This window comes from Klebsiella sp. CB_Kp196 (genome assembly GCF_040061575.1).
Taxonomy (GTDB): domain Bacteria; phylum Pseudomonadota; class Gammaproteobacteria; order Enterobacterales; family Enterobacteriaceae; genus Klebsiella; species Klebsiella michiganensis.
Genome location: NZ_JBEAFH010000081.1, coordinates 223,834 through 280,253, shown reverse-complemented (window position 1 = coordinate 280,253; position 56,420 = coordinate 223,834). Strand labels below are relative to the sequence as shown.

Sequence of the window (56,420 nt, the reverse complement as noted above, 5' to 3'; positions counted from 1 at the left end):
CGATAGGCGTGGAGGGGGCCACCCCGGCGTTGTTCACAATCACGTCAAAACCGCCCAGGCCCTTCCGCGCCTGTTCTACGGCGGCAAAAACCTGGTCGCGTTTAGAGACATCCACCTTCACCGCCAGCGCCTGACCGCCGCCGCGGTTAATTTCATCGGCGACCGCCTGTGCGGTGGCGTCATTGTAATCGGCGATAGCCACGGCAAAACCATCTTTAACCAGGCGAAGGGCGATAGCTTTCCCGATGCCCTGGCCCGCGCCGGTCACGAGTGCGACTTTTTTCATTGCTGGATTCCTTCTGTAGTGACTCAAAGTATTTGACTGAGATGAAGCTGGCCCATCAGCAGCGGGTTGTCGCTGTAATCAACGGGGATGGCGACCACGGCGGGGCCGTCGACGTCCATCGCCGCCCGCAGCGTCGGCTCAAGGGCGGCAGCGCTCTCTACCGCAAACCCTTTGGCGCCGAAGGCTTCGGCGTAGGCTTTAAAGTCCACCGGACCGAACTCAACGCCGGAGAGCCGCTGGTATTTTTTCTCTTCCTGAATCGCCACCATGTTGTAGCCGTTATCGACCCAGATGATATGCAGGACGTTAGCTTTTAGCCGTACGGCGGTCTCCAGCTCCATACTGGATTGCAGGAAGCCGCCGTCGCCGGAAACCGAAACCACTTTGCGCTGCGGGTTCACCAGCCAGGCGCCAATCGCCCACGGCAGCGCCACCCCCATGGTCTGCTGGCCGTTGGAAATCATGACCTGACGGGCGCGGAAGCTGTAGAGATAGCGGGCGATCCAGATATGAAAGCTCCCCATATCGACGGTTAGCGTCACGTCGCTGTTGACGATGTCCTGCATGGCGCGAACGATGCGCAGCGGATGAAGGGCAAACTGGTTCAGCTGCGCGCCGCGGCGGTCGAGCAGCTCCCGCTGATGCTGGCGGTCAACCAGGATCTCGGCGGCCTGCGGCGACAGCACCAGCTGGTGGTCGATACGCTGAGAGAGTTTGTTCAGGGTGGCGGCAATATTGCCGACCAGCTCGATGTCCGGGGTATAGTTGCGCTCTTCGTAAGCCGGCAGTACATCGATATGCACCAGCGTGGCGTTGCCGTTATTCCACATGGCCGGTTCGTACTCCACCGGGCTATAGCCGATGCAGATGACCAGGTCGGCGAGATGCAGGAGTCGATCCCCCGCCTGGTTATTGAACAGCCCAACCCGCCCGGCAAAGCGGGTAAAGTGGTCCTGATTCACCGCGCCGGCGGCCTGATAGGTGCTGGTAACCGGGATATGGCTTTTTTTCAGCAATTCACGCAGCGCCGCGCTGTTTTCCGCCTGGCTGGCCATCAGGCCGAGCAGGAATATCGGATTTTTAGCGCCGGCAATCATCTTCGCGACTCGCTCAATGGCTTCGTCCGGCGCCGCGCCGGTCTGCGGCGCATCGCTGGCGGGCAGAACCCTGGCGTGGACCGGCCCGTCGACCACGTCCTGCGGCAGGCTGACGAAGGCGCTGCCGGGGCGTCCCTGCTCGGCTGCGCGAAACGCGTTGGAAACCACTTCCGCCAGCGCTTCCGCGGCGGTGACTTCCACCGAGTATTTGGTTACCGGACTAAACATCGCCACCGTATCCATACTCTGGTGCACCTGTTTGGCCTTGTCGGCGCGTTTTACCGCACCGCCCAGCGCCACCACCGGGTCGCCTTCGCTGTTTGCGGTGGCCATGCCGGTAATCAGGTTAGAGCAGCCGGGGCCGGACGTGACCAGCGCGACGCCCGCTTTCCCGGTGATGCGGCCAACCGCGGCGGCCATAAACGCGGCGTTGGCTTCGTGGCGTACCGGAATAATGCGAATGGAGGAGTCCAGCAGCGAATCGAAGACTTTATCGATTTTGGCCCCTGGAATGCCGAACACCTGTTGTACGCCCTGCGCCTCAAGCTGGCTGACGATAAGGTCGGCGCCGTGCGCCCACTGGCGCGGTTGATGTTGATTATCCACGAGAATCTCCTTAGTTTTCGACTGAGCGAATGGCGGCATCAAGATTGTCAGGATGCAGATCCGCCTGCAGGAAGGCGCTATCGGCAGGAAGGTCAATCATCAATTTGTGGATCTCACCAAAGGTCAGCACGCCGTGGTCGAGCTGATAATCGAGCAGATGGCCGCCGCCCTGGCGGTCATCGGTGATGAAGTGTTCGTGGTAGCCGGCAACGTTAATGCCCTGCATATGCTGCGGCGTGCGAAACCCCACCAGCACCCCTTCGCGCTGGTTGAAGCGGAAAACGGGCTGGTCGTCGAGCACGTCGGTCATCGCCCGGTAGGGCGGCGTCTGGCGCGGTACGGTGCGGGTATGGGCGTGGCGAAAATGGCCGTTGATACGCAGGGCGCAGAACAGATTATCGGAGGGGATTTGCCGGTCGATAATGTCGTGCAGCTGTTCGCGGCTGACCGGTTTATCAAACGTTTTGCGGTACTGCGGCTGAAACCAGGTCATCACCGCGAAGGGCGTGCGCTGTTCCATTCGGGCTTTACGGGCGCTGCCGTCGGCGCGCAGCTGGTAAACCTCGCTGCTAAACGCGATCAGCTCGCCGTCCAGTTCATTAAAGGTGCCCAGGCCGAAATCGCCGTGGGTGAGCAAATCGGCGATGGTGGTATTGCCCTCATAAACGCCGCTCAACAGCGCGCTCATCAGAGAAGTCTGGTAGATGACGCTATCGGGATGTTGCGCGGAAAATCCTCGTAGAGTTTCACACAGGCTCTCTTCGCAAGAGCATTCAGCAGAATGGTTCATTACCCGCTTCCTCGTTCAACGAATATCAGAAAGGTTAAATAAATGTTGACGCGATTCAGCTCACAGTTCCAATATAGAATCTATGATTGTTTGAGACGTTTTCGATATGGAACTTCGTTATCTGCGCTACTTCGTCGCCGTCGCTGAGGCGCGACACTTCACTAAAGCGGCAAAAGAACTTGGCATCTCCCAGCCGCCATTAAGCCAGCAAATACAGAGACTTGAACGGGAAATTGGCACACCGCTTTTCCGCCGTTTAACCCGCGGCGTCGAGCTGACGGAAGCGGGGGAGTCTTTCTATGAGGATGCCTGCCAGATCCTGGCATTAAGCGACGCGGCGCTGGAAAAGACCAAGGGGATCGCCCGCGGGTTGAACGGCCGACTCTCGCTGGGCATTACCAGTTCTGATGCCTTTCATCCGCAGATCTTTAGCCTGCTCCAGCAGTTTCAGCACAGTCACCCGGGAGTCACGTTACATCAGGTCGAGGGCAATATGGCGACGCTGATGGGGGCGCTTGGCGAAGCGGAGCTGGATATCGCTTTTGTGCGCCTGCCCTGTGAAAGCAGTAAAGCGTTCAACCTGCGAATTATCGACCAGGAGCCGATGGTGATTGCGCTGGCGCGTTCGCATCCGCTGTCGTCCCATAGCGAGCTGACGCTGGAGCAGTTAACGGACGTGGCGCCGATTCTTTTCCCGCGGGAAGTGGCTCCGGGGCTGTATGAGCTGGTGTATAACAGCTATCTGCGCGCCGGTATTGATATGCAACGAACGTATCAGTCATCGCAAATATCATCGTCGTTAAGCATGGTGGAGGCCGGATTCGGGTTTGCGCTGGTGCCGCAGTCCATGACCTGCATCACGCTACCTAACGTCAGCTATCACCCTTTGTCGGGCACGCCGCTAAAAACCGATATTGCTATCGCCTGGCGACGCTACGAGCGCTCGCGCACGGTGAAGCGTTTTCTGGCCATGTTTTAATCCGCTCGGTAGCGCCTGGAGCCGGTGTTTACGAAAGATAGACATTGGCGGCGGTTGGCCCTCGCAGTCCGTTAACGCGACGAAATTCAACGCGGATTCCCGGGCTGATTGTGGTGGGTTCGCCGGGCGATAATGCGGAAATATGAACCTGAACGTCTTTGCGACCATCTGAGGGGATTATCAGGCCTTTGCCTGTTTTATTATCAAATGCTTTGACAATACCTGTCATTTTTTGGAACAACGAAATACCTTTTAAATATGAAAACCGCCACGACTATACAGTAAGCGCGCGGGAAGTCTATTCAAATCAAAATAAAACCCGCGCTGGCGGGCTTTTTTTCGCCAAAAGAGATCGGCGCTGGCTGATTATTGCTCAGCCACGCGCGGCAATCGGCATCTGGCAAGAGAAAATTATGCAGCGGGTCGTGATGAGGACTGAAAGAGTTTATGGCAGTAGGGACAAATGAGTTGTGCACCTTTTTGGACTCGGCTGAAGCTGTGTTCTGAATCCTGGGAGCAGTTAGGGCAGGAGCATTTAACGAGATAATTACGGCGAGTTTTAGCGTCTTTGCGTTCTGACATATGATATTTCCTGATTTAAGAGCGTATGACCATACAGCATTCTACAGAAAATAGCTCTAACTCATTCTTCGCAGCGGTGGTTCAGGCTGTGAGCGGCAGGACGAAAAAAAAGATCCAGCGGAAGCGTGCAGGAGAGGATTTTTCCCCTATTTTTTGTGATTAACATCACTCTTTAAAATAAAATCAATTTATATCAATTAATTAGCGATCATCGATTTTGGCGTGTAGAGAACATTTTTCTCCATTTTTCCCGGAATAGAGTGAAAATAGGCAAAATTTTCTTCCTCGTCTGATATACATTTTAATAGTGATTGAAGGACGCAAATCACGCTGTTAATGATGAAATAGCTATTCCTTTTTGGCTATTAAACGGAGTTTTGGCTGTTGTTTTATTCGCCAGCTCCGCCGAAGGCGTCAATAAAAAATCACGACCTTTATGTCTAATAATAATTTGAGTGTACTCTATGAAAACCAAAACTAAAGATATTGCAACCCTGGCGGTACACGCTGGAAATCAATCCGATCCGGTAACTAACGCTATATTTACGCCGATCGTCACGGCCAGCTCATTTATTCAACCTAACCTTTATGAAGGCGGCGATTTTTGTTATTCCCGGGTCTCTAATCCAACGCGTCAGGCTTATGAATCGGCGCTTGCCGAGCTGGAAGGCGGCATTTACGCCACCGCCACCGCATCGGGAATGGCGGCCACCAATATCGTGATGGAACTCTTGCCCAAAGATGCCCATATTATCGCCATGAAAGGCGTCTATGGAGGAACCTGGCGGCTGTTCGAAAAATTAAAAACGCGTACCACCGGCGCCACGATTTCCTATATCGATTTGAATGATGAGCAAAGCCTGATGGCCGCTATTCAGGAAAATACCGCTTTAATCTGGATTGAAACACCGACCAATCCCTTACTGGAACTGGTCGATATCGCGAAAGTGTGCCGTATTGCTAAAGCACGCGCCATTACTACCTGCGTCGATAATACCTTTGCCAGCGCCTGGAATCATAAGCCGCTTGAAATGGGCGCGGATATGGTCATGCTCTCTACCAGTAAATATGTCGGCGGACATTCAGATTTAATTGGCGGCGCGGTAATCACCAATAATGAAACGCTGGCATCGAAGCTCGACTTTATTAAAACCACCATCGGTTCCATTGCCTCGCCATTCGATGCCTATCTTGCTCTGCGCGGTATGAAAACGCTGGATCTGCGCATGGCGCGTCAGTGCGGCAATGCGCTGCGGGTGGCTGAATATCTGGAAAACCATCCGGCGATTGCCAGCGTCTATTATCCCGGCCTGCCGTCGCACCCGCAGCATGCGCTGTGCAGAAAGCAAATGCGTTCAGGCGGCGCGGTGGTAACCGCAACGCTGAAGGGGGATATCCAGAGTCTGAAACGCTTCATCGGCGGTCTGCACTATTTTGTGCTGGCGGAATCGCTTGGCGGGGTGGAGAGCATGATCAACCATTCGGCTTCTATGTCCCACGGGTCGATGTCAAAAGAAGAGCGGGAGGCTATTGGGATTTACGACACGACGCTACGTTTCTCCGTCGGTATTGAGCATATCGATGATTTGCTGCAAGACCTTGACAGCGCCTTCGCCGCGATGGGCATCGCACAGGATAATCATCATGCATGACTATGGCATCTGGACGATTATTACCCCGCTGGTCACCATTATTCTGGCTATCCTGACTCGCCAGGTGATCCTTTCCCTGCTCACCGGCATTTTCGTTGGCTACGCGGTGATTAACCACAGTATTATCCAGGGCGTTGGCGCTACCCTGAACGGGATTATCGAAACCTTCGCTTCCGCCGGTAATGCGCGAACGATTGTTTTTATGGTGATGATCGGCGGTATTATGCGGCTGATTGTGGTGACCGGCGGCATGCGGAAACTGGTGCAGTTTCTGTCGGAAAAAAACGATTTCGTCACCAATAAAAAATCGGTCCAGCTGCTGGCGATGCTGGTGACATCGTTGATTTTTATCGAGAGCTCGATAAACCAGCTGATCGCCGGGGCATCGACGAAAAACCTTGCCCGACGCTATAAAGTCTCACCGGAAAAGATGTCCTATATTATCCAGACATCCTGCGTCTCCGTCTGCTCATCGGTGATGATCAACGGCTGGGGGGCGGCGATGATGGGCGTTATCGGCGTACAGATTGCGCAGGGGTACCTGACCGGCGGGCCATTTGAAGTCCTGGCAAGCTCAATGATCTGGAACACGATGGCCTGGTTTTCATTAGCCTCGGTGCTGTTTTATATTCTCTCCGGCTGCAGCTGGGGGCCGATGAAAAAGGCGGAGGTGAAGTTTGAAACGATCCAGACCGAAATAGAACAAGAGCATGGCGAAGAGGAGGCGGACTCGGTAATTGACCATCCGGCCTGCAATTCATTGCTGAACTTCTTTATTCCCATTCTTTCCACTGTGTTAATGGTTCCGGTTGTTCTGTATATTACCGGCGACGGACAATTCTCAAAAGGCAGCGGCTCGATGTCGGTCTACTCCGGCGTTATGTTTGGTACCGTCGTCTCTTTTATCTGGTTCCGCGCGCGCGGTATTCTGAACGTTGAGAACTTTTTCAAAGAGCTGTATATCGGCTACGCCAGCATGGTTAAAATTAGCTCAATCATGATCCTGGCTTTCCTGATGGGGCATATTTCAGCGGAACTGAATACCGGGCAGTATATCGCCTCCATTACCTCCGGCGTTATTCCATCAGGTTTCGCGATCGGCTTTATCTTTCTGATTGCCGCGGTGATGTCGCTGGCCACGGGCACCTCATGGGGGACCTTCGCCATTATGATTCCGATTGGCGTTCAGCTGGGCGTCTCAATAGGTATCGACCCGCACTTTATGATCGGCGCGGCGATTTCCGGTTCAATTTTTGGCGACATGACTTCCCCTATCTCCAGCGATGCCATCGTGGCCTCGATGGCGACCAGCTGCGACCATATTGAGCATATTCGTACCCAAATGCCTTATGCGCTGGTGACGGGTAGCCTGGCGCTCGTTGTTTATTTAATTGTCGGTTTTACGCTTTAACCTACAGATTTAAGGACGCAGGGCGGCGCCCGACCGGTAAAATGGGCGCGTTGAAGGCGTTTTTTATATCCGTCCCTGGAGAGAGGCAGGTAAAAAAAACCGGCAGAGCTGCCGGTTTCGTCGTTAGATCTTACAGGCGTCGCCGCAGTCATCGTCGGCAACAACGGCCTGCGCTTTTTTATCGGCCTCTTCAAGGCGCTCAGCGTTGCGCTCTTGCGCTTCTTCCAGCCCGCTAAAGACGAGGTTATCGAGATCAATTTCCATACGTTACCCACTTAAGTTCAGTTTTGACCGTGAGCAAGTATAGGCAAAACGCCGGGGGGATGCACCCGGTGTGAACCCGTGTAGCACATAGCGATAAGTGCGGGTGTGTTATTGCGTGCTGTCGGGAGCGAGCGCGGGTCGGGATCCTACTAATAATAATAGTTGAAAGCATGTTTTATAACCTGCCGGCGATTATTATAGTCGCGATCAAATTATTTATTAAACGAATCGACAACGAGCGCTGGGTTAGACATTGACTTGTATAAAATATGCTAATATTGACCGGCTTATGGATGTATCTATGGATTATGGTCAATGGTCTCGACAACAGCAGTAGCCGCTATCAAAGAATGGCGGAAAACTAATAAATTTATTTGTCACGTTAAACTCAACTATAAAAAGGTATTGCGGAAATGCAGAGAAATATCTTTAATCGGAGGAAAATATAAGGAATATCAGACGTTATGTGAAAATTACGCTTGCGCAAAACTAACAGGAGCAACCGAGGGGCTGGTTAACTTTGAAGATAAACCCTTTAAGGCCTATTTAAATAAAAAGATGTCAAAAAGAGCGAAGCTCAATATTGCTCATGGCGCTTTGAATTTTATAGAGAAAACCTTTCTTCCCGAGGCGTTGCCGCAGCTGTACGATATGAAAGCATTTGGTCGTTCGCTAATCACTATTCCGCTGAAAAACGGTACCTGCATTGATGTGAAGCTGCTGGCATCGCCTTTTCAGGAGGAGGGGGAGCTGATGCTATTAATGTTCCTGGGTGATAAACGCGTCTACAGTATCTGTTTTTCCTGCACCGAAGATGGCCGGGCCTGGATTGGCGGCATCCAGGGTGGGAAAGACATTGATAATGAAGAAGTGAAAGCGCTGACCAAGGAGCTTTACGGCATCCGACCTAAGAACTTAATTATCACGCTGCTGTACGGTTTTTTGTCGCATTTCAATATCAAGGAGATCTATGCGATCGACAGCCATTACCATGTTAAAAGCGACAGAGTAAAAACTAGCTATTCTGAGCTTTGGCTGGAAATTGGCGGTGAGAAGCATCGTCGCGGCTGGTATAAATTACCGGAGAACGAGATAAAGAAAAGCCTGGAAGAGGTTAAAAGCAAGCACCGGAGCCAGTTTATCAAGCGAGAAGGCTTGAAAGAGCTGGCCCAGCTGGATATGGCCGCCGCGCTACGCGACATTAGCGTGGATCGTCACTGCTGATTATCCTCGTTTCGCATTTGCCGGTGGGCAGGGGGCTGCCCACCGGCAATGGCGGAGTCAACGCAAGCTGAATGCGGCCGGCGCCTTCATCGCGGTGGCCGCTCGGCGAAAGACGTTATTCACTAAGCTTTAGGCTGGGAGGCAGTTGATTCATCGTCACCAGAATCCCTCGATGGAGCTGAATAGCGCCCAGCTGTTTTAATTTGGCCAGGGTTCTCATGACCCCACTGCGCGACAAAAAGGTTCGCGACAGAATATAATTGGCGGCGGTGATTTTATTTTTGATCGCTTCCGGTTCATTGTTTAATTCTATAAGCTGATGAACGATAATTTCATAACAGGAAAGTTTAGAAACCTTAAAGCAGTGGGCGTAGACTTTTGCCGACGAATATTCCAGAAGTCGTGAGACATTTTCCCATAATTGCTGTTCGGCGATGATCTTATGCGCCTCGTTAATTGATATCAGGCCAATAGAAGATGTTTCCTGGGTGCGCAGGTAAATATGCCGAGAATAACGCAGCTGACTATTCATGCCAAAGATGAATGGACTCGTTTCGGAGTTGATGATGAGTCCATCGTTGTTGCGATATAAAGACATCGTGCCACGGAACAAAACCAAGCATTGATGCTGGTTTTCTTTTACTATGCCGATGTTTCGTCTTCCATCCATTAACATTTGGTTACATTTTGGTGCCAGGCAGCGAATGAGTTTATCAATGTCGTCTATGGGTTTGGTGATGGTTCGGAGCAGATCTGTGTCATGTTGCACACGAGGGATTGTTTCCATGCTTATGATTTCCTTATAAAAAAGAGAACTCCCAAAAAACAGCAAACTGTAGCCAAAACATTATCGATGACGCTGAGGGGGCGAATAAACCCCCAATGAGTCTACACATAGACTTAAAAAAACTTGCCGCCTCATCAGACTTAAGATAAATATTAATAGTATAAGCTTATAAATCTCCTTATTTACATAACAGCTAAATCTATTTGGTTTTAATTTTATCGATGTGGCATTTGGGCTATTCCTGATATTTGATATTATTGGGCGGTAGCGTTTATGACTATTAACAGTGTTCAGGACTTGCAGTTATCAAGGATTGCTCGACAGTGGATTGCCAGTAGCCATGAGCAGAGTCAATAAAGGAGCCAAATCTCAGGGGCTCCATTGAAGAAACCGTCAGGTTGGCTATGAAAAAACGAAAATATTTAAGTAAAAAAGAGGTGCAGGCATTAATTGATGCTTCGCAGCAGCAGGATGGCTCGCTGCGTGATTATTGCATGCTCCTCATGTGTTTTATTCACGGACTGCGCGTAAGTGAATTACGTTTTTTAAAAGTGAGCGATATTGATTTATCCAGCCAGCGGATCGCCATTCGGCGTTTAAAAAATGGCTTTTCAACTATTCATCCTCTTCAGCCCCGTGAACAGCTGGCGTTAAGCCAGTGGCTGGTTAAGCGCACGAGCTGTTTAAACGCCGATCTTCCCTGGCTGTTCCTGTCGCGAAAAGGCACTCCGCTTTCCCGACAGCACATTCACGTTATGATGCGAAATTATGGCGTGCAGGCCGGCATTGCCGTTCCGGTACACCCGCATATGCTGCGCCACGCCTGCGGTTATGCGCTTGCGGAAGAGGGCGTTGATACACGCCTGATTCAGGATTATCTCGGCCATCGCAATATCCAGCATACCGTCTTGTATACGGCGAGCAATCCGGCGCGCTTTAGCTCGATTACCCTCTGAAGCCGGAGTATCTGGCTCGATAAGAGCCAGATACCCTTTAGTTATAGGTAAAGTTCATAACGACCATCGCGCTGATATGACCCGCGGTGGCGTCCCCTGCGACGCTAAATATGCGCGCGCGCATATCGAATATGGCCTGACGGTTATTATCGACATCGACGGCAATAGATTTTCCGCTGCCTGCATTAATTGAACCGGTTATACGCTGAAGTTCTATCGCGACATTGCGTGAACTGTCCGGGCTGCTCACGTTGGCATATAAATCAGGGTCAGCTCCGTCGACAGGGCCTGTAAAGTGAGCGGTAACGCTTGATGTTCCTACAGGGCAGTGGCTCAGCGTGACGTAAAATTCTTTCCACTCGGAGTAAGAGTTGGCCGCGCTAAGCCGGCGGCTGGGAATATTTTGTCCGAGATCGATATTATAAATACCGTTGTTTTCGACGGTGCAGGAAGACGCAACAATATCGCCGTTGATATAAAGAGTGACATCCGCAGCATAAGCGGGTAATGACGACGAAATCGCCGTAAATAACGTTATGACGGCCGGGCTGGCGATAATTCTCATTATCGACTCCTTAAGTAAGCAGTGAGAAACGAGAGCGGGATAAACTCAGTTGTACATCATCGTTAAGGTGGCCACCGCGTTGGCGTGGCCGGGATGGATCTCCGGCGTGTTCTGGTAATAGCGAAAGGTGAGCGGCAGGGTTATCGATGCGCCAGCCTCAGGGATGGTGCCGACCGGGAAAAAACGATCGAACTGGACGGGCGAGCCGTTATAAAGCACCTGAACGCCGACCCCCTGGGCTACGCCGGTTTCATTGCTTAAGGCCACTACGCCGAGCGTCGGGGAGAGATAACCTTGACTGCTTATTGACGTATTCACGGCGACCTTATCGTCGCACCGCACCGGAATTGACAAACTCTGTTCGCCGCTGGTGCTGCCCGGACCAGAGAATTGGCCCACCGGAACAGCACCCATGTTGACAGTTAACGTCGAGGGGACGGTGCAGCTTACCGCTTTATAAACAATATCTCCGGCATAGCCGATATAGTTTTGCTGCCCCTGGCTGCCGATGCCCAGACCGGTATCATAGACCCCCATACCAAATTTGGTTTGCGCGACATCGAGAGTGCCGCTCGTTGCCGTATCCCCCGTTTTTACCAGCGTTAGTGTGACCGTATATCCAAAGGTCATGCTGGCGTCGCGGGAGATATACCCCAGCGCCTGCGCGCGCGTATCGCAATCGCTGCCGATACCACTCACCCTTTGGCCGGCGCTATTTTGCAGCGCAATACCGATGCCTTCGACGCCGGTTTCATAGACCCCCGGAAAACCCGCGACTTCTTCGCCGCTGCCGTAATAGCAGGCGATAATGGGGTGCCCCGGGGTGACATCCGCCCAACCGCTGCGGCCTTTGCAGTTTCCGTTAAAGGTGAAGACCCGCTGCGTGCCGGGAATATCGCTGCCTACCGGCAGCGCCCGCGATACCGCGATCTGCGCGAGCTGCTGGGTAAACGGCGTGGGCGGAGAACTGGGACAATAGTTGTTCTCCGCGTGGGCAGCGCTGGCGATCAGAGTAACCAGCATAAGGGGGACGTTGACTCGTTTCATATCGTCATGCTCCTGCTATAAACACTGTGCATTAAGGTTGATGATCCCGCTGGCGCTTTGCGTCAGGCTGTAATTCACTCTGCACCGGCCATCAGGGTCGTGACTCCAGCTAACCTCCAGCTGACCCGCGTCTTTTAGCCCCGTCAGATAAACCTGTCCTCCATCGCCTACGATGAAGCTTTTTGGCGTCGGGGAGGCGGGATCGATAACCGTTGCGCCGAACGGTACCGACGCGCCGTTGCGTTTTCTCAGGGTCATCAGGACCCGTTTACCGAGGCTGGTTTCATAGCTGGCCTTCACCAGCGCGCCGCGCGTGGGGATGACCGTCTGCGTTGCCAGCGCCAGTTCGGCATCATCGGCCAGGGTTTCGGTATTCAGCGTGAGATCGTTTTTGCGATAGGGGCTGAGGTAGGGGACGACGGTGTAGCCGAAGCGATCGGTTTTGACGCCTGACTGCCCAAGCACCGCTACGTTTTGTGCGCCGGGCGCGGCGATCAGCGCCATCGTTTCGCCGAGGGGCTGGCTAAAGGTGAGGCCGTTGCGATGCGCCACGATCCCGCCCTGCAAGCCATAGTTAACGCGTTCGCTGTAGCGATCGCGGGCGTAGCCGACGAGGGTCTCGGCGTAAGAGGCGCGCCAGTCGGCATTAATCCCGCTATTGCTTCCCTGGCCCTGAGAACCATAGCCCTGCATGACGCTCCAGCTCAGATTGTTATCGGCCAATAAGGTACCGCCCAGGCTCAGATTATTGGTGGTATTCCCCTGCTTACTGGTATTCATCATGTAGCTGACGTAGGTGGGATGGCCGCCGAATAATTTCTCCAGAGGAATACTCATGGTGAGCGCAAACAGCCCATCGCGGTCGTAGATGCGCCCGGAGCGCTGGCCGTAGCGTTCTGCAGAGTGAATGTTATAGCTGTAGCTCAGACCGAAACTGATGCCTTTATACGAACCGTTGTAGCTCGCGCTATATGACTCCATGCGTTTGTTTGTATCCCAATAGTCTTCCACGATGGCGCTAAGCGCGAGGTTGCCTGGTATCTGAAACAGGTTCTGGCTGACGGTTAACTCGGCGCGGTTGCGCCTGCGTTCCGGCATCACGTAGCGCCGCCCATCGCGCCAGGTATTAAGAACGTCCTGCATATCCCAGTAGCCGCTGGTGGCATAGCGATAGCCAGCGAAGGTGAAGTTAGTCCCGGTCTGCACCAGGTTTTTGCTGTAGCGAATACGCCAGGATTGGCCTTCTTCTCGCGGTCGATTTTTTTGCTGCGACCAGGCCTGGGTGATATCGGTGGATAGGGCGCCAATGGAGCCCAGGTTTTTACCTATGCCCAACGCTAACGCCTGGTATCTGTTACTGAACTGGCCGCCGCCGTATACGGTGTAGCCGGCGGGAAGGCCATAAATCGCCGTGCCGGCGGCCAACGGGGCTTTATCAATGCCGTTGTCATAGGCGCGGTAAACGCCGGTGGTCATGGCGTATTTTAACCGGCCTTCGCGCTGCAGCACCGGGACCGAGGCGTAGGGCACCACGAGGAATTGTTCGCTGCCGTCAGACTCTTTGATGGTGACGTACAGATCCCCGGAACCGCCGGTGGGGTACATATCGGTGATTTCGAAGCTGCCGGGCGAAACGTAGGTCTGATAAATGATGTATCCGTTTTGTCGGATCGTGACCTGGGCATGGGTACGGGCGATCCCCCGCACTACGGGGGCATAGCCGCGCAGGCTCTCCGGCAGCATATCGTCGTCAGACGCCAGCTGGCCGCCGCGAAACGGAATACTGTCGAAAATATCGGAAGGCGTGGTGCTATCGCCCAGCGTCAGTCGGCTCTTCAGCGAGCGTATATCGCGCTGGGCGTAGGTATAAACGGTATCCCATTTTGTTGAGGTGCCGCTTTCACCGTTCTGGCTGTTGCGGTTCCAGGTGGTGTAATTACGCAATCGCCAGGGACCGATATTAAGACCGGGGCGTAAATTAATGTACTGCGCGTTTCCGCCGCCGCCGCCGCCTTTTTTGTCCCGGTTGTTGGCGCCGCTGACGCTGTAATTGACCAGCGCCGCCGGAATGCCGTCATCCCACCGCGCCGGATCGACCCAGCCGCGCGCGGCGTTGGTAAGGGAAGATTGGGGAAAACTTAACAGCAGCTGCTGGTGCGAGAAACGAAAGTCGGCGCTGGCCTGAGGAATCGCCGACAGCCTTGCGCAGCTGGCATCGGGCTGGCCTAACGTCGGATAACGCTGGATCATGACGCCCCATGAGGCCAAATCGTTCAGGGACAGGCAGGGCTGTAATGTGTTCTGTCCCTGCGCGTTTTGCTGTATGCGGAACTCAACGTCCCGGGTATCCACCTTGCTGTCATTGACATAAATATCCACCCTGTAGCGTCCGGGCTGCTGCCCGCCATGCTCCTCGAAGGCGGAGAGATCGGTGGTGGCCAGCCCGCCTGCGCCGGTTTCCAGATGGGCGGGGTTGAACCGTTCCCGGGCGTTAGCTGAGGGGCTTATCCCCACAATCAGGGCAATCTGGGTGGCGATAAGGTAAGCTAAATTCAAGGGCGAGTCGCTTGAGGTTCTTTTGTTCATCCTGAAATGCTCCTTAGCTGACGGCAAATCGCCGCAGCGCAAACCGTCGGCAGCGGCGGGTTAGCGAACCTGCGTGTGGCTTTTTCCCACGCCGCCAAAGTCGCTAATGATTTTCCATGACACCAGGCCGGTCACCTTGCCAGGGGTAGCAAACGTGGCTGAGCTCATTGGTGCGACAAAGGTGGCTTCGGTAATGGGATGATTGCCCACCGTGACCTCGTTGAAATTCATGTAAAACGGCGTCGGATTCGATACCGTTAGCCTGCTGCCCGTCAGGCTCCATTTCAGCTTATGGGTCACCTCTTCCGGGATACCCTTCAGCGTTTTGGGACGATAAATAAGCTTGAGGCGCGTTCTTACGGCGATTTGCAACGTGTTCGCGTCTTCCGGGGCGGTATTTGTCGGAATAGCTTTGACGTTTAGCCAATAAAGCGACTCGCGATCGGTAGGGAGCTGGCCGCCGGTATTGACGATCCGCAGCAGGTTTTGCTGATTGCCGTCGAGGCGGAACAGCGGCGGGGTAATAATAAACGGCGGCCTGGCCGGATCGTTATTGCGCGGCTCCACCCACGACTGGATCAGATATGGGCCGGTATCCGAATTGCTGACGCTTAAAGAGGCCTCTTTTTTGCCGCCATCAAAAATCAGTCGCGTGCCGCCAATTGTGACGCCGCCGCTTTCTGTCGCCGCCGCTAATTCGCTCGCCAGCACCAGGAGGAGAAGGGGAAATATTCTATATCCTTTATGCATGATAGCTATTGACTCCACAAATACGAAAAGGGACGGACCGGCCGCTGCCGGTCCGCGGAAATAACGCCAGCGCAACAGAAATACGCCGACGAAATATCCGTTAGTTGTAATTGAGGGTAAATGTGCTGGTAGAGTTAGCGAACCCTGCGTTTACGGTGCTTGATGTCGCATAATAGCGGGCGACGAAAGCGAGACTATTTCCGCCCGGCTGCAGCGGGTAAGCGGACGAGGCGGTATATAATGGGACGACGACGTTTTTATTATCCATTAACTGGATCCCGACGCCCTGTGCCACGCCAGGCTCTTGGGTGAGCGCCAGAATAGTGCCGACGCTGCTATCCGCCGTGCCGTCGAATTTTACCGTGGCCGACTTAGCGGATTTCGGGCAATCTTTCAGGGCAATAATAAATTTGGTCGCCGAGGCCGTGGAGCCCGCGCCGGTGAAGGCCTTGCTGGAGACATTCCCCATCATAACCGACAGCGGGTTGGTCATATTATTGATCACGGTACAGGCGCTATCGGTGATGGAGCCGTAAAAATTAATACGGCCATCATCCGCGAATACGGAGGCGGACATGACACCGGCTAACAGACCAACAGCAATAAGACTTTTGTTCATAAGGTAGTCCTTATATGCAATATAGAAAGGTAATAGCCTCACAGAAATAAATTTCTCATGAGCCTTTATTAATCTGATAGCCAGATGTCGTGCTGAAATAGATTCAGTTACGCTGAGGTTTATTTCTGCAGAAGACATTTTGTATCAAAGTGTCATGTTTAGTTTTATCTATTTTGTTTGTTGATTTTTTAGATGTAGATGCCAGGGATGGCGTTTTTTGCAATATTAAAAACCATAAATTCAGGATTGGATGGTAAATAATCTGGTGTTTCGGAGGGTGACGTCTGAGGTCAGGGTTTGCTGGAAAATGCGCGTCAGTTTCTAATCTATTGATAATTAATGTTTTTAATTTTTCGAGATGCGAAAAACCTTACTGGTTGACAGGTTATTGGTGATTTATTATGTTAGTGACAATCTGATACATTATGTCAAGTAAGAAATATATTGGTTATTGCGTCACCATATATTTTTAAATCTTGCAGCATTGCTCGCAGTATAAAGCACCGTATGCTGAATATTTCTGTGACCGAGATAATCCTGAATTAGCCGGGTATCCATGCCCTTATCGGCCAGCGAAAAACCGCAGGCGTGGCGCAGCATATGCGGATGGGCCGCAATCCTTAAACCCGCACTTTGGCTATAGTGGCTAATCAATACGTGGATCCGCTGACGCGATAGCGGCGTTCCTTTTTGCGAAAGAAATAGCCAGTCGCTGTCGCTGTTGCGATAGTTTTTACGCGCCGACAGCCATTCACGGATAAACGTCATCTCGCTGGAAAAGAGAGGATGCGTGGTGGAAAACCCATTTTTAAGCCGTTTGACGTAAATTGAGTGGTTATGCAAGTCAAGGTCAGATAGCCGCCAGTGGCGAATTTCGCTGACGCGGCAGCCGTGAATGAAGCACATCCAGATTAAACAACGATCCCTCTCCGGGTTCGCTCCCTTATACGCCTCGTTGATGATTTTTTTTATCTCAGTTTCGGTGAGATATTTTCGTTTATTCATGTTTACTCTCCTGAACAGCCATGAAATTTTTCCCCTTCAGGTGTCAAGGCGAATGGCTTCGCCCGATGTAAGCGGTCAAATGAACGCGCCGGGTATGATTAAACAGCGGGGGGAGGATAGCAAGACGATCGGACTGATTCGCCTGGATCGAAACGGGCTTAACAGCGGATGCAACGCGGGCTTTGCGGCTTTCGTTATAACCCATCATTCGTTCAACTTACTTTTATAAATTAAAAAATTTTAAACATTTAATGCCTGATAGTTTTACATTATTTTTACAAATACATATAATTCCTTACGTTCTTCGCTCTGTCCGAGAGCGTCCAACCAACATGATATGCGGTATGCGCTTTTCTTGGTCTGATAACGCGCTGTTTATATGAGATGTTTTGGTTTTTTCGACTGACGTCGTATGGGATGAAATATGGACGAACAACAAGGTAGCGGTAGGGGCCTGTTCTTTACCGTTTACCGGGTACTTTTTGCATTACTGAGCTTTGGCACTGGACTCTTTTTCACTATCTGGGGGGGCAAACTCCTCTCTCTCGGCGGCAGCGCCTGGTATCTGTTAGCCGGTCTCGCTTATCTGCTTATCGCCGTCGGCTATCTTGTCCGCAGCCGCTATGTCCTGCCTTTTGCCATTCTGACTTTCCTGTTGACCCTTTGCTGGGCGCTGTATGAAGTGCAGCTCAGCTATTGGGGCCTGATCCCCCGGCTGGTCGTTCCCGCGCTGATGCTGATGCTGGCGCTGTGGCTGGCGGCGACGCTGCCGATCCCGCCTGCGCGCAGACGCTACGCCAACTGGAGCGCCTCGGCGATTTTCCTCCTGCTGCTGGCGACGCTGGTTTCCACCTTCTACCCGCACGGCGGTATTCATCACGGCGTGGTGAAAGCGAGCGACGACAGCACGCCGACCCTGGCTGCCAAAAGCGATAACTGGGCGTTCTTCGGCCGCGATGCCTCCGGCACCCGTTTTGCGCCGTACGATGAGATCACGCCGCAAAACGTCAAAAACCTGAAAGTCGCCTGGACGTATCACACCGGCCGCCGGCTAACCGGCGCCGGGATTGGCGTCGATGAAAATACCCCGCTGCAAATTGGCGACACGCTGTACTCCTGTACGCCGCTGAACGTGGTTACGGCGCTGGATGCGGATACCGGGAAAGCGCGCTGGCGTTTTGACCCGCACGCAAGTACCGCCGAACACGTCACCTGTCGCGGGGTCGGCTATTACGATGTACAAAGCGATGATTCGCTGAGCGCAGAAGAGAAGGCCAGCCCGGCGCTGCAGCAGTGCCCGCAGCGTATCCTGGTGTCTACCGTCGACGCCCGTTTGATCGCCCTGAACGCCAAAACCGGCGAACTGTGCGATGACTTCGGCGATCACGGTAGCGTCGATCTGAAACAGGGTATGGACAATACCGAAAACAGCAAACGCTACCACCCGACCTCAACGCCGGTGATTATGGGGCATATTGCGGTGCTCGGCGGCTGGGTGCGCGATATCGTGCACGGTGAACCGTCCGGGGTGGTACGCGCGTTTGACGTACGTAACGGAAACGTGGTGTGGGCGTGGGACGTCGGCCAGCCGGAAAACGTTACCGACCCGGTAAAAGGTCGCGTTTATACCCTCGAAACGCCGAACGTCTGGACGGTGCCGGGCTTTGACAAAGAGCTGAACCTGATTTATCTGCCGACCGGTAACGGTCCGCCGGACTACTGGGGCGGCGATCGCAACGCGGCCAAAGAGAAATACGGATCTTCCGTGGTGGCGGTGGACGCCAGCAGCGGCGAGACGAAGTGGGTCTTCCAGACCGTGCATCATGATATCTGGGACTATGACCTGCCGTCGCAGCCGGTACTGTTCCATATGAAAAACGAGCGGGGCGAAGAGGTTCCGGTTCTGATCCAGACCACCAAAACCGGGCAGATTTACGTACTCGACCGGCGTACCGGTAAGCCGGTGACCCGCGTGGAAGAGCAGCCTGTCGCCCATGACGGCGCGGAAGGCGAGCATCTCTCCGCCACCCAACCTTTCTCCACCGGCATGCCGCAGCTGGGCGTCGAGCCGCTCACCGAGAAATCGATGTGGGGCGTGACGCCGTTCGATCAGCTGATGTGCCGTATCGACTTCAAAGCGTCGACTTATCTTGGCATGTACACGCCGCCGTCAGAGAAGCCGTACATCGAGTGGCCAAGCCTGCTGGGCGGCATGAACTGGGGCGGTATCACTATCGATGAGCGCACAGGAACGCTGTTCGTCAACGATATGCGGATGCCGTTGAGAATGTCGCTGGTGCGCAAAGAGGATATGGCGAAATATAAAGTCTCCACCGACGAGGTGCCCGGCTTTATGGGAACCGTGCGGCCGCAAATTGCCGGGCCATACGGCGGCGTGCGGATCGATATTTTGCAGTCGGCGCTGGGCGTTCCCTGTAATACCCCGCCGTTTGGCACCATGAGCGCCATTGACCTCAACACTCGCCAGCTGTTGTGGCAGGTGCCGATGGGGTCGGTGGAGGATACCGGTCCGCTGGGGCTGAAAACGCACATGCATATCCCGCTGGGTATGCCGACGCTGGGCGGCCCGACGTCAACCGCTTCCGGACTGGTGTTCTTCGCGGGAACTCAGGATAACTACCTGCGCGCGCTGGATTCCGCCACCGGTAAAGAGCTGTGGCGCGCTCGTCTGCCGGTTGGGGCAGTGGCGGCGCCGCTGATCTATAAATCACCGAAAAGCGGTAAAGAGTACGTGGTGATCTCCGCCGGGGGCGCCAGCCACTCGCCGGACGTGGGCGATGATATTATTGCCTTCGCGCTGGAAGAGTAGCCGCAGCCGTTTCGCTCTTGCGCAAGTAACCGCCCCCTGTGGGCGGTTTTTTTATGGTCCGAAGGCTGGCCGGCGCTAAACCGCGTGACAGGCGACGTGGTGGCCGTCGGCGACCTCCCTTAATAGTGGAATATCGCGACGGCAGCGGTCGCTGGCCTGCGGGCAGCGGGAGGAAAAGCGACAGCCGGAAGGCGGCCGGGACGGGTCGGGAATTTCACCTTGTACCACCGCGACCGGCTCGCTGTCCGGATCGAGGGTCGGTACCGCCGCCAGCAGCGCCCGGGTGTAGGGATGCAAAGGCCGGCTGAATAGCGCATCGCGGCTGGCAGTCTCCACCAGTTGCCCGAGATACATCACCGCCACGTCATCGCAGAGATGTTCTACCACCCCGAGATCGTGGGAGATAAACAAAAACGTCACCCCATGATCGTCGCGCAGATCGGAAAACAGATTAATAATCTGCGCCTGAATCGACACATCGAGGGCCGAAATCGGCTCATCGGCAATAATAAAATCCGGGTTTAAGATCAGCGCCCGGGCAATGCCGATGCGCTGACGCTGGCCGCCGGAAAACTCGTGCGGGAAGCGGTTGTAATGCTGCGGGGCCAGCCCGCAGATGCGCATCACCTTAAGGGTTTTGTCATACAGCTCCGCCCGGCGACAGAGCTTGTGCTCCAGCATCGCTTCGCCAATGGCGTCGCCGATGCGAATGCGCGGGTTTAACGAACTGTAGGGGTCCTGAAACACCAGCTGGATTTTAGGCCGCAGCGCGCGCATTGCCCGCGGCGGCAGTTCGGCAAGTTCCTGACCGCGAAACTTGACGCTGCCGGCGGTCTTCTCATACAGCCCCAGTAGCGTACGGCCAACGGTGGTTTTCCCGCTGCCGGATTCGCCCACCAGACCAAAAATCGTTCCCCGGCGAATCTTAAAGCTCACGCCATCCACCGCCCGCAGTACGCCGGTCTGCTGACCGAACAGCCCATCGCGCAGCGGGAAGTGTTTTTTCAGCCCATCCACTTCAATCACGTATTCATGACTCATGTCACGGACTCCGAAAGTTCACTGTAAAAGCAGGCGGCCTGCCGGTCTTGCCCTGACAGCGGCGGAATGCTCTGTCGGCAGCGCGCGGTGGCTTTTGCGCAGCGCTCGGCGAAGGCACATCCGGCGGGAAGGGCGGCGAGGTCCGGCACCTGGCCGGGGATTGAATAGAGGCGTCGGCGCCGGGCCCCCGGCACCGGCCGCGAGGCAATCAGCCCCTGGGTATAGGGATGCTGCGGGTGACGCAGAATCGCGGCGGTCGCGCCCTGCTCGACGATACGCCCGGCGTACATCACCACAACGTGCTCGGCCATCTGCGCGATAACCCCGAGATCGTGGGTAATCAGCATCATCGCCATCCGGTTGGCCCGCGCCTGGTCGCGCAGCAGGCGCAGGATCTGCGCCTGCACGGTGACGTCCAGGGCGGTTGTCGGCTCATCGGCAATCAGCAGCTTCGGCTGGCAGCTCAGCGCCATGGCAATCATCACCCGCTGCAGCATGCCGCCGGAAAGCTGATGCGGATAGCTGGCCATCAGGCTATCCGCGCGCGCCAGCCCGACATCCGTCAGGCGCTGGGTAGCATGTTGCCATGCGGCCTTCGGCGGCTCGCCGCGGTGGCGAATCAGCGGTTCGCAGAGCTGCTCGCCGACGGTGAGTACCGGATTCAGGGCGGTCATCGGCTCCTGAAAAATCATCGCCAGCTGATTGCCGCGCAGGTCGGCCATACGGGCGTTTTTCAGCCGCAGCAGGTCCTGGCCCTCAAAAAGAATTTCCCCGCCGTCAATGCGCGCCGCCTGCGGTGGCAGCAGGCCCATTAACGACATGGCGGTGACGCTTTTGCCGCAGCCGGATTCGCCGACCACGCCAACGGTCTGCCCGGCGCGAATAGTGAACGACACATCCTGTACCGCACGTATCCGGTTTTTGTCGGCGGCAAAAGAGACCGAAAGCTGATTAAAGGTGATTAATGCGCGACTCATTTCAGCCTCTGTTTCATTTTAGGGTCCATGGCGTCGCGCAGGCCGTCGCCCAGCACGTTAATAGCGATGACGGTGATAAAAATGGCGATCCCCGGCGGCATCCACAGCCAGGGCCGGCGCTGAAAGTCGATCAGGCTATTGGCGGCGTCCATCATATTGCCCCACGATGGCGTCGGCGGCACCACGCCAAGCCCGAGGTAGCTGAGCGCCGACTCGCTGAGGATGGCGTTCGCCACCGCCATGGTCGCCATGACCACCAGAATCGGTACCGTATTCGGCAGCAGATGACCAAACAGACGGCGTCGCGCCGACAGTCCCAGCACCTGGGTTGCCAGCATAAAGTCGCGCTCGCGCAGGGAGAGGCACTGCCCGCGTACCAGACGCGCCAGCTTCGGCCACTCCAGCAGGCTCAGCATAATCACCACCATATAGATGCGTGAGTCCGGCGAGAAATCGAGCTCCGAGAGCATCGCGCCCGCGACAATCAGCAGCGGCAGGCCGGGGATAGTCATCACCAGATCGGCAAAACGCATAATAAGTTTATCGGTCAGGCCGCCGGCGTAGCCCGACAGCGCGCCGAGCAGATAGCCAAGGGTGACCGACAGCAGCATGGTCAGCAGGCCGATAATCAGCGAAATGCGCCCGGCCAGCAGCAGGCGGGTGTAAATATCGCGACCGAGAAAGTCGGTACCCAGCCAGTGTTCCGCGCCGGGCGGCCTGTTAATCATCAGCGCGTCGGTGGCATCGTCTTTCCACGGCGACCACAGCGGCCCCAGTATGCACCAGAGGGCCATTACGACCAGCAGCAGCAGGCACAGCATCGCCAGGCGATTGCGGCGCAGCGCCTGCCAGGCCTGACGCCAGGGGGATGGGGTCACCTGCGCCAGCGCCGGGATTTCCGCCTTGCGCAGGCGTCGGTTAGCAGAAAACAGAGAGCTGAGCATCAGGACCTCACGCGAATGCGCGGGTCGACCCACGCGTAAAGCACATCGGCAATCAGGTTGCCAAGAATGGTCAGCACCGCCAGAAACAGGGTAAAGCCCATTAACACCGGGTAGTCGCGGGCGGCCAGCGAATCGATATGAATATGCCCGGCCCCCGGCCAGTTAAACACTTTTTCGGTAATGATTGCCCCGGAGAACAGCCCCGGTAGCTCGAAGCCGAGCAGGGTGATGATCGGCAGCAGGGCGTTACGCAGGGCGTGCTTGAGGATAACCGTGCGTTCGCGCAGCCCTTTCGCGCGGGCGGTGCGGATAAAATCCATTTTCACCACGTCGAGCATGCTGGCGCGAAAATAGCGGGTCAGGCTGCCCGCCTGGAGCATCACCAGCGCCAGTACCGGCAGCACCAGATGGGCGGCGACCTGCAGCACATACTCCCAGCCGCTGTCGTCGCTGCCGGTATTGGTCATGCCGCCCACCGGTAGCCAGTGCAGGTCGACGGCGAACCACTTGATGAGCAGCAGACAGAGAAAAAAGGTCGGGAACGACATGGCGGCGAACACCGCGACGCTCACCAGATGATCGAACGCAGAATTGGGCTTCAGCGCTGAGACCACGCCCACCGTCAGGCCAATTCCCCAGTAAAACACCAGCGCCACGCTGGCCAGCAGGAAAGAGTTCCAGATGTACTGGTTGAGCAGCTGGCTGACCGGGATCTGGTACTGCAGCGAGAATCCGAGATCGCCGCGCAGCAGCTGGCCGAGCCAGTGGATATAGCGGGTGAGCAGCGGTTGATCCAGGCCGTAAATGGCTTTCAGTTCGGCGGCGCGGGCGGCGGTGAGGGTGATATTGCCGTCGATAAAATCGCCCGGCGTTTTGGCAAACAGCATAAAGATAATCAAGGAGGCCAGCAGCAGCATCGGCAGTGTTTGCAGTAGCCGTCTCAGGATGAAATTTCTCATGACATTCTCACGTCAGCCGCCGGTCATCCCGGCGGCCGGGGATTTACTTAACGATTTTGACATCCGGCAGGCTGCCGGTCAGGCCGTTGTAGATATCCGGTTTGAAGCCGGTGACCCGGGCGCTGCTCGCCGAGAGAATTTCACGGTAGCCGAGAAGGATCACCGGCGGGTCCTGCGCCAGTACCTGATACAGCTGGTGGTAGATAGGCTTACGTTTCTCGACGTCGAGCACCGAGTTACCTTCGGTAATCAGCTTATCGACCTGCGGGTTGTTATAGCCGGACTCTTTCGCTTCCGCGCTGTAAAAATCCCACACGCCATCATGCGGGTCGTTAAGGGTGCTGGTGCTGAACGACGCCAGATCGTAATTACCCGACTTACGCTGCGCCATCAGGGCGTTGAAATCGACGACCTGAGGTTTTAACAGGACGCCAATCTGCTGCCAGTTCTCTTTGGCGATGGGGATCAGCGCATCGTTGAGCACTTTCTTGCTCACCAGCAGCGTTAACTCCAGGCGTTTGCCCTCTTTAACGCGGATACCGTCCGGCCCCGGTTTCCAGCCGGCTTCGTCAAGCAGCTTTTTCGCCTGCGCCGGGTCATAGTGATACGGGTTTACCCCGTCGGCGTTCCAGGCCCAGGAGATCGGCGCGATAGGCTCAATCGCCACCTTGCCGTAGCCCTGGTAGACCACATCAATCAGCTTCTGGCGGTCGAGGCCGTAAATCAGCGCCTGGCGTACCTTCACGTCCTTCAACGCCGGGCGGCGGACGTTAAATTCCACCTGGCTGTAGTCGCTGGAGCCGTAAAGGTTGATGTTGGCAAAGCCGAGCATTTTCAGCTGTTCGATATCGTCAGGACGCGAGGTAAAGGCGTCGTAGTCGGTTTCACCCGTCTGGAAGAGCTGGAAGTTGGTTGACGGGTTGGTCACGCGATAGATAAAGCGCGGGGTGGGCGGCGTACCGCGATAAAAATGGCTGTTGGCGTGGAAACGAATCTCCTGGCCGGGGATGTATTTGTCGTAAACGTAGGGACCGTTGCCCAGCGGTTTGCCGTGCAGGGTGCGCAGATAGTCGAGGTTGCCGCGCTGGTAGCCTTTGCCGTAATAGGCTTTGGAGAGTACCGGACCGCCAATTTTTGCCAGCGTCGTCGCGCCCGGCTGGGTGGTGGTCACCTGCAGCGTTAAGGGGTCAAGCACTTTCAGACCGCTGACGCTATCGGCTTTCCCCGCTTTGTACTCCGCGCCGCCGGCAATATTGGCGAGCGTGATATCGGTATCGCCGTCATATTTCGGATCCAGCAGCACGGTAAGGGTAAAGGCGACATCGTCGGCGGTCAGCGGCGAACCGTCGCTAAAGGTCAGGTTGGGGCGCAGCTTGATGGTGTAGACCTTGTTATCCGGACTCACCGTCCAGCTTTCGGCGAGGCCCGGTACCAGATTGCCGTGGCTGTCCCAGTCGATCAGGCGAGAGAAAATCACGTTGGTGACGTTCTCATCCCAGCCGTTGACGAAAAAGTAGGGGTTAAAAATGCCCTGCGGCTCGGAGATGCCGGCCACGACGGTATCTTTGCGCAGCTTCGCGGCGGCGGGGATCTGGCTGGCATCGCTGGCCGGGGTGATCCCTTCTTTTAAAATGTCGTCGGCGATGGCGACCGAAGAAAATGCCACCGCGCCGCCGAGCAACGCGATTTTCAGAGCAAGCGCGAACCGCGTCTGTTTGGTTTTTAACCCGTGCAGTAGTCTGGACAAAAGTGCTCCCTCATCAAAGAATTGCGTAAAATATTTACAAATCATGACGAAAGATAAGAGGCGCACCGCGCACTGTCTAACACCGAAAAGCTATGGCTTATAGCGATTTAGCATTAGCAATAATTCAGCATTAATCTGTCATTTTTGCGCTAAGCGCCAGCATTCTCTGCTGTCGGTTCGCCGGAGAAGGTCAGGCGGTCTGCTACCCAGCCGGCATGCTGCGCTAAGCGCTGATTTGCCAGCGGTGTCGCCAGGCGTACCCGCAGCTGGCCAATCACCCGTCCCTGAATCTGCTCGCAGCTGCCGTAAAGCAGGCGAGCATCGTCGCCCAGCAGGGCGGCGATATGCTGTAAGTTGGGTTCATGTCCGCTGCTGCCGTCAAAATGCAGCGTGACCAGCTGCTGATTTCCGCTCAGCGGCGGACGCTCGTCCGGGCGGTCATGGTGCAGCGTGCCGAGCAGGCTTTGGGTGACTTCGTGCCGGGGATGGCCAAATACTCGCCACACCTCCCCCTGTTCGATAATTTCTCCGCGCTCAAGCACCGCGACCCGGTCGCAGAGGGTGCGAATGACGTCCATCTCATGGGTGATCAGTACGATGGTCAGACCGAGGCGCTGATTAATCTCTTTTAGCAGTTTCAGCACCGCAAGGGTATTTTCCGGGTCGAGGGCCGAGGTGGCTTCGTCGCACAGCAGGATCTCCGGCTGCGTAACCAGCGCGCGGGCGATGCCGGTACGCTGCTTTTGTCCCCCGGAAAGCTTAGCCGGCCAGCTGTCGCGCAGGGCGCTGAGGCCGACCAGCGCCAGGATCTCATCGACCCGTCGCCGCCGCTCCGCTCGCGGTACCCCGGCCATTTTCAGCGGCAGCTCAACGTTCTGCGCCACCGTTTTGGTGGCCATCAAATTAAAGTGCTGGAAGATCATCGCGACCCGGCGGCGCAGGTCGCGCAGCTGGCTGCGGGAGTAGTGCCGCGTATGCTCGCCGTGAATGATAATTTCACCGCTATCGGCATTTTCCAGGCGGTTGAACAGGCGCAGCAGGGTTGATTTTCCGGCGCCGCTGCGCCCGATAATGCCGAAGATTTCTCCCTGCGCGATCTGCAGATTAATATCCCGCAGCGCCTGCACGCCGTTGGGGTAGGCTTTACTTATCTGGCTTAGCTGAATATGCGTTGTGGCGTTGGGTTTTTGCGTCACGATAGCGGCTCTGTTAACGAAATTAAGCGGCAGCCCGCAGGCTGCCGATGAACATCCGGCGATTAAAAACCGGGCAAAATTTTGCCTTTATAGCGGGTGAGAATAAAGCTGCGCACGCGGTCTGAGTTCAGGGCTTTCGCCAGCTTCTGAATGCCGGGATCGTTGATGTTGTCGGGACGCGCCACCAGATACTCGACGTACAGGTCGCTGCCTTTTTCCACCAGCAGCGCCTTGTCGGTATCAATTCCGGCCTCCAGCGCATAGTTGGCGAAGATAAACGCCAGATCGACCTGATTCACCGCCCGCGCCAGCATTGCGCCTTCCAGCTCGCGAATTTTAAAATGGTGCGGATTAGCGGTGATATCTTTGGTCGCCGACTGCGGATCCTGCGGGTTTTTCAGGGTAATCAGCCCGGCATTGCTGAGCATCACCAGCGCGCGGCCGGTATTCACCGGATCGTTCGGAATGGCAACGGTGGCGCCATCCGGTACCTCTTTGAGCGTTTTATATTTACTCGAATAAGCGCCAAAGGGTTCAATATGCACGCCGACCACCGGAAGCAGATGGGTATGGCGGGTCTGATTGTAGTTATCAAGGAAAGGGCGGTACTGGTAGTAGTTGGCGTCGAGATTTTTCTCCGCCAGCTGCTGGTTAGGCTGGATAAAGTCGTTAAAGACTTTAATTTTCAGATCGACCCCCTGTTTCGCCAGCTCGGGCTTCACGAACTCGAGAATTTCGGCATGGGGGACCGGCGTTGCGCCCACGGTCAGCGTCTCATTGGCGCTGGCGGACAGGGAGAAAAGGGCCAGAAGCCCCGCTGCGAGGATTGTTTTTTTCATTGTCTTATTCCTGAAGCTATTGTTATTTGCGGCTCATCGCCTTCACCAGACGATCGCCGCTCATTTGTACTATCTGCACCAGCGCAATCAGCAGCAGAACGGTAATCGCCATGACGTCCGTCTGGAAGCGCTGATAGCCAAAGCGGATGGCCAGGTCGCCCAGCCCGCCGCCGCCGATGACCCCGGCCATCGAGGTGTAATCCACCAGTAAAATCGCGGTCACGGTCACGGCGGCAATCAGCCCGGCGCGCGACTCCGGCAGCAGGGTGTGCCAGATAAGCTGCCAGGCGTTGCCGCCCATCGACCAGCTGGCCTCCACCAGGCCGTGCTCCACCTCGCGCAGCGCGGTCTCGACCAGCCGGGCAAAGAAGGGCGCGCAGCCGACAACCAGCGGCGGGATGGTGCCTTCAACGCCGAGCGAAGTGCCGGTAATCAGCGTCGTCACCGGGATCATCACGATCAATAAAATGATAAACGGCAGCGATCGCAGGACGTTGACCCCCAGCGACAGCAGGCGATAGAGGCGCGGCGCGTGAAGCAGGCGAGGCTGGCCGCTGAGATAGAGCACAATCCCCAGCGGCAGGCCAATCAGCACGGTAAAGCCCAGCGACCAGCCCAGCATGGTCAAGGTATCGACGCTGGCCTGCGCCACGTCGCCCCAGTCGATATTCGCGAAAAAAGCCAGCGCGCGGTTCATCTCAGTTCCAGTCATGGCGTTGCGGACGAATGCCGTTGAGCACCCAGTTGCCCAGCAGCTGATATTTCCAGCGCACCGGGTCGTGCAGGGTGTGGACGCGCCCGTTGCGCCAGTGGCGATCAAGATTGAGGGCGATGCTGGTCGAGCGAGTGCCGCTAAGCTCAAACAGGCGGCTGGCGGCTTCCAGCGCCGCTTCGGTGGTAAAGACCTTGGCGCGCGCCACGGCGATAGACGCCTGGGCGACGTTATCCTCGCTCAGATCGTATTTATACCGGTCGAGCACCTTCCCGGCCCGCTCCAGCAGCGCGTCGGCGGCCGCCAGGCGGCTGTCAAGCTGGCCTATCTGATAGATAGTCAGCGGATCTTCGCTGGCGTGCTCAACGCCGGCATCAATCCACGGCCGGGCGAATTCGCTGACAAAGCTTACCGTATCGCTAAGCGCCGCGCGGGCGATCCCCAGATCGATGGCGGCGGTGGTGAGCTGGGCAAACGGCCCGGCAAGGGTTGGCGTCGCGTAGGATTTCCACGTCGGGAACAGGTGGAAAGGCTCGACGGCCAGATCCTCCGCCAGGACCGTCCCGCTGGCGGTGGTGCGCTGGCCGAGGCAGGCCCAATCGTCGATGACCGTCAGCCCTGCAGATTCGCGCGGAACAAACGCCAGCTGCGCGTTATTCTCCGCATCCAGCGCCAGAATGCCGATCCAGTGGGCGTAAAGAGATCCGGTGCAGTATCCTTTACGACCGGTGATGCGCAGACCGCGATCGCTGGCCTCCAGGCGGGTGCGGATATCAAGCACCGTCTTACCGCCGGTCTCAGAAAGGGCATTGGCGAAGCGATAGCCTTTCAGCACCTGAGCGAAGAAAAAGGCCTGCTGCGCTTCGCTGCCCTGCAGACGAATATCCTCCAGCAGGCAGTAGTGGTTCTGCGGGATTTGCCCCAGCGACGGGTCGGCGGCGGAAATAATCGCAATCACCTGAGCCAGCGTCGCGGCAGAAACCTCGGCTCCGCCCCACTGCCGCGGGACGGTAATCCCCCACAGGCCGCTGTTGGAGTAGGTATCGATAATCTCCGGCGGCACGCTGCCGCTGCGATCGCGTTGCGCCGCGTCGGGCTGCAGTACCGCCGCGATCTCATGGGCGATGGCGATCGCTTCGTCATCGCTGCGGATAACGTATGCCTTTGGCGTCTGGCGGGTATAGCGAAGGGTTAGTTTTTCGTCGGGCATAGTCACATCTCACGGTTCAATAAACGGTATATGCAAAAAATAACTATCTAAATAGTTAATAATTCCTGTGGGTTATATGACAGCTAAAGCAAAGGCTATGCCAGAACGCATTTCATTTTTAATGTTTATTAATCAGTGAGATAGGTTTTGTGGAAAGCGCGCGGGCTGCTGCAATTGCAACCTGAGGCAACCCGCGTGTTGGATTTGCAGCAGCGCAGGGAGGGGAAGCCACCCCGGGAAAGGTCGGGGCAGGGGAATGACAGGGACGATATTTATTCTGCCTGCCAGAGGGTCTCCGGCTCGGCGAACCCCTCTTCGACTCGGGCAAAGAAGCGGCTGGCGTGCAGGCCGTCAACAAAGGCGTGATTGAATTTGCCCGCCACCGGGATGATGCCGTTTTTCAGCTTGCCCCAGGTGAGGGCGGGCACCGCCGCGCCGACGTAATACTCCGCGTGAGTGATGGCGCTGAAATGCAGCCACGGCAGGCAGCTGGCGCAGAAGAAATTCTCGCCGTCGACGATAAGCGGCGCCGGCGCGGTATGTTTCGCCGCTTCAATGTTCGGCGTGGCGGCATGGCTGAAGGCGGCAAAATCGGCGGCGTTGTCGCACCAGACCTGGCGAAAGCCTTCCTGGGCGGTCATCACCGGCGTCATTACCGCCAGCTGGTCATATTCGATAATATCGTCGCCCAGCAGCCGCTGTTTCAGCTGCGGCACCCCGTTCGCCGCGCGAACCAGGGCGTAGAGCGCCAGCTGGAAAAACGAGACGCCGCGATCTTTCGCGCACTCATATAGCCGCTGTGCCTCGACAGGAACGCAGAGATTAAAGCTGGGGTTGGCAAAACCGCGATAAAAATCAAAATGATCTTTTCGCGGCCAGTTTTGTTTGTCGATTACGCGATAGTTGGCCACGGGCGTCTCCTGTTGAGTCAGTGCCTGATACTATGCGACGATTTCAATCAGGTTGCCATCGGGGTCTTTAATCACCGCTTCATAATAGCCATCGCCGGTGGTCCGCGGCGGCGAGACCAGAATCCCCTGCGCGGCGGCGCGGTTTGCCAGCGTATCGACCTTTTTAGCGCCGCCAACGGTAATCGCCAGGTGTACCCAGCCGGTGTGGTTGTTATCCGCCGTCTGCGCGACAAGCCCCGGCTTGGTCATCAGCTCAATGGCAATGCCGTCGCCAATCTTGACAAAAAAGGACTCAAAGCCCGGGTTGGTTTGGCTGCAGTACTTCTCATTAATCTCGCCGTCGAAGAAGGCCACCCAAAAGCGGGCCTGTTGCTCAAGCTGGCGGGTCCATAGGGCGATGTGGGCAATTTTCATAGCAAACCTCTTTATAGGGTGTATTGACAGTCAGGGTCTGAATGCACGATCATGCACTTTGTTGCTCGATGAAGATTTTATCAGGAGTTATTTGTGCTCGATTATGCTGCTTTTCCTAAACAACGACAAGCGCTTATTTGCCAGATCCTGCAGGAGAACGGCAGGGTGGTTTGCGCCGAACTCGCCAGCCGCCTTAACGTCTCCGAGCATACTATTCGCCGTGATTTACATGAACTTAGCCGCGAAGGGTACTGTAAAAAGGTCTACGGCGGCGCGGTGATGACCCTGCCGGAGGCGGGGGACTATAGCGAGCGCAAAGAGAAAAATACGGCGACAAAAAGCAGGATCGCGCAGAAGTGCGCAAAGCTGGTGAAGCCCGGCGGCTGCATTTTTATCGATACCGGCACCACCAACCTGGCGATGGCGGAAGCGCTGCCGGCGGAGCTGGCGTTAACGGTGGTCACGAATTCTCCCGAGATCGCTGCCGTACTGCTCAAAAAACCGCTGTATGACGTGGTGATGCTTGGCGGTCAAATCCAGCGGGCCAGCGGCGGCTGCGTGGGCGCCTCCGCCGTGGCGCAGATTCAGGGCATGCTCTTCGATCAGGGATTTATCGGCGGCTGCGCCATGGCGCCTGAGTCCGGTCTGACGGGCTTTGACTACGCCGACTGTGAATTTAAAAAAGCGGTGATAAAACAGTGCAGCGAAATCATCGTCGGCCTGACCTCGGACAAAATCCCGGCGGTGGCGCGCTTTGTGGTGGTCGAAAGCAGCGCCATTGACGTGCTGGTGGTCGAGGAGAATATCAGTCGCGAATATCGCGACGCGTTTAGCGAACACGATATTCGTATTTATACCGTTTAAACGGTTTGCTGGCCTACTTTGACAGCGAAGTGGCAATCAGGCGCAGGCCGAGCGCACCCAGCACGGTGGCGGTGACGATATCGATCTTACGCTTCATGCGCAGGTAGACGCTGCGCGGTCGCGCGGAAGAGAGCACCAGGGCCACCAGCGAATACCAGCTGACGTCAATCAGGAAGCTCATCAGCGGCACGATATAGTAAAAGGCCAGCGGGATACGCTCCGGCAGCAGGGCGGTAAAAATAGAGGCGAACACCAGCGCCGTTTTTGGGTTGCTGAGCTGGGTATAGAGGCCATCGCGGAAGGTTTTCAGCAGGGAATGTTCCGCCGCCATGCCGCCTGCCGCAAAATCCATCGGCTGCGCCGCGCCGCGGTAGATTTTATACCCCAGCCAGAGCAGATAGAGGCCGCCCGCGACCTTCAGGCCAATAAACATTTCCGGCACTGCCGTCAGCACTTTTTGCAGCCCCATCATGGCCATAATCGAAAAGATAGCCGCCCCCGTCCCGGTTCCCAGCGCGGTGACCAGACCATGCATCCTTGAGCGCGCAACGGCGTTGCGGGCCACGTAAATAAAGCTTGGGCCGGGGCTGATCACGCCCATAATGAGTACGGCGGCAATGGCCATCAGGCTGGATAAAAACATAAACGCTCCTGGTTGATGTTGAGCGCTAAAGTCGCATCCGGCTCCCGCTCATGATTGTTTCACCGTCAAAAAATAAACAATCTTTAGCGCGCTGTCACCCGACTTTACGGCGCGATGTTTCATCGCCTGTTCGAATAACGATTCCCATTTCGCGCGTCGGTGATAAACTGGCTAAATGTGATCTTTGTCATATCGTCATTAAAACAGAGAAAAGAGACACTGCTATGCAACATATCATTGAGGGCTTCCTCAACTTCCAGAAAGAGATTTTCCCGCAACGTAAAGAGCTCTTCCGCAGCCTGGCCTCCAGCCAAAATCCTAAAGCGCTGTTTATCTCTTGTTCCGATAGCCGCCTGGTGCCGGAGCTGGTGACCCAGCAGGAGCCGGGCCAGCTGTTTGTGATCCGTAATGCCGGGAATATCGTGCCCTCTTTCGGTCCTGAGCCGGGCGGGGTTTCCGCGACGATCGAGTATGCCGTCGTGGCCCTGGGCGTGACCGATATCGTCATTTGCGGCCACTCCAACTGCGGCGCGATGAAAGCCATCGCCACCTGCCAGTGCCTGGACCCCATGCCTGCCGTTTCCCACTGGCTGCGCTACTCCGATGCGGCGAAAGCCGTCGTGGAGAAGAAAACCTGGGCCAACGAGACCGATAAAGTCAACGGTATGGTGCAGGAAAACGTTATCGCCCAACTGAACAATATTAAAACCCACCCGTCGGTTGCCGTGGGTCTGCGGGATAGCACGTTGCGTCTGCACGGCTGGTTCTACGATATTGAAAGCGGTGACATTCGCGCTCTGGATAAAAACAGCAAAACCTTTGTGTCGCTGTCGGAAAACCCTGACGTTTATTTCGAATAAACTTCTCTTTCAGGGCACGGAAGCCCTGAGATGCTCACCTCCTGCCATAAATTCCCTGTCTGCCATACTCATTACGGCTCCCTGAATGATTTCTTAAGGAGAAGTGATGATTAAGCTGTGCGCAACCTGCGGGACGTCTTATGACGATCGCGGCAACACCCTGAACCATTGTCGTATCTGTGAGGATGAACGCCAGTACGTCCCGGCCAGCGGGCAGGTCTGGATCAATCCAGACGATCTGAGCGAGACGCATACGAATACGTGGCAGCAGCATAACGATCGGCTGTTGAGTGTCAGGACGGTACCGAAATTTGCAATCGATCAGCGCGCGTTTCTGCTGCTAACGCCGCAGGGGAATATTCTCTGGGACTGCATCGCCAATCTTGATGCCGCCAGCAAAACGCTGATTACCGCCCTGGGCGGGATAAACGCGATCGCCATCTCCCATCCTCATTACTACACCACGATGCAGGACTGGGCCGACGCCTTTAATGCGCGAATTTATCTCCACGCCAGCGATCGCGAATGGATTATGCGCGATAGCCCGGCCATCACGCTATGGGAAGGAGATGCGCTGGAGATCCTCCCGGCGGTGCGGCTGCTGCGCCTGGGAGGCCATTTCGCCGGAGGAACCGTTCTGCACTGGGCGAAAGATGACGGTATTATGCTGGCGGGCGATATTATCCAGGTGACGCCGGGGGCGCGCGCCGTTTCGTTTATGTGGAGCTATCCCAATTTGCTGCCGTTGGCGGCCGCCAGCGTGGAGAAGATCGTTGAACGTCTGGGCGATACGCCTTTCGGGGCGCTGTACGGCGCCTTTAAGGGGCAGAACGTCCCCAAAAATGCCCGGCAGATCGTTCTGGACTCAGCGCAGAAATACCTCGCCTGTCTTAAGACGACGGCGCACCGCTGAGGGGCGCGCCGCCGCGCGGGATTTACAGCACGCCGTCGCCGCCGTCGGAGCACCACACCTGGCCGGAGGTGAAGGAGCAGGCATCAGAGGCAAGGGTAACGTACAGCGGCGCAATCTCTACCGGCTGCCCGGGACGCCCCAGCGGCGTATCGGCACCGAACTGACGCACCTTCTCATCCGGCTGGCCGCCGCTTGACTGCAGCACCGTCCAGTAGGGACCGGGGGCGACCGCGTTTACCCGGATACCCTTCGGCCCCAGCTGTTTGGCCAGCGATTTCGTGAACGCCACCAGGCAGGCTTTGGTTTGCGCGTAGTCCAGCAGGATGGGGCTCGGCTTAAAGGCCTGGACGGATGAAGTATTAATAATCGCGCTGTGTTCTTTAAGATGTCGCAGGGCGGCTTTGGTGATCCAGAAGGCCGCATAAACGTTGGTTTTGAAGGTGGCGTCAAAGTCGGCGGTGGTGAGTTCTTCCAGTGATTCGCAATATTGCTGGCGTCCGGCGTTATTGACCAGAATATCCAGCCCTCCGAGTTCGCTGGCGGCCTGTTCCACCAGGGTTTCGCAGAAGGATTCGTCGCGCACATCTCCCGGAATCGCGACGGCTGTACGTCCTTCGGCCTGAATCAGGGCAATCACGGTTTCCGCATCGGACTCCTCTTCCGGCAGATAGTTTATCGCCACATCGGCGCCTTCGCGGGCGAAGGCGATCGCGACCGCGCGCCCAATCCCGGAATCGCCGCCGGTAATCAGGGCGCGCTTACCGGCGAGCCGCCCGGAACCGACATAGCTCAGCTCACCGTGATCCGGCTGCGGCTTCATCTCTTCGGCAAGACCCGGCGGCGATTGCGGCTGGTCAACAAAGGGGGGACGGGGATACTTCGCGGTATTGTTAGCGCTGTCGCTCATACTGACCTCCTCGTGTTAAAAGAGTAAGCGTAGTTGCCTGGCCAGCCTGCCGTGGAATATTGAAGAATAATTGAACGGCTTCGCTGTTATAATTTTGGCGCTTTGATTCCTCTCCCATCGGTAATTTACTGATTGCCGGGAAACTTTTCAAAATGAGAGGCGCCAGCGGCGTTTGGCATTTTAGGATTATTCTATCGCAAGCCTGACGGTATATTTAGCGCCTTTTTAATGCTGTCCGGCGCGCATATTTACGCGGGCGGTGAAGTCGTTAAAAATATTTCCCGGGCGACTCACCAGGTACGGAACTTGTGAAAATGAACATCAGCAACCAGACTTATTAAGACAAGACAAAAATATGCCGGAGGTATGGTTGATGAAAAAATTACTGCCCGTTATTTTCTGTGCGCTGATGGCTCAGGGCGTTTATGCCGCGGACGACGGGGGATTTAAAAAAGATGCCGCTCCGCCGCCGCCGCATAAAATTGACGATGGCTACCGCGGGACGGAGGACGGACGAATTATGACCGTGCGCCAGGCCCTGGAAATGCACGATGGGGCAACCATCTCATTACGCGGCAATCTTATCGAGCAGCACGGTAACGACCGCTATAGCTTTCGCGATAAAACCGACACCATCGCAGTGATTATCCCCGCCGCGGTTTTTGATGGCCGCGAAGTGAAGCCCGATCAGATGATCAGCATCAACGGCAGCCTCGATAAAAAAATGACGCCGCCGGTAGTGCGGGTGGACCGGATCCAGAAATAACCGCTCAAGCAGGAGGAATTGATGTCCGTACAGCATCCAGCCGACCCGGATAAACGGGGCCGTCATCCGTCGAAAGAGGACCCGCGCGAGCAGGGGGAAGTGCCGCGTAAAAGAGACGACAGCGAAGATCATAAAAAAGATCCCTGGCATCCCCAGCCTGAAAAGCGTTAAAAATAGCCGCCCGTCAACGGGCGGCTATTTTTCTTTCCTAAAGATCGAGCGGGGATAAACGCCTGCGCGAGCGGCTTGCCGGCTGGGATATCGCTTTCGCTATCGCCGCGCCGATCTCCGCGCAGGCGGTGATACCCTGAACGAAAGGCTGATCGTGCATCAGCCAGGGAATGGCGGCGAACGCGATGCGCCCGCGTACTTCGGGCGGTTCCCGCAACGTATAGTCGTCTCCGACCTCAGGAATCTCTTCTCCGGTCGCCAGCAGCTGCTCCCTTAAATGCGGGAAGGGAAGATCTTTATTTTTCAGCGGCTTTTGCCCTCTGGCATCAATAAATACATCAAACGTATAGCGATTTTGTTCGCTGGTAATCACCGTTTTTTCCTGCTCTACCGCCATCTCATAGTCATGCCCTAAGGCGAGAATAGTGATGACGCCCGCTTCGCGCAGCGCCAGCAGCCGGCGGATAGACTCTGAAGGAATGGCGGCATAGCAGTCGATAAAGACCCGCGCAAGGCCATTTTTGAAACGCTCCCGGTCATGGTCATTAAGGTGAGGCACCATCGCCTGAACGGCTTCATGCAGCCGCAGGATCGCGTAGCGCCAGGGAACCGTATATCGCGCGCGTTTGTTGCGCTCAACCTCTTCAAGGTTATCCAGCGCCCAGTGGAACGGATTATGCTGCTGGCGTTTAGCAAACCACGCCTCGCTGAAGCTGTCGGCGTTAAGGCTGTGAAGGGCGATATTTTCGCTCCATAGGGGGTCGGCAAGCGTGATTTCCTGCGCCATCAGCTCAAAGACGCGATCGAGCAGACCGTCGCTGCCCGCGGCGATGGCTTGCTCCATCGCGCTTTCGCTGACGATGCTCAGCGGCTCCCAGGGAATAGGGCAGTAAAAATCCGCTTCCGGCAGAATGCCGGAGCGCGACATCAGCGCGATGCTTAGCGCCTCGCTTGCCTCGTCCAGCCTGAAGGCGAGGGCGTCATCGTCGGACCCGATAAACCGACCGTGCTGGACGGCGACGGCCATCGCGGCGTCAATTCCGCTTAGCGAGGTGCCCATAATGCCCACCCGGCAAGGGGGAATGCTGGCCTCCATGAGGCCAGACCACGGGCTGGGAAACCAGGTGCGGGTCGACTCTTCTTCATCGGGCCAGACGTGTCCGGTGGCGATCACCGCGAGGTCAAAGGCTTCGGCGACCGGCTCATCCTCAACCCACAGTCTGACCCCTTCTTCGGTCGCCTGCAGGTCGCTGACCCGGCAGGACTCATTGACCCGGATGCGAAAGCCCTGCTCCCTGGCCTCTCCGACCAGCGCAAGAAACTGGTCGCGAAAGTATTCACCCAGCAGGATGCGCGGTAAAAATTGACGATCGTGCAAAGCGTCGTAATCCACGCCGTAGCGCGCAAGGCGCGTCCGGCTCTGGGCTTTCAGCCAGTCGAGATAGCTGCTCTGAATGGGGGGGATTTCAATGCTGGCGATATTGGCCAGCATCATGCGCGAATTCTCTTCATCGCTGTAGGGCATGCCCACGCCCGCTTCCTCGGCCTGCTCGTAAATTGACACGTCCAGCGGCTCGCCCTGTTTGAGTAATGAGAACAGGGTATAAATTCCGGTTGGACCTGCGCCGATAATGGCAATTTTCTTCATAATGACTGACCCGCCGTTGTTGTTATCACATTTGTTGTCGGTGGCCTTCCGCCAGTTGAAAAGCTCCACGATAGATCATTTCCGGGTAACGGAAATCTGGCCCAATAATTGTGGTTCAAAATGAGGAAGAGGGCCAATTGCTGGCGCGCCTCTTCCTCGGGGTTAGTCAAAGAGGCAGGCTTTCAGAACCAGGTTTCGAGCTGGGCGCCGAAGAATAACGTCCCCGCGCTATGGTATCCGGCGCTGCCGAAGGTGTCCGTCGAGGAGTAGTCATCCAGCGATTTGTCCCAGCGCATCCAGGTGGCAAAAAAGCGGATTTCCGGGCGTTCAAAGAAGTCCGTCACGTTCTGCATCTTGAAAGTAGGAGCAAACGTCAGCTTGTAATAGCTGCCGCTGGCAGCTCTGTTGCCATTAAAGCCTTTCGGATCGATATCCATATACTGATAGCTGGTTTCGTACTGCAGGGCGAAGTTCTGATTAATCTGCTGAATTATTCTCGCGTTCAGGGTCACCCAGTCGTAATGGTCTGAATCGATATAGCGGCTATTGCTGCTTTGGGCGACGATCAGCGGCGCGAAGCTCAGCCTGTCGGTGAGGGACGTTGTCCCGTAAGAGGCAAACTTGACGGTCCATGCCGGGTTTATCAGATAGCCGTCGGAGCCCGGGCCGCGAACCTCCGCTCCCAGCGCGCGGCCATAAAGCAGGGCCGTTTTGGTACTGCCGGGACGCAGGCCGTAGAAGCTGTCGCCATGGTACGCCAGCATGGTGTTGAACCCCTGCGAGGCCGCTTTATCCGACGCCAGGCCATCGTTAATGCGTTTATCGTTGTCCTGCGAGTATAACCCGTTGAGCATCCACTGCCAGCTGTCCAGCCGGTTATTCAGCGAGAAGGTGTAGTTTTGAATATAGGTGTTATCCGCGCCGGTCATGTTGTTATATTCAACGTTGTCCATCGTATCGATATCGTTGAAATTACGCCCGTATACGGCGAGATTGGTTTTGATATCGCCCCACAAGTTCACGTCATAAATACCTGCGCCGGTACCGATTAAATTCATCATATCGGAATCAAGCCAGTGAATATCAAAGTTATCCCGGTCTTCACGCTTGCCGGCCCACAGCGTGGCCTGTTTAAATGCGCCGCTAAACGAAGGCATATCGCTCATTTCGACAAACGCCTGCCGTACGTTCATCTGACCGTTGAATGAACTGTCGGTATTATACGTTTTATCCCACTCGGCGATTTTCATGTAATAACGCAGCTGGCTGTTATTATCATATTTTCGCCGGTAGTTGATATCGGCGGTTACGTAGGTATCTGATTCATTGCCCAGGCGCCCGACGCTGCCGCCGGTACTGCCCGCAGGCGTCAGAGAGGGGCCTACGGTGCTGGTGGTGCCTTTGCTGGTCAATATTCCGCTGCGCGCGTAGCCGCCGAATTTAATCTCCCGATCCTTCTCTTGTGCGATAAGAGGCTGCGACGGTTTACTTTTTATTCGCGCCAGGTCTTGCTCGGTTTGCTGTTCGACAAACTGTAATCTTTCTTGCGCGCGCGCCGCGTTTTTTTCGGCGCTGGCCGCTCTTTTTTCCGCAGCGTCTATTTTTCGCGTCGCATCCTGTAATTGGATGCGCGACTGTTTTAATTCGGCCTCAAGCCTTTCGAGTCGGGCGTTAATTTCATTCAGGGTCGTATCCGCCGCAGCGGCGGATGCTGGCAAAGCCAGCGCGCAGAGCGTAAGCATATAGGCTTTCATCATTAATACCTGTACAGGGGTAGCTGTGCTCTGGACGCGCGGGCGCAGAGCACAGGTTACTGTGCCATTAAAATGGGATGTTTATTGGGGTGTTAAATTAATAGTTGGGCTTTATTTTTTTCAGGCCTCTTTGGTCGCTTTATCGGTTTTGACAAAAATGAACGTGATAATAAAGGCAAAAATAAAGACCGCGAGTCCGACGGTAATATAGGTAACAAACTGATAGCGATCGTAGAGATACATCAGCGGCGACAGAAGGACCGCCAGACCGTATGAGTTCGCTTTTATCGACAATAGCGACAGCACCATGCCGCCCAGCGCCGAGCTGGTGAGCATCACCATTATCGCCCGTAGCCCGGATTGCATCACGATACCGAATAAAGCCGGTTCCGAAACGCCTAATAGCTGAGTAATGGTCGCGGAAATCCCGGCGGTTTTAAACGCGATATTTTTCGCCTTCAGTGAAATAGCCAGACATACGGCGGCGTTGGCAAAGCCGTACATCGCGCACACCGTAATTAATGGATTAAACCCGGTACCGGCAATCAGCGAGGTTTCAATCATAATAAACATATGATGCATCCCGGTCATCACGGCAATGGGATAGATGAAGCCGATTAACAGACCGCCAATACCCGCAGGCAACGTCAGAAATTGCTGAATAGCCATCACGGCATAATGTTCAAACGCATGCACCAGCGGCCCTAAAACCAGTAAAGCGATGGCCACCGCAATCAGGATGACGATAAACGGCGTAAAAATCAGATCCATCGAGTTGGGCATCACCCGGCGGAAAAAAATTTCCAGCTTAGCGCCGATAATGCCGGTGATCAGGGCGGTCAGAATAGACCCCTGATAGCCGACCAGAGGAATAAAACCCAATACATAAATTGGGCTGCTGTTGCCGTACGCCACGTCATAGGCGTTCGGCAGCGCGGGGGAGACCAGCATCAGGCCGATTAAGAAGCCGATAATTGGCGTACCGCCAAATTTCTTAAACGCCGACCAGCAAATAAACGCCGCCAGAAAGGCGAAAGCGGTGTCGCAAAGCACCGTGGTCAGCGTTTGCAGCGCCACCGGAACCTGATGAACGCTGCCGCCAAACCACGCCTGGACGGTATCGTTAAAAATGACCCCCTTCAGGCCGAGAAACAGGCCGGTGGCCCCGAGTACCGGGACAATCGGCACAAACACGTCTGATAAATTGCGAATTCCCCGCTGTAACCGGCCCGTACTCTGCTTCGTCATTTCATCCTTGCTGATTTCGGCAACCTGGAATTCGTTAACAAACGCCTGGTAAACCTTATTGACGATCCCGGTTCCGAGGATTATCTGATACTGGCCAGCATTAAAAAATACGCCTTTGACTTCGCTAATATTGCGGATTTTATCATCATCAATTTTCTGTCGATCTTTTACCTGTAAACGTAAACGGGTGGCGCAGTGGGTGGCTGAGGCAATATTTTCCTTGCCGATGATATTCACGATCTCAACGGCGATATTTTTATAGTTGTTCATATTTGACTCATTCCTTAACGAGAAGGGTTTGATAGGGTTTCAGGGGAGTCTCAGCGTCGGCATAATTATTGAGGACAATCTCACCCGCCGGGAGCGTAAAGGGCAGAGGCTGTGCGCTTAAATTGGTTATCGAGATAAAACGCTCGGTCGCCGTTCTCCGTTCGTAGGCAATGATGCGATCGTCAACGTCTTCTATGGCGGCGAATGAACCATAGATCAGCGTTTGCGGATAGTGCTTATTTCGCAAGGCGATCATCTTCTGGTAAAACGCGAATACTGAATCCGCATCGTTTATCTGGCTTTGCGCGTTGACGCTGAAGTCAGCTGCGGAAAACGCCAGCCAGGGCCGCGCGCCCCGGTTAAATCCGCCGTTGGCGCTATCTGACCACGGAAAGGGCGTTCGCGAATTGTCCCGCGAGCGCTGGTTGATAAAGCCTAACGCCTGCTGTTCAGAGAAACCTTCCGCCAGGGCGCGGTGGTAGTTATCAATACTGGAAATATCGTCAAATTCCGCGATCGATTGTCGGCGGAAATTTTTCATCCCCAGCTCCTGGCCCTGATAAATAAACGGCGTTCCGGCCATAAAGAAGTACATCGCGGCCAGCGCTTTGGCACCGACGTCATTTTGATAATCCGCGTCGCGGATGAGCTTGGACAGCGCGCGGGGCTGGTCGTGGTTTTCAATAAACGTCGTTCCCCAGCCGGCCTGGTAAAAGGCCCGTTGGCTGGCAAATAGCGCCTCCCTGAATTCGCGAACGTTCCAGTCGCGCTGCTTAAACCATTCAGAACCGTTTTCGACATCAATATCGGCGGCGTGAAAATCGAAAATCATATTAAAGTAGCCGTCTGGCCCAATATAGCTGTCGTACTCTTCCAGAGGCACGCCCGGCGCTTCGCCCACGGTTACGCAGCGGTGACGACGGAAAGTGCGCTCTTTTAGCTCGTGGAGAAAGCGCTCGATGCCCGGACGGTTGCGTGATTTCGCTTTAATCGATGCCAGACCATCAATACCGTCTGCGGGCAGAGAGGCGTAGTCCTGATCTTTTTTAATAAAGGTAATTGCATCGATGCGAAAACCGGCGATGCCTTTATCCAGCCACCAGTTAATCATGGCGTAGATTTCCTCGCGCAGCTGCGGGTTTTCCCAGTTGAGATCCGGCTGCTTTTTATGAAAAACGTGCAGATAGTAGCACTCCTCGCCAGCGACTTTTTCCCACGCGCTGCCGCCAAAAATCGATCGCCAGTTATTGGGCGCGCCGCCCGCCGCGGCGGGTTTAAAGATGTAATAATCACGATATTTCGATTGAGGGTCGGCCAGCGCGGCCTGAAACCAGGGGTGTTCATCGCTGGTATGGTTAACCACCAGGTCGACCATTACCTCAATGCCCAGCTCGCCAGCCTGTTTAATCAGGTTATCAACGTCCTGCATCTGGCCTAAATCGGGATTCACCGCATAGTAGTCCGCGATATCGTAGCCGTTATCTGCTCCCGGCGAGCGGTAGAACGGCGAGACCCAAATCAGGGTGATGCCCAGCGTTTTCAGATACGGCAGTTTAGCGATAATACCCGGGATATCGCCAACGCCATCGTTATTGCTGTCATAGAAGCTTTTTGGGTACACCTGATAAATAACCGATTCTTTCCACCATGCGCTTTGTTGTGATTGATTCATCATTTCTCCTGAGTATGAAATCGATACCATATTGAGTGAAAAAAATTACGCCGAGGCTCTGATAACCAGTTCCGATTTCAGGTCTTCCTCGTCATAGCGATACTGCGTGTGGTTGATCAGGGACAGCAGGCGTTCTACAGAGATGCGGCCCAGCTGCTCAATGGGCTGGCTAACGGTAGTGAGCGGAATATGCACCATCTCCGCCACGGGAAGGTTATCAAAGCCCATGACCGCCAGTTCGCCGGGAACGCTGACGCCGTGGGCCGATAGCGCGGAAATCAGGCCGCAGGCGACCTCATCGCTGCCGGCGAAAATCGCATCGGGACGTTCGCTTTTCGTCATCTGCAGAATTTGCTCAGCCAGGCGCTGCCCGTCGCGCCAGGTGTGGACATGACGAAAAATAAACCGCTCGTTAATCGCCTGCTGTCCGTCTTGCATAGCGGCAATAAAGCCGCGGTTCCTTCTGCTGCCGTGGCCCTTTTGCTGGAATGCGCCACCGGTGGAGTAGGCGATTTTTTTATACCCTTTGTTAAGCAGCCAGCTGACGGCGTTATAGGTTGCCAGTTCATCGTTCATTCTGACGACGGGCAAAGTGGTATTATCTATGCTGGTGTTGCACAGCAGGATAGGGCCATATTTCTGATATTGCTCAATGACGTCTTTGTCACTCTCTACGGCGCATAAGATCAGCCCGTCGATGATTTTTTTCTTCAGCAGATCGAGACAGTTTTCTTCTTCGCCCGCGCTATTGTGGTTCTGGACGATCAGCACCGAATAGCCGTTTTTTCGTGCCGTAACTTCAAGGGCGTCGACCAGGCTGGCAAAAAAAGGGTTGGTTATCCTTGAGATAAGCACGCCAATCCGGTGGGTTTTCACCCCGCGCATCTGCTGCGCGACGGTGCTCGGCTCGTAATCCAGCTCTTTCATGGCCGCGAGGATTTTTTCCTTTTTATCTTCAGAGATATAAGGATGATTGTTGAGGAAGCGGGATACCGTCGTGACCGACAGGCCGGCTTTTACAGCGACGTCTTTTATGGTTGCCATGGTTCTTATGAAATCGATATCACATGGGCATAAAATATTTTCGCGCAGGAGCCGGGTCAACCTCATTTTTATAAAACATGACCTGACTCACAATAAAGTTAACGACACGCCTGCTGAGCGGTACGGATGGCGTCGCGGGCAACGGCCTAAGCTCGAGACAACATCCGTGCACCCGCCGCGCTAAATGGAAACATCTTCCTCCGGATGGAGGCGGGGGAGATGCTCAACGAATAACAAGCGAGATGTCCCGTTTAGCTATTATTCCGGCTTTGGCGCGACGAACTTGACATATTAAACCGGGTTGCTATTCCTTAAACTGGCGCTCCGATAATAAGCGCAACGGTGAGGTGAAAAATGGCAAGTGAAAAAGAGAGGCTGCCCGGGATTAAAGAGAACGAATTTTTTCTTAATTTTGAATGCGCTGCCCGCCAGATAGGCCTCGGAATATTATTGGCGATCATACTGGCAGCCCTTTTGGGTCTCTTTTCTGGAGGATATTTTAGCACTGCCGAAAAAACAACTGCGCAGCGCAATTTAACGGTGGCCTATGACCGCTTCGGTCGTTTGCAAACTGAATTCAGGTTAAAGATTACCGCCCATCCGCGGGTCGCGGATAAATATATTTTTAGCCTTGGCGGTGATTTTACCTCTTCTTTTGAACCAGGCAGTATCTGGCCCCGGCCAGACAGGATGTACAGTCAGAACGACCGGCTCTTTCTGGTCTATAATGATTTGAAAAGCATGAATAATTTTTCTATATGGCTCTACGTTACGCCCACCCGCCCAGGTAAGTTGAACCACTCTTTGCAGCTAAACGGCGAACCCGAAATCCGCTTCTGGCAATTTATTTATCCTTAGGAGGATGCGATGGAGATGGTCTTGCGTGCGTTAGCGATATATTTAATTTTGCTGGTGGTGTTTAAAATCGCCGGCCGCCGGGCACTATTACAAATGACCAGCTTTGATCTGATTTTATTACTTATTATCAGCGAGGCTACCCAGCAGGCGCTGCTGGGGAACGATTTTTCGGTGACCGGCGCAATGCTGACGATTATGACGCTGGTGGTCGTGGATATGCTTTTCGGATTAATGAAGAAATATTCCGCTGGCGCAGAGTCAGCGCTTGATGGTTGCCCGGTGATTTTAGTCGAAAATGGCGTGCCGTTAATTGATAAGCTGAAAAAAGTGGACGTCTCCTGTGATGATATCCTGGTCGCCGCGCGGCAGAATCAGGGTATTACGGAATTAAGTAAAATCAAATATGCCATACTGGAACGGAATGGCCACATTTCTATTATTCCTGCTGAGAGTTAAAAAGGTCTTTTTATGTCAAATAACCCTTATAACCAGGCGAAAACCACCGGCGAGTTGACTAAACAGGTCGCCAGCGCGCTGATTGACCGTCGTTTACGCTTAACCACCGCGGAATCCTGCACCGGCGGTAGCCTGGCGGCAGCGCTGTGCGCGGAAGCGGATACGGCCGCATTCTACGATATTGGCTTAATCACTTTTAGCGATCGGGCGAAACAGCAGCTTCTCGACGTCAACGCCTCAACGCTGGAGAAATATAGCGCCGTCAGTCGGCATACCGTTGAAGAGATGTCCACCGGCGCGCTGGCGCGTTCCGGGGCGGATATCAGTATCGCCATTAGCGGATACGCGGGGCCGGACGGCGGCGATGACGGGACGCCTGCGGGGACCGTCTGGTTCGCGTGGAATTTTCGCGGCAGTATCGACGCGCATAAAACGCTGTTTTCCGGCGAGTGCCAGGATGTTGTGGAGAAAGCCGTGCGCTATTCACTGGCGATGCTCATCGAGAAACTGCCCAGCTGGCAGAGCGCATAACGCTTTTATTGCGGAGGTTTATATGGCAGTCATGGCGATCACTGGCGGTACTGCGGGAGTCGGTAAAGCAACGGCCCTGCGCTTTGCACGGGCAGGCTATGACGTCGGCATTATTGCCCGCGATGGCCGAAGCCTTGAGGCGACGAAGCAGGAGCTCCTTCGTTGCGGCGTTCGGGTGCATACCGTGCAGGCCGATGTGGCAAATGCCGATGCGCTCTTGACCGCCGCCGGCGAAATCGAAAATCGGCTCGGGGCTATCGAGGTATGGGTCAATAACGCGATGTGTGCGGTGCTGGCGCCTTTCAGAGCGATGACCCACGACGAATTTAGACGGGTAACCGAGGTCACCTACCTCGGCTACGTCAACGGGACTCGCGCCGCGCTGGCGCTGATGACGCCCCGCGATCGCGGAGTGATTATCCAGGTTGGCTCCGCGCTCGCCTATCGCTCCATTCCGCTACAGTCCGCCTACTGCGGGGCAAAGGCCGCGATTCGGGGTTTTACCGATGCGGTGCGTACGGAGTTGATGCATGAAAATAGCGGCGTGAGTATTGCGATGGTACAGATGCCGGGGCTGAATACGCCGCAGTTCGAGTGGGCGCGCAATAAGTTTGCCTGGGCGATGCGCCCGGTGCCGCCCGTATTTCAGCCGGAAGTGGCCGCCCAGGCTATCTTCAACGTCGCGCGCCGGCCCGTACGCGAACTCTGGGTAGGGAGCAGCACGATTCAGTCCATTATTGGGCAATTTCTTTTCCCGGGCTTCCTTGACCGGCTGATGGTCAAAAAAGCGTGGGAAGGGCAAATGACCCGGCGCTTGAATGCCGACGACCGTCAGGACTATCTCGAACAGCCGGTCAGCGGATTGCATAAAACGCACGGGCGTTTTTCCTCTGAGGCGAAATATCGCGCCACCGCCATCACTTCCGGCGTGCCCGGAAAAGCGCTGCTGGGCGGCGCGGCAGCGGCGGGGGTACTTTTAGCAAAATGGTTTATCTCGCGTAAAAAACGCTAACGCAGCGCGCTACTGCTGGTCCAGAACCATCGATAGCCATATGCGCTAATCTCCAGCTTAGAGTGCTTACCGGGAGTGAGGGCGTCCGCGTAGGTTTTGTCGGCCAGGCAGGGCGTCCACACCGCCGCATAGATCCCTTTCGCGGTAAAACGCAGCGGTTTATCACTGAAATTAAGAAAGGCGATAACGCTGCGCTCGTGGTCATCGTAGCAGATCCCGAGAATCGCCTGCCGATCGGTGCTAATGATGCGGAAAGGCGCAACGGCGATTTCCGGGAATTCTGACCGCGTATTGGCGATATCAATAATACGGTGCAGGAGAGAATGGCGGTGCAGCAGGGAATCAGCGACGTTGACTTTCTGATAGCGAAACGGTCCCCGGTCGATCATGGGAGCCACAAACGTCTGCGGATCGGCTGCGGAGAAGCCGCCGCCCGCTGAACCGGCCCACTGCATCGGCGTACGCACCGCGTAGCGCTCTTCCAGCGCCAGGTCGTCACCCATGCCGATCTCATCCCCGTAGCGCATGATCGGTACGCCGGGCAGCGAAAAAAGCACGGCGTGACAGAACGCCAGCCGCCGCCGGTCGCCATTCAGCATGGGCGCCAGCCGACGACGAATACCGCGCTGATAAACGTTCATCTCCTTATCCGGCGCGAAGGCATCCAGCACGGTCTGCTTGTTCTTGTTACCGATCCCTTCAAGATCCAGTTCATCGTGGTTGCGCAGCCAGTTTGCGAAGCAGCAGGCGTCAGGAGGCACCACCATTTTCTTGATGGCGTCGATCAGCGGGTGGGCGCTCTGGCTGGCGAGGCTGACGTAAAAATATTTGTTCAGCCAGAAGTTAAGTACCATATTAAGTCGGTTATTATCGCCAAAATAGTCGCGATACTGCGCCACCTCAACGTCGACTTCGCCGAGCAGTATGGCCTGCGGATTATGTCGTTCAACCAGCCGACGCAGATGTTCCAGGAGCCATAGCCCGCGTTTCTCCTCGCCGCGTCCGGCCTGTTTCGTCAAATGCGAGGCGGCATCCAGACGAAAGCCGGAAACCCCCAGCTTCAGCCAAAAGATAACGATATTTTCGACCTCTTTGATCACCGCGGGAGAGGCCAGATTGAGATCGGGTTCATGGCGGTAAAACATATGGCGAAAATATTGCCCGGCTTCGTCATCCCACGACCAGATGCTCTCTTCGACGCCGGGAAACATGGGCGGCGTATCGTCATCATCGCTATCTGCCCACAGATAATAGTCGCGGAACGGCGAGCGACGGCTGCGCCGCGCTTGTTGAAACCATGGGTGAGCGTCGGAGGTGTGCTGGATCAGCAATTCAATAATAACCTGCATGCCTAATTCGCGGGCCTGCTCGATAAAAGCAATGATATCCGCCAGTTGACCAAATCGCGGATCGACCTGCAGATGGTCGCTGACATCGTAACCCTCATCCAGAAACGGCGTCAGGTAGAAGGGCGTTATCCAGATCACCGTCGCGCCCAGCCGGCGAATATAGCGCAGCTTCGCGGCGATCCCGGCGATATCGCCGCAGCCATCGCCGTTAAGATCGTAAAACAGCGCTGAATCAATCTGATAGATAATGGCCCGCGTATGCCAGTCAGCCATAGCCCACCTCAGTGATAGCCTTCATTTCCGGAAACTTTGCCGCGGAATACGTAGTAGCTCCATGCGGTGTAAACCAAAATCACCGGAATGATAAGCAGGGTTCCTACCAGCATAAATAGCTGGCTGGCCGGCGGCGCGGAGGCTTCCCACAGCGTGATATGCGGAGGGATGATATTGGGCCACAGACTGATGCCCAGGCCGCTGAAGCCGAGAAAAATAAGCCCAAGCGTCAGGAGGAAAGGGCGGGCGTGGCTTGCGGGATGAGCGCTCAGGCGCCAGATCCACAGGCTAAAGACGAGTACCAGAATGGGAACGGGCACAAACCAGTAGAAATTAGGCAGGGTAAACCAGCGTTCAGCAACGGACGGCCAGCCCAGCGGCGTCCAGACGCTGACCACGGCGATAACCGCCATCAGCGCCAGAAGCGTGTGACGGGTCAGCTCACGCATGCGCTGCTGCAGCGCGCCTTCGCTTTTCATGATAAGCCAGGTGGTGCCGAGGAGCGTATAAGCCACCACCAGCCCTAAGCCGCAGAACAGGCTAAAGGGCGTCAGCCAGTCCAGCGCTGAGCCGATGAACCTGCGGTCGGCAACCTCAAAGCCGCTGATGACCGCGCCCACGACTATCCCCTGGCTAAAGGTAGCCAACAACGAGCCGCCCACAAATGAGTAATCCCAGAATTTTTGATGGGAGGGGGTGGCCTTAAAACGAAATTCGAAGGCGACGCCGCGAAAGATCAGGCCAATTAACATGGCGGTGAGCGGAATCGTTAGCGCATCGGTGATGACGGCGTAGGCCAGCGGAAAGGCGCCGAATAGCCCCGCGCCGCCCAGCACAAGCCATGTCTCATTGCCGTCCCACACCGGGGCGACGCTGTTCATCATCACGTCGCGCTCGTTGGCGTTGGGCACAAAGCTGAAGACGATTCCGATGCCGAGATCGAAGCCGTCCATAACGATATACATCAGCGTGGCAAACACTATGATGACAAACCAGATAACGGGGATATCGATGCCCATTAGCGAGTCTCCTCTTCAGGCACGGCCTCTGCGGCGGAAAGGGGGCGAGCCGGCGTACCGGAGGTTGTCGATGTCAATTCGCTGACGGGCTGAGGCCCTTTCTGAATCAGCCGGATAATGTAGTAATAACCTACGCCAAACACCGAACAGTACACCACGATAAAGACCAGCAGGCTGACGATCATTTGCGCTGTGCTGTGGAGAGAGACCGCATCCCGGGTGCGTAATAAACCATAGATGACCCAGGGCTGGCGTCCCGCTTCGGTCGTGATCCAGCCGGCCAGCAGCGCCAGCAGCCCCGCCGGCCCCATCGCCAGCGCAAACCACTGAAAGGCGCGGGAGTGAAAAAGACGCTGCCGGTAGCGGAGCCACAGGCTCCATACGCCGAGGGCAATCATCAACATGCCCATGCCGACCATGATGCGGAAAGACCAGAAGACGATAAGGGAGTTTGGCCGATTCTGCGGCGGAAAATCTTTCAGCGCCGGGACCTGCTTGTTCAGGCTATGGGTGAGGATCAGGCTGCCAAGCGCAGGGATTTCCAGCCCGTATTTGGTGCGTTCTTCATCCATATCGGGCACGCCAAACAGCAGCAGCGGGGTGGCTTCTCCGGGTTTGTTCTCCCAGTGGCCTTCTATGGCAGCGATTTTTGCCGGCTGATGTTCAAGCGTGTTGAGCCCGTGCATATCGCCAACGATAGCCTGGACCGGCGCGACCAGCAGGGCCATCCACATCGCCATGGAAAACATTTTACGTATGGCCGGCGTATCATTGCCCCGCAGAAGATGCCAGGCGGCGGAGGCGCCGACGAACATCGCGCTGCTGAGAAAAGCGGCAATCGCCATATGGGACAGACGATAGGGGAAAGAAGGGTTAAAGATAATCGCCAGCCAGTCCTGGGGAATGACATGACCGTTTTCAATGGTAAAACCCTGCGGCGTCTGCATCCAGCTATTTGACGCGAGGATCCAGAAGGTTGACATCAGCGTGCCCAGCGCCACCATGCAGGTGGTGAAGAAGTGCAGGCCGGGAGGAACTTTGTTCCAGCCAAAGAGCATAACGCCTAAGAAACCGGCTTCGAGAAAAAAGGCGGTGAGCACTTCGTAAAGCAGCAGGGGACCGGTAATACTACCGGCAAACTGTGAGAAACCGCTCCAGTTGGTGCCGAATTGATAAGCCATGACCAGGCCTGAAACCACGCCCATCCCGAAATTAACGGCAAAAATTTTCAGCCAGAAATTATACAATGAGCGCCAGACGTCATCTTTTGTCCGCAGCCACATCCCCTCCAGCACCACCAGATAGCTGGCCAGTCCGATGGTAATCGCCGGAAAAAGGATATGAAAAGAGACGGTAAATGCGAACTGCAGCCGAGCCAGATTAAACGCGTCGAGTTCAAACATATTCCGGACCCCATCACAGAACACCCCCCCGAATTGAGCAGGGGGAAGTGATTAACAGCAGGTTATCGAGGACCAGGGCTTTTCTTGCCTGCGCCGAGCTCTGCGCCGGTCAGAGGATCGCCATCCGGATCGGATTGGGTCCGTTTCGCCATGGTTTTCGCCAGGGCCTTTTGTTTGGCCGTTAGCTTAACGCTGGCGCCACCCTCTCCGCCATCCACTGCAGGCTGTGGATTTGCCACATATTCGAAGTGCCTATCGCTATTCCAGCTACCGCGAATGTCGTCGCCCTCTGACATATTGTAGTAGGTGCTGGCGTATTCAGGGACGGGCGGTAATTTTCCCGGCGGATAGTTATTTCTGATGGACTGGAGCGCTTTTTCGAAAGAGAGCTGATGAGCGGCTTCCCGGGTCATCAGAAAGGCCAGCGCATCCTTCACTCCGGGGTCATCAGTGACGTTGATCAGGCGCTCATAAATGATTTTGGCCCGCGCCTCGGCCGCCACGTTGGAGCGTAAATCCGCGGTTGGCTCACCAATCGTATCAATATAGGCGGCGGTCCAGGGCACCCCGGCGGAGTTGGTCAGCGGCGTGCCTGCGCCATACAGCAAAGAGGTGATATGGCTGTCGTTACCGTTAGCGGTAAGCGAGCGGTACAGGTCGGCTTCGTTTTCCGCGCCTTCCGCCAGGGCGCCTTTGGCCCCTTTATTGAGCATGCCAACCAGCGAGCCGATAATTTCAAGGTGGCTCAGCTCTTCGGTGGCAATGTCCATCAGCATATCTTTACGGCCCGGATCGTCATCGCTCAGGCCCTGAGTAAAATACCGGCATGCGGCGGCCAGTTCGCCCTGGGGACCGCCGAATTGTTCCAGAAGAAGGTTCGCCAGTCCCGGATTCGGCTCGGCGACCCTTACGGTATACTGAAGCTGCTTAACGTGTCGGAACATAGGCTCTTATCCTTATTGCTTATTTTTTCGCTTCAACGCCTTCGGCTTCAGAGCGCAGAAGGAACTCTTCCGTTGTTTGCGGAATATGTTTCAGCAGCCAGTCGGCCATGGCCTGCTCTTCTGCCAGAATCGATTCGATGGCGGGGATTGAGGCGGTGTCGCCGGCTTTATTCGCGGCGGCAAGCAGGGAGGTATAACAGGCAATTTCAAACTGCTCAAATACATAACCGCTAATTGACCCTTTAACGATTTCATCGGAAGGGAACATCCCGCCAATGGATTGGCCCAACGCGGCCATTTTGCTCATGGAATCCTTCAGCACCGAGCGTGATATATTATTACGATCCAGAATCTCCTCCAGTACCGTAATTTGGCGTTTGGTTTCAGTTACGTGCTGTTGAATTCTGCTGCGCAGGTCAGGATAATTATCGATGCGGCTCGCCATGGATTCCAGCATAGATTCTGCCTGTTTTTCCATTGCATGCGCATCGCGTAGCCAGTCGTGATAATGTTCAAGATAATTCATAATCAACTCCTTAATATTGGTTTACCATCTGGCTATTTATTTTGGGCGTCTTTATTAATATTGCCGACCGCCAGGTCAGTTAATTTAAGGTCGGTTGATTTTTCTTCTTCTAACGTTTCCGCTAAAAGTTTAACCGCTTTTTTATAGCCAAGCTGTTCTGCTAAAGTGGCGAGAGTGCCGTAGCTGGCAATTTCATAATGTTCAACCTTTTGCGCAGCGGCAATTAATGCCGCATCCCGCACTTCATTTTTCTCCGTGCTCTCAATAACTTCGTTAGCTTCTTCAATCAGCCCCTCCATGGCCACGCATTTCATCCGTTTAATTTTGATATTAGGCTCTTGCTCGACAATTTGATCGATACGTTCAATTTGCCCCTGAGTCTCCTCCAGGTGGGCCTTGAACGCGGCGCTAAGCTGTTCGCTGGACGCCGCTCTGGCGAGTTTCGCCAGGCCGCGGGTTAATTGTTTTTCTGCGCTATATGTATCCGATAAAAGATGAATAAAAACGTCTTCTATGCTCTTCATATTCATATTAATTACCTTTATAAACGGAGAATAACTGCGAGTCCGCAGACTCGCAGGTTACTCTTTTAGTTACAAGAGAATGAGGCGATTAATATCAGGAATTATCAGATTTACGCCCGCCGCCATGGCTATTTTGGCCGCCTTTCTTTCCGGCCTCAGATGCGCGCTGCGGATCGTTTTTAAAGTTACCACCGCTGTGCTGACCGCCTTTACGTCCTGCTTCAGATGCTTTATCACGGTCTTCAGCGAAATTACCGGAACCACCACGATGTTCTGCCATATTTTCATACCTCTGTTGTTGAGTTTATGTCAGGAAGATACGCTTCAGGTACGTATCCGTTGTCGTTCAGAAATTAAATTTAGTCGTTATTTTTGAACAGTCAAACCGGTTTGTGGTGATATTTTTTGAAATACTCTGAATTGCGCTGCTGTTACCGTTTCGCTTGTTTTTAATGAATGTCAGCATAACGGGTTATGATCTAACGAAAGATTTTTATTCGCGAGGGAATATCGGCGGGGCCGCTGCGTTAATAAATGCAGCGTAGACGCGGCGCAGGGCTTTACGTCTCTTTACATAAGCGCGGGAAATAAGTTGTCGGAATGGTGAAAGATATTAAGGACACGACCGGGAAAAATCAGAAAATAGCGTATCGCCAGTGCTGAAAGTAATTTTCGGATATTTCAATGCGGGAGATAAAAGGCACCAGATCACGAGGCTGTGAAATGGTGCGTCCGAGTGGACTCGAACCACCGACCCCCACCATGTCAAGGTGGTGCTCTAACCAACTGAGCTACGGACGCATTATGGTGCGTTTAATTGGACTCGAACCAACGACCCCCACCATGTCAAGGTGGTGCTCTAACCAACTGAGCTATGAACGCAATGTTGCAGTGGCAACGGGGACGCATATTAGCGGGAGGGAGGGGTTGTGGCAAGAGGCAAACGTCACTTTTCTTCCAGATTTCTCACGATCGCAGAAGTTTTATCCATATTGGTTATATTTTACTGATGCAAAAGAATATTTCTTCACCAGTATGAGAAAACGGCGCTGAATCAGCGCCGTTGGATAGCGACTTCGCTTCCGCGACGGGTTAGCGCGCCGCGCGTTGTAAAATGACGCTGGAAGGCTGACGCTGCAGGAAACGCATGCGCAGCATCATCATTACGGCGGCGGAGGTGAGGCCAATAATAAAGCCGCACCAGAACCCGGCGGGGCCCATGCGCGGTACCACGATATCGGTCAGCGCCAGCAGGTAGCCGCTCGGCAGTCCCAATACCCAGTAGGCGGTAAAGGTGATAAAGAAGATGGAACGCGTGTCTTTGTAGCCGCGCAGAATCCCGCTGCCGATCACCTGAATGGAGTCGGAAATCTGGTAGATCGCCGCCAGCAGCATCAGCTGGGACGCGAGGGTAACCACCTCGGGATTATCGTTATACAGCAGCGCGATTTGCTTGCGCATCAGAATGGTGAAAACCGCCGTGAAAACGGCCATGCACACCCCGACGCCGACGCCGGTTCTGGCTGAGGTCTGGGCCTCCAGCGTGGAACCCTGCCCGAGACGGAAACCGACGCGAATGGTCACCGCTGCCGCCAGCGAGAGCGGTAAGACGAACATCAGCGAGCTGAAGTTGAGGGCTATCTGATGCCCGGCGACGTCAACGATCCCCAACGGCGAAACCAGCAGCGCCACGACGGCGAAGAGCGTCACTTCGAAAAACAGCGCGAGCGCAATCGGCAGGCCCAGCTGTACCAGACGCTGAATGACGGCGAAATCCGGTTTGCTGAAGCGCTCTGTGTGATGAATATCGCGCATCGAACGCGCGCGGCGCACCCAGAAGAGCATGCTGAAAAACATAACCCAGTAAACCGATGCCGTCGCCACGCCGCAGCCGATACCGCCGAGCTCCGGCATACCAAAGTGGCCGTAGATAAAAATGTAGTTCACCGGAATGTTGACCAGCAGACCGATAAATCCCATTACCATACCCGGCTTGGTTTTCGCCAGTCCTTCACACTGGTTGCGAGCGACCTGAAAGAACAGATAGCCGGGCGCGCCCCACAGCAGCGCCCGCAGGTAGCCGACCGCCTTCTCTGCCATCGCCGGGTCGATGTTATGCATTGAGCTGATAATGTAACCGGCGTTCCACAGCACGACCATCACCAGCAGGGAGACGAAGCCAGCCAGCCAGAACCCCTGGCGTACCTGGTGAGCAATACGCTCGCGACGGCCGGAACCATTCAGTTGGGCAATAACGGGCGTCAGGGCCAGCAGCAGGCCGTGGCCAAAGAGGATCGCCGGTAGCCAGATAGAGGTGCCGATGGCGACGGCCGCCATGTCGGTGGCGCTATAGCCACCCGCCATCACGGTATCGACGAAGCCCATGGCGGTTTGCGCCACCTGGGCGAGTATAACGGGTATAGCCAGTGCTAATAACTGACGCGCTTCAATAAAATACTTCTGCACGTAAACACCTTTATATTGTTGTTATTGGAGGACTAAAAAAGCCGCCATATGTGGCAGCAAGAAGAAAAGCAGAGGGATTTGCCAGACTATTGTAGCGAGGATTAGCCATTTAGCCAGTGAAAAAATTCCACTGCACGTTGTGCGCTGGCAACCTGTTTTGCCACCTGTTATTGTTCGTCATAGCCTAAAACGGTACTGATACCGTCACGAATTTATACAGGAGCAAAATATGTTTACCGGTATTGTGCAGGGGACCGCCAAAGTGGTGGCGATCGATGAAAAACCTAACTTTCGCACCCACATCGTGGAGCTGCCTGAGCATATGCTGGCGGGGCTCGAAACCGGGGCTTCCGTGGCGCACAACGGCTGCTGCTTGACCGTCACCCATATAGACGGCGCGCGAGTGAGTTTTGACCTGATGAAAGAGACCCTGCGTATAACTAATCTGGGCGAGGTTGGCGAGGGCGACAGCGTTAACGTTGAGCGCGCGGCGAAATTCAGCGATGAAATTGGCGGTCACCTGATGTCCGGCCATATTATGACCACCGCGGAAGTAGTGAAAATTCTCACCTCGGAAAATAACCGCCAGATCTGGTTTAAGGTTCAGGACCCGACGTTGATGAAATATATCCTCTATAAAGGCTATATCGGCGTAGATGGGATTAGCCTCACCGTCGGTGAAGTGACGCCAACCCGCTTTTGCGTTCATTTAATTCCGGAAACGCTGCAGCGCACCACGCTTGGGGTGAAAAAGCTGGGCGATCGGGTGAATATTGAAATCGATCCGCAGACTCAGGCGGTCATCGATACCGTCGAGCGCGTGCTGGCGGCGAAAGAGGCGGCACTGAAAACGGCGGCCGAGTAAAAAATATCCCCGCCGATGCGGGGATATTTTTAGCGGGCCACGCGCAGGCCGTGTTCGGCCCCGCGAGAAAAAACCACCTGCCAGAGCTGAATATCGCGCGCGCGGAAAGCGCCAGCGCAGGCATTCAGATAATAGCTAAACATACGTTTGAAGCGTTCCGAGTAGTTGTCGGCGATTTCCGGCCAACTGGCGAGGAAGCGCTCATACCAGGCCATCAGCGTCGTGTCGTAGTCGGCACCAAAATTATGCCAGTCTTCCATAACGAAATGCGATTCGCTGGCTTCGGCAATATGGCGCACCGACGGCAGGCAGCCGTTAGGGAAGATATATTTGTTAATCCACGGGTCAACGCTATGATCGGTTTTTTTCGAACCGATGGTATGCAGCAGGAAACGACCGTCGGGTTTCAGATTACGATCGACCACATCAAAATAGGTGGCGTAATTTT

Annotated in this window: 57 protein-coding genes and 2 tRNA genes (2 of these 59 only partly in view); 17 read left to right on the top strand and 42 right to left on the bottom strand. The window is 55.2% G+C overall.

Annotation, left to right across the window (positions count from 1 at the left end; all coding sequences use genetic code 11):
- The 3 genes in view from ABLU87_RS27920 to budA are tightly spaced (at most 23 nt apart) and all read right to left on the bottom strand, a layout consistent with a single transcriptional unit that may run on beyond the window.
- Window positions 1-286 carry the 5' portion of a (S)-acetoin forming diacetyl reductase gene (locus ABLU87_RS27920; protein ID WP_014838693.1) on the bottom strand. Its footprint begins 485 nt before the window's first position, so the window shows 286 of its 771 coding nt (coding positions 1-286); it begins with the start codon at window positions 284-286; its stop codon lies beyond the left edge, outside the window.
- A gap of 23 nt (window positions 287-309) precedes the next feature.
- Window positions 310-1,989 (bottom strand): acetolactate synthase AlsS, encoded by a 1,680-nt coding sequence (alsS, locus tag ABLU87_RS27915; protein ID WP_014838692.1) that lies wholly within the window; start codon window positions 1,987-1,989, stop codon window positions 310-312.
- A 10-nt stretch (window positions 1,990-1,999) separates the two neighbouring features.
- Window positions 2,000-2,779 (bottom strand): acetolactate decarboxylase, encoded by a 780-nt coding sequence (budA, locus tag ABLU87_RS27910; protein ID WP_004851637.1) that lies wholly within the window; start codon window positions 2,777-2,779, stop codon window positions 2,000-2,002.
- A 106-nt stretch (window positions 2,780-2,885) separates the two neighbouring features.
- Here budA and ABLU87_RS27905 point away from each other — a divergent pair, with 106 nt between their 5' ends.
- Window positions 2,886-3,758 carry a LysR family transcriptional regulator gene (locus ABLU87_RS27905; protein WP_014229640.1) on the top strand — a complete coding sequence of 291 codons (873 nt, stop codon included), beginning with the start codon at window positions 2,886-2,888 and terminating at the stop codon, window positions 3,756-3,758.
- A gap of 28 nt (window positions 3,759-3,786) precedes the next feature.
- Here the strand turns inward: ABLU87_RS27905 and cspF are convergent, their stop codons facing one another.
- Complete coding sequence (gene cspF, locus ABLU87_RS27900; RefSeq protein WP_004136705.1) at window positions 3,787-3,999, bottom strand: cold shock-like protein CspF; 213 nt, start codon at window positions 3,997-3,999, stop codon at window positions 3,787-3,789.
- Between cspF and ABLU87_RS27895 the strand changes: the two genes are divergently transcribed.
- Window positions 3,947-4,225: a hypothetical protein gene (locus tag ABLU87_RS27895; RefSeq protein ID WP_162097154.1), complete on the top strand. Its 279-nt coding sequence runs from the start codon at window positions 3,947-3,949 to the stop codon at window positions 4,223-4,225. The two genes, cspF and ABLU87_RS27895, sit on opposite strands and share 53 nt — an antisense overlap.
- Here the strand turns inward: ABLU87_RS27895 and ABLU87_RS27890 are convergent.
- A complete protein-coding gene (locus tag ABLU87_RS27890; protein WP_213220741.1) occupies window positions 4,170-4,340 on the bottom strand; it encodes a YnfU family zinc-binding protein in 171 nt (56 codons plus the stop codon). The genes ABLU87_RS27895 and ABLU87_RS27890 overlap by 56 nt on opposite strands.
- Window positions 4,341-4,804: 464 nt before the next feature.
- Here ABLU87_RS27890 and ABLU87_RS27885 point away from each other — a divergent pair, with 464 nt between their 5' ends.
- Window positions 4,805-5,992: a PLP-dependent aspartate aminotransferase family protein gene (locus tag ABLU87_RS27885; protein WP_025105878.1), complete on the top strand. Its 1,188-nt coding sequence runs from the start codon at window positions 4,805-4,807 to the stop codon at window positions 5,990-5,992.
- Complete coding sequence (locus ABLU87_RS27880) at window positions 5,985-7,403, top strand: Na+/H+ antiporter NhaC family protein (protein ID WP_122117590.1); 1,419 nt, start codon at window positions 5,985-5,987, stop codon at window positions 7,401-7,403. The genes ABLU87_RS27885 and ABLU87_RS27880 overlap by 8 nt, the downstream gene beginning before the upstream one ends.
- A gap of 123 nt (window positions 7,404-7,526) precedes the next feature.
- Here the strand turns inward: ABLU87_RS27880 and ABLU87_RS27875 are convergent, their stop codons facing one another.
- Window positions 7,527-7,667: a hypothetical protein gene (locus tag ABLU87_RS27875; RefSeq protein WP_004851627.1), complete on the bottom strand. Its 141-nt coding sequence runs from the start codon at window positions 7,665-7,667 to the stop codon at window positions 7,527-7,529.
- Between the two features lie 315 nt (window positions 7,668-7,982).
- Here ABLU87_RS27875 and ABLU87_RS27870 point away from each other — a divergent pair, with 315 nt between their 5' ends.
- On the top strand, window positions 7,983-8,891 hold the full coding sequence (locus ABLU87_RS27870; protein ID WP_142927829.1) for a DUF535 family protein: 909 nt from the start codon (window positions 7,983-7,985) through the stop codon (window positions 8,889-8,891).
- 115 nt (window positions 8,892-9,006) lie between these two features.
- Here ABLU87_RS27870 and ABLU87_RS27865 read toward each other — a convergent pair whose 3' ends face one another.
- Entirely contained in the window at window positions 9,007-9,678 is a 672-nt protein-coding gene (locus ABLU87_RS27865; RefSeq protein WP_025105875.1) for a helix-turn-helix domain-containing protein, read from the bottom strand.
- Window positions 9,679-10,082: 404 nt separating this feature from the next.
- On the opposite strand from ABLU87_RS27865, the gene ABLU87_RS27860 reads away from it, so the two are divergent.
- Entirely contained in the window at window positions 10,083-10,634 is a 552-nt protein-coding gene (locus ABLU87_RS27860) for a tyrosine-type DNA invertase (protein WP_014838689.1), read from the top strand.
- 37 nt (window positions 10,635-10,671) lie between these two features.
- On the opposite strand, the gene ABLU87_RS27855 is transcribed toward ABLU87_RS27860, so the two are convergent.
- The 6 genes from ABLU87_RS27855 to ABLU87_RS27830 form a co-directional block, all read right to left on the bottom strand.
- Window positions 10,672-11,199 carry a fimbrial protein gene (locus tag ABLU87_RS27855; RefSeq protein WP_025105874.1) on the bottom strand — a complete coding sequence of 176 codons (528 nt, stop codon included), beginning with the start codon at window positions 11,197-11,199 and terminating at the stop codon, window positions 10,672-10,674.
- Window positions 11,200-11,244: 45 nt separating this feature from the next.
- On the bottom strand, window positions 11,245-12,246 hold the full coding sequence (locus ABLU87_RS27850; protein ID WP_025105873.1) for a fimbrial protein: 1,002 nt from the start codon (window positions 12,244-12,246) through the stop codon (window positions 11,245-11,247).
- A 15-nt stretch (window positions 12,247-12,261) separates the two neighbouring features.
- Entirely contained in the window at window positions 12,262-14,832 is a 2,571-nt protein-coding gene (locus ABLU87_RS27845) for a fimbria/pilus outer membrane usher protein (protein ID WP_048262250.1), read from the bottom strand.
- A gap of 60 nt (window positions 14,833-14,892) precedes the next feature.
- On the bottom strand, window positions 14,893-15,582 hold the full coding sequence (locus ABLU87_RS27840; protein WP_025105871.1) for a fimbria/pilus periplasmic chaperone: 690 nt from the start codon (window positions 15,580-15,582) through the stop codon (window positions 14,893-14,895).
- Window positions 15,583-15,682: 100 nt separating this feature from the next.
- On the bottom strand, window positions 15,683-16,201 hold the full coding sequence (locus ABLU87_RS27835) for a fimbrial protein (protein WP_109240445.1): 519 nt from the start codon (window positions 16,199-16,201) through the stop codon (window positions 15,683-15,685).
- A 456-nt stretch (window positions 16,202-16,657) separates the two neighbouring features.
- On the bottom strand, window positions 16,658-17,206 hold the full coding sequence (locus ABLU87_RS27830) for a tyrosine-type DNA invertase (RefSeq protein ID WP_025105869.1): 549 nt from the start codon (window positions 17,204-17,206) through the stop codon (window positions 16,658-16,660).
- A gap of 424 nt (window positions 17,207-17,630) precedes the next feature.
- Between ABLU87_RS27830 and ABLU87_RS27825 the strand changes: the two genes are divergently transcribed.
- Window positions 17,631-20,036, top strand: a complete 2,406-nt coding sequence (locus ABLU87_RS27825) for a membrane-bound PQQ-dependent dehydrogenase, glucose/quinate/shikimate family (protein ID WP_122117727.1) — start codon at window positions 17,631-17,633, stop codon at window positions 20,034-20,036.
- A 75-nt stretch (window positions 20,037-20,111) separates the two neighbouring features.
- Here ABLU87_RS27825 and ABLU87_RS27820 read toward each other — a convergent pair whose 3' ends face one another.
- From ABLU87_RS27820 to ABLU87_RS27770, 11 genes are all read right to left on the bottom strand, one after another.
- Window positions 20,112-21,077, bottom strand: a complete 966-nt coding sequence (locus ABLU87_RS27820) for an oligopeptide/dipeptide ABC transporter ATP-binding protein (protein ID WP_122117726.1) — start codon at window positions 21,075-21,077, stop codon at window positions 20,112-20,114.
- The gene (locus ABLU87_RS27815) at window positions 21,074-22,054 is read right to left on the bottom strand and encodes an ABC transporter ATP-binding protein (protein ID WP_049070093.1); all 981 of its coding nucleotides are present in this window, start codon (window positions 22,052-22,054) and stop codon (window positions 21,074-21,076) included. The genes ABLU87_RS27820 and ABLU87_RS27815 overlap by 4 nt, the downstream gene beginning before the upstream one ends.
- Window positions 22,051-23,001 (bottom strand): oligopeptide ABC transporter permease, encoded by a 951-nt coding sequence (opp4C, locus tag ABLU87_RS27810; RefSeq protein WP_025105865.1) that lies wholly within the window; start codon window positions 22,999-23,001, stop codon window positions 22,051-22,053. The genes ABLU87_RS27815 and opp4C overlap by 4 nt, the downstream gene beginning before the upstream one ends.
- A complete protein-coding gene (locus tag ABLU87_RS27805) occupies window positions 22,998-23,957 on the bottom strand; it encodes an ABC transporter permease (RefSeq protein WP_009652083.1) in 960 nt (319 codons plus the stop codon). Before ABLU87_RS27805 ends, opp4C begins: the two co-directional genes overlap by 4 nt.
- Window positions 23,958-24,000: 43 nt before the next feature.
- Window positions 24,001-25,704, bottom strand: coding sequence for an ABC transporter substrate-binding protein (locus ABLU87_RS27800; protein ID WP_048262242.1), 1,704 nt, complete (start codon window positions 25,702-25,704; stop codon window positions 24,001-24,003).
- Between the two features lie 149 nt (window positions 25,705-25,853).
- A complete protein-coding gene (locus ABLU87_RS27795; protein WP_048262240.1) occupies window positions 25,854-26,900 on the bottom strand; it encodes an ATP-binding cassette domain-containing protein in 1,047 nt (348 codons plus the stop codon).
- Between the two features lie 62 nt (window positions 26,901-26,962).
- Window positions 26,963-27,739, bottom strand: a complete 777-nt coding sequence (locus ABLU87_RS27790) for a MetQ/NlpA family ABC transporter substrate-binding protein (protein WP_046878498.1) — start codon at window positions 27,737-27,739, stop codon at window positions 26,963-26,965.
- A gap of 22 nt (window positions 27,740-27,761) precedes the next feature.
- Complete coding sequence (locus ABLU87_RS27785) at window positions 27,762-28,436, bottom strand: methionine ABC transporter permease (RefSeq protein WP_049102267.1); 675 nt, start codon at window positions 28,434-28,436, stop codon at window positions 27,762-27,764.
- A 1-nt stretch (window position 28,437) separates the two neighbouring features.
- Window positions 28,438-29,661 carry an SfnB family sulfur acquisition oxidoreductase gene (locus ABLU87_RS27780; RefSeq protein ID WP_064392136.1) on the bottom strand — a complete coding sequence of 408 codons (1,224 nt, stop codon included), beginning with the start codon at window positions 29,659-29,661 and terminating at the stop codon, window positions 28,438-28,440.
- 272 nt (window positions 29,662-29,933) lie between these two features.
- On the bottom strand, window positions 29,934-30,572 hold the full coding sequence (locus ABLU87_RS27775; protein ID WP_122117986.1) for a CatA-like O-acetyltransferase, family 1: 639 nt from the start codon (window positions 30,570-30,572) through the stop codon (window positions 29,934-29,936).
- 30 nt (window positions 30,573-30,602) lie between these two features.
- Window positions 30,603-30,986, bottom strand: a complete 384-nt coding sequence (locus ABLU87_RS27770) for a VOC family protein (protein WP_109240442.1) — start codon at window positions 30,984-30,986, stop codon at window positions 30,603-30,605.
- A 93-nt stretch (window positions 30,987-31,079) separates the two neighbouring features.
- Between ABLU87_RS27770 and ABLU87_RS27765 the strand changes: the two genes are divergently transcribed.
- A complete protein-coding gene (locus ABLU87_RS27765) occupies window positions 31,080-31,850 on the top strand; it encodes a DeoR/GlpR family DNA-binding transcription regulator (RefSeq protein WP_004851588.1) in 771 nt (256 codons plus the stop codon).
- A gap of 13 nt (window positions 31,851-31,863) precedes the next feature.
- Here the strand turns inward: ABLU87_RS27765 and ABLU87_RS27760 are convergent, their stop codons facing one another.
- Window positions 31,864-32,493, bottom strand: a complete 630-nt coding sequence (locus tag ABLU87_RS27760) for a LysE family transporter (RefSeq protein WP_014229623.1) — start codon at window positions 32,491-32,493, stop codon at window positions 31,864-31,866.
- Between the two features lie 224 nt (window positions 32,494-32,717).
- Between ABLU87_RS27760 and ABLU87_RS27755 the strand changes: the two genes are divergently transcribed.
- Both ABLU87_RS27755 and ABLU87_RS27750 read left to right on the top strand, forming a co-directional pair.
- Window positions 32,718-33,353 carry a carbonic anhydrase gene (locus tag ABLU87_RS27755; RefSeq protein WP_004119381.1) on the top strand — a complete coding sequence of 212 codons (636 nt, stop codon included), beginning with the start codon at window positions 32,718-32,720 and terminating at the stop codon, window positions 33,351-33,353.
- A 106-nt stretch (window positions 33,354-33,459) separates the two neighbouring features.
- Window positions 33,460-34,266: an MBL fold metallo-hydrolase gene (locus tag ABLU87_RS27750; protein ID WP_048262236.1), complete on the top strand. Its 807-nt coding sequence runs from the start codon at window positions 33,460-33,462 to the stop codon at window positions 34,264-34,266.
- A 22-nt stretch (window positions 34,267-34,288) separates the two neighbouring features.
- On the opposite strand, the gene ABLU87_RS27745 is transcribed toward ABLU87_RS27750, so the two are convergent.
- The gene (locus ABLU87_RS27745) at window positions 34,289-35,173 is read right to left on the bottom strand and encodes an SDR family oxidoreductase (protein ID WP_109240440.1); all 885 of its coding nucleotides are present in this window, start codon (window positions 35,171-35,173) and stop codon (window positions 34,289-34,291) included.
- Window positions 35,174-35,546: 373 nt separating this feature from the next.
- Between ABLU87_RS27745 and ABLU87_RS27740 the strand changes: the two genes are divergently transcribed.
- Complete coding sequence (locus tag ABLU87_RS27740; protein ID WP_025105854.1) at window positions 35,547-35,939, top strand: YdeI family stress tolerance OB fold protein; 393 nt, start codon at window positions 35,547-35,549, stop codon at window positions 35,937-35,939.
- A gap of 21 nt (window positions 35,940-35,960) precedes the next feature.
- A complete protein-coding gene (locus ABLU87_RS27735; RefSeq protein WP_004851580.1) occupies window positions 35,961-36,110 on the top strand; it encodes a hypothetical protein in 150 nt (49 codons plus the stop codon).
- A 37-nt stretch (window positions 36,111-36,147) separates the two neighbouring features.
- Here the strand turns inward: ABLU87_RS27735 and ABLU87_RS27730 are convergent, their stop codons facing one another.
- The 5 genes from ABLU87_RS27730 to ABLU87_RS27710 form a co-directional block, all read right to left on the bottom strand.
- A complete protein-coding gene (locus ABLU87_RS27730) occupies window positions 36,148-37,758 on the bottom strand; it encodes an FAD-NAD(P)-binding protein (protein WP_064392180.1) in 1,611 nt (536 codons plus the stop codon).
- A 182-nt stretch (window positions 37,759-37,940) separates the two neighbouring features.
- Window positions 37,941-39,515, bottom strand: a complete 1,575-nt coding sequence (locus ABLU87_RS27725) for a carbohydrate porin (RefSeq protein ID WP_032749761.1) — start codon at window positions 39,513-39,515, stop codon at window positions 37,941-37,943.
- 117 nt (window positions 39,516-39,632) lie between these two features.
- Complete coding sequence (locus ABLU87_RS27720; protein WP_025105851.1) at window positions 39,633-41,030, bottom strand: PTS transporter subunit EIIC; 1,398 nt, start codon at window positions 41,028-41,030, stop codon at window positions 39,633-39,635.
- A gap of 7 nt (window positions 41,031-41,037) precedes the next feature.
- Window positions 41,038-42,702: an alpha-glucosidase gene (locus tag ABLU87_RS27715; RefSeq protein WP_025105850.1), complete on the bottom strand. Its 1,665-nt coding sequence runs from the start codon at window positions 42,700-42,702 to the stop codon at window positions 41,038-41,040.
- 45 nt (window positions 42,703-42,747) lie between these two features.
- Window positions 42,748-43,746 carry a LacI family DNA-binding transcriptional regulator gene (locus tag ABLU87_RS27710; protein WP_049082604.1) on the bottom strand — a complete coding sequence of 333 codons (999 nt, stop codon included), beginning with the start codon at window positions 43,744-43,746 and terminating at the stop codon, window positions 42,748-42,750.
- A 354-nt stretch (window positions 43,747-44,100) separates the two neighbouring features.
- Between ABLU87_RS27710 and ABLU87_RS27705 the strand changes: the two genes are divergently transcribed.
- From ABLU87_RS27705 to ABLU87_RS27690, 4 genes are read left to right on the top strand one after another with little or no spacing between them, the layout of a single operon-like run.
- Complete coding sequence (locus tag ABLU87_RS27705; RefSeq protein WP_032749758.1) at window positions 44,101-44,604, top strand: hypothetical protein; 504 nt, start codon at window positions 44,101-44,103, stop codon at window positions 44,602-44,604.
- A gap of 9 nt (window positions 44,605-44,613) precedes the next feature.
- Window positions 44,614-45,060: a YetF domain-containing protein gene (locus ABLU87_RS27700; RefSeq protein ID WP_025105847.1), complete on the top strand. Its 447-nt coding sequence runs from the start codon at window positions 44,614-44,616 to the stop codon at window positions 45,058-45,060.
- A 12-nt stretch (window positions 45,061-45,072) separates the two neighbouring features.
- The gene (locus ABLU87_RS27695) at window positions 45,073-45,591 is read left to right on the top strand and encodes a 2-oxo-tetronate isomerase (RefSeq protein ID WP_025105846.1); all 519 of its coding nucleotides are present in this window, start codon (window positions 45,073-45,075) and stop codon (window positions 45,589-45,591) included.
- 22 nt (window positions 45,592-45,613) lie between these two features.
- Window positions 45,614-46,603, top strand: coding sequence for an SDR family oxidoreductase (locus tag ABLU87_RS27690; RefSeq protein WP_014229616.1), 990 nt, complete (start codon window positions 45,614-45,616; stop codon window positions 46,601-46,603).
- On the opposite strand, the gene ABLU87_RS27685 is transcribed toward ABLU87_RS27690, so the two are convergent.
- From ABLU87_RS27685 to mdtK, 10 genes are all read right to left on the bottom strand, one after another.
- Window positions 46,600-48,225 carry an alpha-amylase family protein gene (locus ABLU87_RS27685; protein WP_122117402.1) on the bottom strand — a complete coding sequence of 542 codons (1,626 nt, stop codon included), beginning with the start codon at window positions 48,223-48,225 and terminating at the stop codon, window positions 46,600-46,602. The genes ABLU87_RS27690 and ABLU87_RS27685 overlap by 4 nt on opposite strands.
- 8 nt (window positions 48,226-48,233) lie before the next feature.
- Complete coding sequence (gene cydB, locus ABLU87_RS27680; protein WP_025105844.1) at window positions 48,234-49,244, bottom strand: cytochrome d ubiquinol oxidase subunit II; 1,011 nt, start codon at window positions 49,242-49,244, stop codon at window positions 48,234-48,236.
- Entirely contained in the window at window positions 49,244-50,647 is a 1,404-nt protein-coding gene (locus tag ABLU87_RS27675; RefSeq protein WP_025105843.1) for a cytochrome ubiquinol oxidase subunit I, read from the bottom strand. The genes cydB and ABLU87_RS27675 overlap by 1 nt, the downstream gene beginning before the upstream one ends.
- Before the next feature lie 62 nt (window positions 50,648-50,709).
- The gene (locus ABLU87_RS27670; protein ID WP_046878485.1) at window positions 50,710-51,591 is read right to left on the bottom strand and encodes a manganese catalase family protein; all 882 of its coding nucleotides are present in this window, start codon (window positions 51,589-51,591) and stop codon (window positions 50,710-50,712) included.
- Between the two features lie 19 nt (window positions 51,592-51,610).
- Complete coding sequence (locus ABLU87_RS27665) at window positions 51,611-52,117, bottom strand: ferritin-like domain-containing protein (protein ID WP_122117401.1); 507 nt, start codon at window positions 52,115-52,117, stop codon at window positions 51,611-51,613.
- Between the two features lie 32 nt (window positions 52,118-52,149).
- Window positions 52,150-52,647, bottom strand: coding sequence for a ferritin-like domain-containing protein (locus tag ABLU87_RS27660; RefSeq protein WP_116280970.1), 498 nt, complete (start codon window positions 52,645-52,647; stop codon window positions 52,150-52,152).
- An 88-nt stretch (window positions 52,648-52,735) separates the two neighbouring features.
- Complete coding sequence (locus tag ABLU87_RS27655; protein ID WP_004136767.1) at window positions 52,736-52,921, bottom strand: general stress protein; 186 nt, start codon at window positions 52,919-52,921, stop codon at window positions 52,736-52,738.
- Window positions 52,922-53,365: 444 nt separating this feature from the next.
- Window positions 53,366-53,442, bottom strand: a tRNA-Val gene (locus ABLU87_RS27650).
- A 4-nt stretch (window positions 53,443-53,446) separates the two neighbouring features.
- Window positions 53,447-53,523: transfer RNA gene (locus ABLU87_RS27645), tRNA-Val, on the bottom strand.
- Between the two features lie 210 nt (window positions 53,524-53,733).
- Complete coding sequence (gene mdtK / locus ABLU87_RS27640) at window positions 53,734-55,107, bottom strand: MdtK family multidrug efflux MATE transporter (RefSeq protein WP_014229610.1); 1,374 nt, start codon at window positions 55,105-55,107, stop codon at window positions 53,734-53,736.
- Between the two features lie 229 nt (window positions 55,108-55,336).
- Here mdtK and ABLU87_RS27635 point away from each other — a divergent pair, with 229 nt between their 5' ends.
- Window positions 55,337-55,972, top strand: coding sequence for a riboflavin synthase (locus tag ABLU87_RS27635; RefSeq protein WP_025105841.1), 636 nt, complete (start codon window positions 55,337-55,339; stop codon window positions 55,970-55,972).
- 29 nt (window positions 55,973-56,001) lie between these two features.
- Here the strand turns inward: ABLU87_RS27635 and cfa are convergent, their stop codons facing one another.
- A protein-coding gene (gene cfa / locus ABLU87_RS27630; protein ID WP_014838673.1) for a cyclopropane fatty acyl phospholipid synthase crosses the window boundary here: on the bottom strand, window positions 56,002-56,420 show its final stretch. Its footprint extends 730 nt past the window's final position; 419 of the gene's 1,149 nt are visible here — the last part of the coding sequence; its start codon lies off the right edge, out of view — the gene reads right to left on this strand; it ends in the stop codon at window positions 56,002-56,004.

Bases quoted from the DNA above. Each gene is read 5' to 3' on its own strand.
- ABLU87_RS27715 (WP_025105850.1), bottom strand. From the start codon at position 42,702: ATGAATCAATCACAACAAAGCGCATGGTGGAAAGAATCGGTTATTTAT.
- ABLU87_RS27865 (WP_025105875.1), bottom strand. From the start codon at position 9,678: ATGGAAACAATCCCTCGTGTGCAACATGACACAGATCTGCTCCGAACC.
- ABLU87_RS27875 (WP_004851627.1), bottom strand. From the start codon at position 7,667: ATGGAAATTGATCTCGATAACCTCGTCTTTAGCGGGCTGGAAGAAGCG.
- ABLU87_RS27735 (WP_004851580.1), top strand. From the start codon at position 35,961: ATGTCCGTACAGCATCCAGCCGACCCGGATAAACGGGGCCGTCATCCG.
- ABLU87_RS27850 (WP_025105873.1), bottom strand. From the start codon at position 12,246: ATGAAACGAGTCAACGTCCCCCTTATGCTGGTTACTCTGATCGCCAGC.
- ABLU87_RS27815 (WP_049070093.1), bottom strand. From the start codon at position 22,054: ATGAGTCGCGCATTAATCACCTTTAATCAGCTTTCGGTCTCTTTTGCC.
- ABLU87_RS27690 (WP_014229616.1), top strand. From the start codon at position 45,614: ATGGCAGTCATGGCGATCACTGGCGGTACTGCGGGAGTCGGTAAAGCA.
- ABLU87_RS27700 (WP_025105847.1), top strand. From the start codon at position 44,614: ATGGAGATGGTCTTGCGTGCGTTAGCGATATATTTAATTTTGCTGGTG.
- ABLU87_RS27720 (WP_025105851.1), bottom strand. From the start codon at position 41,030: ATGAACAACTATAAAAATATCGCCGTTGAGATCGTGAATATCATCGGC.
- ABLU87_RS27745 (WP_109240440.1), bottom strand. From the start codon at position 35,173: ATGAGCGACAGCGCTAACAATACCGCGAAGTATCCCCGTCCCCCCTTT.
- ABLU87_RS27665 (WP_122117401.1), bottom strand. From the start codon at position 52,117: ATGAATTATCTTGAACATTATCACGACTGGCTACGCGATGCGCATGCA.
- ABLU87_RS27705 (WP_032749758.1), top strand. From the start codon at position 44,101: ATGGCAAGTGAAAAAGAGAGGCTGCCCGGGATTAAAGAGAACGAATTT.
- ABLU87_RS27655 (WP_004136767.1), bottom strand. From the start codon at position 52,921: ATGGCAGAACATCGTGGTGGTTCCGGTAATTTCGCTGAAGACCGTGAT.
- ABLU87_RS27830 (WP_025105869.1), bottom strand. From the start codon at position 17,206: ATGAATAAACGAAAATATCTCACCGAAACTGAGATAAAAAAAATCATC.
- ABLU87_RS27675 (WP_025105843.1), bottom strand. From the start codon at position 50,647: ATGTTTGAACTCGACGCGTTTAATCTGGCTCGGCTGCAGTTCGCATTT.
- ABLU87_RS27670 (WP_046878485.1), bottom strand. From the start codon at position 51,591: ATGTTCCGACACGTTAAGCAGCTTCAGTATACCGTAAGGGTCGCCGAG.
- ABLU87_RS27695 (WP_025105846.1), top strand. From the start codon at position 45,073: ATGTCAAATAACCCTTATAACCAGGCGAAAACCACCGGCGAGTTGACT.
- ABLU87_RS27855 (WP_025105874.1), bottom strand. From the start codon at position 11,199: ATGAGAATTATCGCCAGCCCGGCCGTCATAACGTTATTTACGGCGATT.
- ABLU87_RS27825 (WP_122117727.1), top strand. From the start codon at position 17,631: ATGGACGAACAACAAGGTAGCGGTAGGGGCCTGTTCTTTACCGTTTAC.
- ABLU87_RS27880 (WP_122117590.1), top strand. From the start codon at position 5,985: ATGCATGACTATGGCATCTGGACGATTATTACCCCGCTGGTCACCATT.
- ABLU87_RS27755 (WP_004119381.1), top strand. From the start codon at position 32,718: ATGCAACATATCATTGAGGGCTTCCTCAACTTCCAGAAAGAGATTTTC.
- ABLU87_RS27845 (WP_048262250.1), bottom strand. From the start codon at position 14,832: ATGAACAAAAGAACCTCAAGCGACTCGCCCTTGAATTTAGCTTACCTT.
- ABLU87_RS27905 (WP_014229640.1), top strand. From the start codon at position 2,886: ATGGAACTTCGTTATCTGCGCTACTTCGTCGCCGTCGCTGAGGCGCGA.
- ABLU87_RS27740 (WP_025105854.1), top strand. From the start codon at position 35,547: ATGAAAAAATTACTGCCCGTTATTTTCTGTGCGCTGATGGCTCAGGGC.
- ABLU87_RS27760 (WP_014229623.1), bottom strand. From the start codon at position 32,493: ATGTTTTTATCCAGCCTGATGGCCATTGCCGCCGTACTCATTATGGGC.
- ABLU87_RS27870 (WP_142927829.1), top strand. From the start codon at position 7,983: ATGGTCTCGACAACAGCAGTAGCCGCTATCAAAGAATGGCGGAAAACT.
- ABLU87_RS27890 (WP_213220741.1), bottom strand. From the start codon at position 4,340: ATGTCAGAACGCAAAGACGCTAAAACTCGCCGTAATTATCTCGTTAAA.
- budA (WP_004851637.1), bottom strand. From the start codon at position 2,779: ATGAACCATTCTGCTGAATGCTCTTGCGAAGAGAGCCTGTGTGAAACT.
- ABLU87_RS27635 (WP_025105841.1), top strand. From the start codon at position 55,337: ATGTTTACCGGTATTGTGCAGGGGACCGCCAAAGTGGTGGCGATCGAT.
- ABLU87_RS27780 (WP_064392136.1), bottom strand. From the start codon at position 29,661: ATGCCCGACGAAAAACTAACCCTTCGCTATACCCGCCAGACGCCAAAG.
- ABLU87_RS27790 (WP_046878498.1), bottom strand. From the start codon at position 27,739: ATGAAAAAAACAATCCTCGCAGCGGGGCTTCTGGCCCTTTTCTCCCTG.
- ABLU87_RS27785 (WP_049102267.1), bottom strand. From the start codon at position 28,436: ATGAACCGCGCGCTGGCTTTTTTCGCGAATATCGACTGGGGCGACGTG.
- ABLU87_RS27750 (WP_048262236.1), top strand. From the start codon at position 33,460: ATGATTAAGCTGTGCGCAACCTGCGGGACGTCTTATGACGATCGCGGC.
- ABLU87_RS27710 (WP_049082604.1), bottom strand. From the start codon at position 43,746: ATGGCAACCATAAAAGACGTCGCTGTAAAAGCCGGCCTGTCGGTCACG.
- ABLU87_RS27770 (WP_109240442.1), bottom strand. From the start codon at position 30,986: ATGAAAATTGCCCACATCGCCCTATGGACCCGCCAGCTTGAGCAACAG.
- ABLU87_RS27860 (WP_014838689.1), top strand. From the start codon at position 10,083: ATGAAAAAACGAAAATATTTAAGTAAAAAAGAGGTGCAGGCATTAATT.
- ABLU87_RS27840 (WP_025105871.1), bottom strand. From the start codon at position 15,582: ATGCATAAAGGATATAGAATATTTCCCCTTCTCCTCCTGGTGCTGGCG.
- ABLU87_RS27660 (WP_116280970.1), bottom strand. From the start codon at position 52,647: ATGAATATGAAGAGCATAGAAGACGTTTTTATTCATCTTTTATCGGAT.
- ABLU87_RS27885 (WP_025105878.1), top strand. From the start codon at position 4,805: ATGAAAACCAAAACTAAAGATATTGCAACCCTGGCGGTACACGCTGGA.
- ABLU87_RS27820 (WP_122117726.1), bottom strand. From the start codon at position 21,077: ATGAGTCATGAATACGTGATTGAAGTGGATGGGCTGAAAAAACACTTC.
- ABLU87_RS27725 (WP_032749761.1), bottom strand. From the start codon at position 39,515: ATGATGAAAGCCTATATGCTTACGCTCTGCGCGCTGGCTTTGCCAGCA.
- ABLU87_RS27685 (WP_122117402.1), bottom strand. From the start codon at position 48,225: ATGGCTGACTGGCATACGCGGGCCATTATCTATCAGATTGATTCAGCG.
- cydB (WP_025105844.1), bottom strand. From the start codon at position 49,244: ATGGGCATCGATATCCCCGTTATCTGGTTTGTCATCATAGTGTTTGCC.
- ABLU87_RS27805 (WP_009652083.1), bottom strand. From the start codon at position 23,957: ATGAGAAATTTCATCCTGAGACGGCTACTGCAAACACTGCCGATGCTG.
- ABLU87_RS27730 (WP_064392180.1), bottom strand. From the start codon at position 37,758: ATGAAGAAAATTGCCATTATCGGCGCAGGTCCAACCGGAATTTATACC.
- ABLU87_RS27835 (WP_109240445.1), bottom strand. From the start codon at position 16,201: ATGAACAAAAGTCTTATTGCTGTTGGTCTGTTAGCCGGTGTCATGTCC.